At 67.6% G+C, this 57671-nt stretch carries 47 protein-coding genes, 1 tRNA gene and 3 pseudogenes (2 of these 51 cut by a window edge); 34 read left to right on the plus strand and 17 right to left on the minus strand.

Annotated features, from left to right (window positions below; all coding sequences use genetic code 11):
- From HCR68_RS01490 to HCR68_RS01500, 3 genes are all read left to right on the plus strand, one after another.
- A protein-coding gene (locus tag HCR68_RS01490) for a SpaH/EbpB family LPXTG-anchored major pilin (protein WP_167145505.1) crosses the window boundary here: on the plus strand, nucleotides 1–1514 show its 3' portion. It extends 97 nt beyond the left edge of the window; the window shows 1514 of its 1611 coding nt (coding positions 98–1611); its start codon lies beyond the left edge, outside the window; its stop codon occupies nucleotides 1512–1514.
- 275 nt (nucleotides 1515–1789) lie between these two features.
- On the plus strand, nucleotides 1790–3109 hold the full coding sequence (locus tag HCR68_RS01495; RefSeq protein WP_208320466.1) for a class C sortase: 1320 nt from the start codon (nucleotides 1790–1792) through the stop codon (nucleotides 3107–3109).
- Nucleotides 3110–3176: 67 nt separating this feature from the next.
- Entirely contained in the window at nucleotides 3177–4169 is a 993-nt protein-coding gene (locus tag HCR68_RS01500; RefSeq protein WP_167145507.1) for a phosphatase PAP2 family protein, read from the plus strand.
- A 61-nt stretch (nucleotides 4170–4230) separates the two neighbouring features.
- Here the strand turns inward: HCR68_RS01500 and HCR68_RS01505 are convergent, their stop codons facing one another.
- Both HCR68_RS01505 and HCR68_RS01510 read right to left on the minus strand, forming a co-directional pair.
- Nucleotides 4231–5931, minus strand: a complete 1701-nt coding sequence (locus HCR68_RS01505) for a HAMP domain-containing sensor histidine kinase (protein WP_167145509.1) — start codon at nucleotides 5929–5931, stop codon at nucleotides 4231–4233.
- Nucleotides 5932–5974: 43 nt separating this feature from the next.
- Nucleotides 5975–6721 (minus strand): response regulator transcription factor, encoded by a 747-nt coding sequence (locus tag HCR68_RS01510; RefSeq protein WP_167145511.1) that lies wholly within the window; start codon nucleotides 6719–6721, stop codon nucleotides 5975–5977.
- 287 nt (nucleotides 6722–7008) lie between these two features.
- Between HCR68_RS01510 and HCR68_RS01515 the strand changes: the two genes are divergently transcribed.
- The 9 genes from HCR68_RS01515 to HCR68_RS01555 all read left to right on the plus strand — a co-directional run bounded on the left by HCR68_RS01515 (nucleotide 7009) and on the right by HCR68_RS01555 (nucleotide 19489).
- A complete protein-coding gene (locus HCR68_RS01515; protein WP_167145513.1) occupies nucleotides 7009–8361 on the plus strand; it encodes a PAS domain S-box protein in 1353 nt (450 codons plus the stop codon).
- A gap of 169 nt (nucleotides 8362–8530) precedes the next feature.
- On the plus strand, nucleotides 8531–9865 hold the full coding sequence (locus HCR68_RS01520; RefSeq protein ID WP_167145515.1) for a diguanylate cyclase: 1335 nt from the start codon (nucleotides 8531–8533) through the stop codon (nucleotides 9863–9865).
- Nucleotides 9866–10174: 309 nt separating this feature from the next.
- Nucleotides 10175–13117 (plus strand): type I DNA topoisomerase, encoded by a 2943-nt coding sequence (gene topA, locus HCR68_RS01525; protein WP_167145517.1) that lies wholly within the window; start codon nucleotides 10175–10177, stop codon nucleotides 13115–13117.
- Nucleotides 13118–13387: 270 nt separating this feature from the next.
- Complete coding sequence (locus tag HCR68_RS01530; protein WP_167145519.1) at nucleotides 13388–13990, plus strand: DUF3060 domain-containing protein; 603 nt, start codon at nucleotides 13388–13390, stop codon at nucleotides 13988–13990.
- 7 nt (nucleotides 13991–13997) lie between these two features.
- Nucleotides 13998–14726 carry a response regulator transcription factor gene (locus tag HCR68_RS01535; RefSeq protein ID WP_167145521.1) on the plus strand — a complete coding sequence of 243 codons (729 nt, stop codon included), beginning with the start codon at nucleotides 13998–14000 and terminating at the stop codon, nucleotides 14724–14726.
- The gene (locus HCR68_RS01540; RefSeq protein ID WP_243858865.1) at nucleotides 14723–15991 is read left to right on the plus strand and encodes a HAMP domain-containing sensor histidine kinase; all 1269 of its coding nucleotides are present in this window, start codon (nucleotides 14723–14725) and stop codon (nucleotides 15989–15991) included. The genes HCR68_RS01535 and HCR68_RS01540 overlap by 4 nt, the downstream gene beginning before the upstream one ends.
- A 102-nt stretch (nucleotides 15992–16093) precedes the next feature.
- On the plus strand, nucleotides 16094–16456 hold the full coding sequence (locus HCR68_RS01545; protein ID WP_167145523.1) for a hypothetical protein: 363 nt from the start codon (nucleotides 16094–16096) through the stop codon (nucleotides 16454–16456).
- A gap of 50 nt (nucleotides 16457–16506) precedes the next feature.
- Nucleotides 16507–18828: a DUF6571 family protein gene (locus tag HCR68_RS01550; RefSeq protein ID WP_167145525.1), complete on the plus strand. Its 2322-nt coding sequence runs from the start codon at nucleotides 16507–16509 to the stop codon at nucleotides 18826–18828.
- A gap of 46 nt (nucleotides 18829–18874) precedes the next feature.
- Nucleotides 18875–19489 (plus strand): hypothetical protein, encoded by a 615-nt coding sequence (locus tag HCR68_RS01555; RefSeq protein WP_167145526.1) that lies wholly within the window; start codon nucleotides 18875–18877, stop codon nucleotides 19487–19489.
- Nucleotides 19490–19509: 20 nt separating this feature from the next.
- Here the strand turns inward: HCR68_RS01555 and HCR68_RS14100 are convergent.
- Both HCR68_RS14100 and HCR68_RS01560 read right to left on the minus strand, forming a co-directional pair.
- Nucleotides 19510–19702, minus strand: a pseudogene (locus HCR68_RS14100) (hypothetical protein); the annotation flags it as partial.
- A 286-nt stretch (nucleotides 19703–19988) separates the two neighbouring features.
- Nucleotides 19989–20690, minus strand: coding sequence for a hypothetical protein (locus HCR68_RS01560; protein ID WP_167145528.1), 702 nt, complete (start codon nucleotides 20688–20690; stop codon nucleotides 19989–19991).
- Nucleotides 20691–20936: 246 nt separating this feature from the next.
- Here HCR68_RS01560 and HCR68_RS01565 point away from each other — a divergent pair, with 246 nt between their 5' ends.
- The 8 genes from HCR68_RS01565 to HCR68_RS14105 all read left to right on the plus strand — a co-directional run bounded on the left by HCR68_RS01565 (nucleotide 20937) and on the right by HCR68_RS14105 (nucleotide 26883).
- A complete protein-coding gene (locus tag HCR68_RS01565) occupies nucleotides 20937–22184 on the plus strand; it encodes an OmpA family protein (RefSeq protein ID WP_167145530.1) in 1248 nt (415 codons plus the stop codon).
- Between the two features lie 98 nt (nucleotides 22185–22282).
- Nucleotides 22283–22963: a DUF3060 domain-containing protein gene (locus HCR68_RS01570; protein ID WP_167145532.1), complete on the plus strand. Its 681-nt coding sequence runs from the start codon at nucleotides 22283–22285 to the stop codon at nucleotides 22961–22963.
- A gap of 424 nt (nucleotides 22964–23387) precedes the next feature.
- Nucleotides 23388–23789 carry a GntR family transcriptional regulator gene (locus tag HCR68_RS01575; RefSeq protein ID WP_167145534.1) on the plus strand — a complete coding sequence of 134 codons (402 nt, stop codon included), beginning with the start codon at nucleotides 23388–23390 and terminating at the stop codon, nucleotides 23787–23789.
- Nucleotides 23786–24613 (plus strand): ABC transporter ATP-binding protein, encoded by an 828-nt coding sequence (locus HCR68_RS01580; protein WP_167145536.1) that lies wholly within the window; start codon nucleotides 23786–23788, stop codon nucleotides 24611–24613. The genes HCR68_RS01575 and HCR68_RS01580 overlap by 4 nt, the downstream gene beginning before the upstream one ends.
- Complete coding sequence (locus tag HCR68_RS01585; RefSeq protein ID WP_167145538.1) at nucleotides 24606–25316, plus strand: ABC-2 transporter permease; 711 nt, start codon at nucleotides 24606–24608, stop codon at nucleotides 25314–25316. The genes HCR68_RS01580 and HCR68_RS01585 overlap by 8 nt, the downstream gene beginning before the upstream one ends.
- Nucleotides 25317–25438: 122 nt before the next feature.
- The gene (locus HCR68_RS01590) at nucleotides 25439–26032 is read left to right on the plus strand and encodes a hypothetical protein (protein WP_243858866.1); all 594 of its coding nucleotides are present in this window, start codon (nucleotides 25439–25441) and stop codon (nucleotides 26030–26032) included.
- Nucleotides 26033–26074: 42 nt separating this feature from the next.
- Nucleotides 26075–26689, plus strand: coding sequence for a hypothetical protein (locus tag HCR68_RS01595; RefSeq protein WP_243858867.1), 615 nt, complete (start codon nucleotides 26075–26077; stop codon nucleotides 26687–26689).
- 5 nt (nucleotides 26690–26694) lie between these two features.
- On the plus strand, nucleotides 26695–26883 hold the full coding sequence (locus HCR68_RS14105) for a hypothetical protein (protein WP_243858868.1): 189 nt from the start codon (nucleotides 26695–26697) through the stop codon (nucleotides 26881–26883).
- Nucleotides 26884–27036: 153 nt separating this feature from the next.
- Here HCR68_RS14105 and HCR68_RS01600 read toward each other — a convergent pair whose 3' ends face one another.
- Nucleotides 27037–28716: a glycoside hydrolase family 20 protein gene (locus HCR68_RS01600; protein WP_167145540.1), complete on the minus strand. Its 1680-nt coding sequence runs from the start codon at nucleotides 28714–28716 to the stop codon at nucleotides 27037–27039.
- A gap of 317 nt (nucleotides 28717–29033) precedes the next feature.
- On the opposite strand from HCR68_RS01600, the gene tmk reads away from it, so the two are divergent.
- The 5 genes from tmk (at nucleotide 29034) to HCR68_RS01625 (ending at nucleotide 36558) form a co-directional block, all read left to right on the plus strand.
- On the plus strand, nucleotides 29034–29810 hold the full coding sequence (tmk, locus tag HCR68_RS01605) for a dTMP kinase (protein ID WP_167145541.1): 777 nt from the start codon (nucleotides 29034–29036) through the stop codon (nucleotides 29808–29810).
- Nucleotides 29807–31123 (plus strand): DNA polymerase III subunit delta', encoded by a 1317-nt coding sequence (locus HCR68_RS01610; RefSeq protein WP_167145543.1) that lies wholly within the window; start codon nucleotides 29807–29809, stop codon nucleotides 31121–31123. Before tmk ends, HCR68_RS01610 begins: the two co-directional genes overlap by 4 nt.
- Before the next feature lie 107 nt (nucleotides 31124–31230).
- Nucleotides 31231–32919, plus strand: coding sequence for an alpha/beta hydrolase (locus HCR68_RS01615; RefSeq protein ID WP_167145545.1), 1689 nt, complete (start codon nucleotides 31231–31233; stop codon nucleotides 32917–32919).
- 223 nt (nucleotides 32920–33142) lie between these two features.
- Nucleotides 33143–34864, plus strand: a complete 1722-nt coding sequence (locus HCR68_RS01620; protein ID WP_243858869.1) for an alpha/beta hydrolase — start codon at nucleotides 33143–33145, stop codon at nucleotides 34862–34864.
- A 29-nt stretch (nucleotides 34865–34893) separates the two neighbouring features.
- Nucleotides 34894–36558, plus strand: coding sequence for an alpha/beta hydrolase (locus tag HCR68_RS01625; RefSeq protein ID WP_243858870.1), 1665 nt, complete (start codon nucleotides 34894–34896; stop codon nucleotides 36556–36558).
- A 123-nt stretch (nucleotides 36559–36681) separates the two neighbouring features.
- Here HCR68_RS01625 and HCR68_RS01630 read toward each other — a convergent pair whose 3' ends face one another.
- Nucleotides 36682–37680: an asparaginase gene (locus HCR68_RS01630; protein WP_167145551.1), complete on the minus strand. Its 999-nt coding sequence runs from the start codon at nucleotides 37678–37680 to the stop codon at nucleotides 36682–36684.
- 17 nt (nucleotides 37681–37697) lie between these two features.
- Nucleotides 37698–39246, minus strand: a pseudogene (locus HCR68_RS01635) (amino acid permease).
- A 295-nt stretch (nucleotides 39247–39541) separates the two neighbouring features.
- On the opposite strand from HCR68_RS01635, the gene HCR68_RS01640 reads away from it, so the two are divergent.
- The 3 genes from HCR68_RS01640 to HCR68_RS01650 all read left to right on the plus strand — a co-directional run bounded on the left by HCR68_RS01640 (nucleotide 39542) and on the right by HCR68_RS01650 (nucleotide 41661).
- A tRNA-Thr gene (locus HCR68_RS01640) sits at nucleotides 39542–39614 on the plus strand.
- A 615-nt stretch (nucleotides 39615–40229) separates the two neighbouring features.
- Nucleotides 40230–40556: an Lsr2 family protein gene (locus HCR68_RS01645; protein ID WP_167145553.1), complete on the plus strand. Its 327-nt coding sequence runs from the start codon at nucleotides 40230–40232 to the stop codon at nucleotides 40554–40556.
- Nucleotides 40557–40923: 367 nt separating this feature from the next.
- Nucleotides 40924–41661 (plus strand): phosphoglyceromutase, encoded by a 738-nt coding sequence (locus tag HCR68_RS01650; RefSeq protein WP_009746805.1) that lies wholly within the window; start codon nucleotides 40924–40926, stop codon nucleotides 41659–41661.
- An 84-nt stretch (nucleotides 41662–41745) separates the two neighbouring features.
- Here the strand turns inward: HCR68_RS01650 and phoU are convergent, their stop codons facing one another.
- A complete protein-coding gene (gene phoU / locus HCR68_RS01655) occupies nucleotides 41746–42426 on the minus strand; it encodes a phosphate signaling complex protein PhoU (RefSeq protein WP_126414400.1) in 681 nt (226 codons plus the stop codon).
- A 211-nt stretch (nucleotides 42427–42637) separates the two neighbouring features.
- On the opposite strand from phoU, the gene HCR68_RS01660 reads away from it, so the two are divergent.
- From HCR68_RS01660 to HCR68_RS01680, 5 genes are all read left to right on the plus strand, one after another.
- Nucleotides 42638–43939 carry an ATP-binding protein gene (locus tag HCR68_RS01660; protein ID WP_167145555.1) on the plus strand — a complete coding sequence of 434 codons (1302 nt, stop codon included), beginning with the start codon at nucleotides 42638–42640 and terminating at the stop codon, nucleotides 43937–43939.
- A 104-nt stretch (nucleotides 43940–44043) separates the two neighbouring features.
- Nucleotides 44044–44748, plus strand: coding sequence for a response regulator transcription factor (locus HCR68_RS01665; protein WP_167145677.1), 705 nt, complete (start codon nucleotides 44044–44046; stop codon nucleotides 44746–44748).
- A 139-nt stretch (nucleotides 44749–44887) separates the two neighbouring features.
- Nucleotides 44888–45370, plus strand: coding sequence for a CarD family transcriptional regulator (locus HCR68_RS01670; protein ID WP_126414398.1), 483 nt, complete (start codon nucleotides 44888–44890; stop codon nucleotides 45368–45370).
- Between the two features lie 51 nt (nucleotides 45371–45421).
- On the plus strand, nucleotides 45422–46315 hold the full coding sequence (locus HCR68_RS01675; protein ID WP_167145557.1) for a 2-C-methyl-D-erythritol 4-phosphate cytidylyltransferase: 894 nt from the start codon (nucleotides 45422–45424) through the stop codon (nucleotides 46313–46315).
- 61 nt (nucleotides 46316–46376) lie between these two features.
- The gene (locus HCR68_RS01680; protein ID WP_167145559.1) at nucleotides 46377–47825 is read left to right on the plus strand and encodes an MFS transporter; all 1449 of its coding nucleotides are present in this window, start codon (nucleotides 46377–46379) and stop codon (nucleotides 47823–47825) included.
- 56 nt (nucleotides 47826–47881) lie between these two features.
- On the opposite strand, the gene HCR68_RS01685 is transcribed toward HCR68_RS01680, so the two are convergent.
- From HCR68_RS01685 to HCR68_RS01720, 9 genes and pseudogenes are all read right to left on the minus strand, one after another.
- Nucleotides 47882–48301 (minus strand): DUF2218 domain-containing protein, encoded by a 420-nt coding sequence (locus HCR68_RS01685; RefSeq protein ID WP_167145561.1) that lies wholly within the window; start codon nucleotides 48299–48301, stop codon nucleotides 47882–47884.
- Nucleotides 48302–48656: 355 nt separating this feature from the next.
- Nucleotides 48657–49583 carry an arginine deiminase family protein gene (locus HCR68_RS01690; RefSeq protein ID WP_167145563.1) on the minus strand — a complete coding sequence of 309 codons (927 nt, stop codon included), beginning with the start codon at nucleotides 49581–49583 and terminating at the stop codon, nucleotides 48657–48659.
- 63 nt (nucleotides 49584–49646) lie between these two features.
- Nucleotides 49647–50204 (minus strand): TetR family transcriptional regulator, encoded by a 558-nt coding sequence (locus HCR68_RS01695; RefSeq protein ID WP_167145565.1) that lies wholly within the window; start codon nucleotides 50202–50204, stop codon nucleotides 49647–49649.
- Between the two features lie 344 nt (nucleotides 50205–50548).
- Nucleotides 50549–50701: pseudogene (locus tag HCR68_RS14110) on the minus strand (helix-turn-helix domain-containing protein); the annotation flags it as partial.
- A 494-nt stretch (nucleotides 50702–51195) separates the two neighbouring features.
- The gene (locus HCR68_RS01700; RefSeq protein WP_167145566.1) at nucleotides 51196–52035 is read right to left on the minus strand and encodes a class II aldolase/adducin family protein; all 840 of its coding nucleotides are present in this window, start codon (nucleotides 52033–52035) and stop codon (nucleotides 51196–51198) included.
- Between the two features lie 55 nt (nucleotides 52036–52090).
- Nucleotides 52091–53617 (minus strand): rhamnulokinase family protein, encoded by a 1527-nt coding sequence (locus HCR68_RS01705; protein ID WP_167145568.1) that lies wholly within the window; start codon nucleotides 53615–53617, stop codon nucleotides 52091–52093.
- A 94-nt stretch (nucleotides 53618–53711) separates the two neighbouring features.
- Entirely contained in the window at nucleotides 53712–54896 is a 1185-nt protein-coding gene (gene rhaI / locus HCR68_RS01710) for an L-rhamnose isomerase (protein WP_167145570.1), read from the minus strand.
- Nucleotides 54897–55053: 157 nt separating this feature from the next.
- Nucleotides 55054–56337: an MFS transporter gene (locus tag HCR68_RS01715; protein WP_167145572.1), complete on the minus strand. Its 1284-nt coding sequence runs from the start codon at nucleotides 56335–56337 to the stop codon at nucleotides 55054–55056.
- 43 nt (nucleotides 56338–56380) lie between these two features.
- Nucleotides 56381–56767, minus strand: coding sequence for an L-rhamnose mutarotase (locus tag HCR68_RS01720; protein ID WP_167145574.1), 387 nt, complete (start codon nucleotides 56765–56767; stop codon nucleotides 56381–56383).
- Between the two features lie 272 nt (nucleotides 56768–57039).
- Between HCR68_RS01720 and HCR68_RS01725 the strand changes: the two genes are divergently transcribed.
- A protein-coding gene (locus HCR68_RS01725) for a LacI family DNA-binding transcriptional regulator (protein ID WP_243858871.1) crosses the window boundary here: on the plus strand, nucleotides 57040–57671 show its 5' portion. It continues 391 nt past the right edge of the window; the window shows 632 of its 1023 coding nt (coding positions 1–632); the start codon lies at nucleotides 57040–57042; its stop codon lies beyond the right edge, outside the window.

Consider the following 57671-nt stretch of genomic DNA (forward strand, 5'->3'; position numbering starts at 1 on the left):
CTGACCCGAACGGATCCACCATCGACCCCGACGCCGCCACGACGCTGACCATCCACAAGTGCGAGCAGACCGATGCCAACGGCGTCAAGGAGGGCAACGGCAACGAGGACCCCACGGCCGAGTGCAAAGCGGTCGCGGGCGTCGACTTCACCATCACCAAGCTGAACGTCAACCTGACGACCTACGACGGCTGGAAGACCCTGGCCGATCTCAAGGGCGACGTCTCCAAGGCCCGGGCCCTCGCGTCCTCCACCACGCACACGATCACCACCGGCGCCAACGGTCTGGCCTCCTTCAACGCGGACCAGACCGATGTGGGTGCCTACCTCGTCAGCGAGACCCGTACCCCTGCCCAGGTCATTCCGGCTGAGGACTTCGTCGTCACCCTGCCCATGACCAACCCGGCCAAGACCTCCGAGTGGAACTACAACGTCCACGTCTACCCCAAGAACACCGTCTCCGGTGTGGACAAGAAGGTCGAGGACCAGCCGGCTCCCGCCTCCGGTCAGGCCCTGACCTACACGATCGCCACCTCCATCCCGAAGGTCGACACCGCCAACGGGGCCACCCTCAAGCGCTACCAGGTGATCGATCCGCTCGACTCCCGCATCAAGTCCGATCTGACCTCGCTCAGTCCGGTCGTCAAGATCATCAACCCCGAGACTCAGCTGGAGAAGGACACTGACTACACCGTGGCGGTTGCCCCCAGCGTCACCCCCGGTGACAAGCACAACTACCTCACGGTGACGATGACCCCGACGGGGCTGGACAAGCTGGCCAAGGCCCGTAGCGCCGGCACCGGCGAGACCAAGGTCCAGGTGAGCTTCACCGCCGCGTTCGACGCGAGCGTCGACCTCGAAGGCTCCCTGTCCAACGTCGCCTACCTCATTCCGAATGACAACCCCAACTTCACCTGGGACCCGAATCACCCCACCAAGGACGTCCCCGGCGTGCCCACGAAGCCCGTCCTGTCCAAGTACGGCAAGCTGGTGGTCACCAAGACCGGTACGGACAACCTGGCCGACAAGGCCAAGTACAACGGCGCCCAGTTCCAGGTCTACGAGTGCACCAAGACCGACAGCGGTGCCACCCTCAAGGACGCCGACCCCAAGAAGGCCGGTACGAACCCGCTGACCATCAGCGGTCAGGACACCTTCACCACCTCCGGCAATGGCACGGTGGAGATCAGCTCCCTGCGCGCCAACGACTACGTCAACGGTGCGGAGAAGACCCCGCTGACCGACGACGACTACTACTGCCTCGTTGAGACCAAGGCGCCCGAGGGCTACAGCCTCCAGGCCGACCCGATCCCCTTCCGGATTCTGGCGGCCAACACCGAGCCCAACCAGTCAACCGCGCTGACCGTCACCGACGTGCCGAAGAACGCCGGCTTCCGCCTGCCGCTCACCGGTGCCAACGGCATCATCTTCCTCACCGTCGCCGGCGCCCTGCTGGTGGCCGGTGGCGCGGTGGTCGCCTACGCCAACAAGCGGCGCAACGCCGCCAAGCACTGAGCCGGCACTGAGCCGGCACCGAGCAGGCGCTCGGAGGGGCCGGCGCTGAGACGCGGCCTGGAGGTCATCGGTTCCATGTGACCTCATACGGCCGCGCCGCAGTGCCGGAGCCGGCTCCGGTCCCCGTGTGGGGGAGACGGGACGTCCCGTCTCCCCCACACGGGGGCGTCACCGCGAGCCTCCCGCGCATCCATCGAGCCCAGCGACCTCTTGCATCCCGCCGCGGTGAAGGCGCCGCCAACACCCACCCCATGAAGGAAAGGCACGGTTCTCCCGTGACAGCGCTGCTCCCCTCACGTCGTCCTCCGTCCCAGTCCGCCCCGGTGTCCTCGGGCGACGGCGAGCCCGCCGGTCTCGAGGGCGACGAGCCGACCGAGGTCGCCAAGGAGTCCTTGCCTCCTCAGTCCCCTCAGGACGGCCAGGATCCTGAGGGGGCGCGTAAGGCGGGGCGCCGCAAGCGGTTGCGCGAGCGCGCCCTGACCTGGCTCCCGCTGGTCCTGGTCCTGGTCGGCGTCGCCGTCCTCATCTACCCGGTGGTGGCCACCCAGCACAACAACGACGAGCAGCAGCGCCTGGCCGACATGTACACCGCCAGCGTCGAGGCCGCCGGCCCCGACGCCGTCGCCGAGGAGCGCGCCTCCGCCGAGACCTACAACAACCAGCTCGAGAGCGCCCCGATCCTCGACCCCTGGCTCGAGTCGCAGCGGCCCGACACCCCCCAGTACCAGGCCTACCTCCATGAGATGGACCTCGACCCGGTCATGGCGCGGATCGTCATCCCCTCCATCCACGTGAGCCTGCCCGTCTACCACGGCACCGACACGCGGACCCTGGCCAACGGCGTCGGGCACCTGTTCGGCACCAGCCTGCCGGTCGGCGGCCCCTCCACCCACGCGGTCCTCACCGGTCACACCGGGCTGCCCACCGCGACGATGTTCGACAACCTCACCCAGGTCAAGAAGGGGGACGCCTTCTACGTCTCCTCCCTGGGGCAGACCCTCAAGTACGAGGTCGTCGACATCACCGTCGTCACGCCCGAGGAGACCGACTCCCTGCGCAAGGTCCCCGGACGCGACCTGGTCACGCTCATCACCTGCACGCCCTACGGCGTCAACTCCCACCGCCTCCTGGTCACCGGTGAGCGCGTTCCCATGGACCCCACGGCGGCCGCGGCCGAGGAGGCCGAGGCCCTGCCCGCCCCCATGCAGACCTGGATGAAGGTCATCATCGTCGCCGTCGTCATCATCCTGGCGGTCGTCGTCGGGATCCTGGGGCGCCTGTGGTGGCTGCGCCGCCGCGCCCGGCTCGCATCCGGCGCCGAGGGGTCCTCCTGCGCCGGCAGCAGGACCGACGACGCAGGCGACGCCGATGACGTTGGTGACTCAGCCGATCCCGGTGCGCCCGAGGACTCGGTGAAGGTGGGCTCGGTGGAGGTCGACGACGTCGGCGACGTCGTCGACGCGGGCCACTGGCCCGGCCGTCACCTCAAGGACCAGCTCAAGGACCACGTCGAGGACGCCGCCGGGTCCACCGGCGACGCTCCTGGCGAACGACGAGGGAATCCCCCCGACGACGTGGAGACACGCGAGCCGTGAGCAGTCCCGCACAGGAATCGCGACTGTCTTCCTGCTGGCGGTGTACTTCAGAACCTACGATCTGCCGGTGGCCTCCTTCCAGTCGCAGACCTCCCAGTCCCTGGGACGGCTGCGCCTTCGCGGAGGCCTGCTGTCCCTGAGCTGCCTGGCGGCGACGCTCGGCCTGTGGGGCCTGTTCGTGTTCACCCACACCGGCCAGATGCTCGACGCCATGGCCCTGGACGGCTCGGAGATCGGCTCGCACTACGTGAGCGACCACGCCCGCACCCTGCTGTCCATGGTCTCGATGCCGGCGGCCGTCATCCTCGTGGTGACGATCCTGGCCATCGGTCTGCTGCGGCGCAGTCACCGACGGGCCGTGTGGGCCGTCGTCGCCGTGGTCGGGGCCAATCTGACCTCCCAGGTCCTCAAGTACCAGATCCTGTGGCGCCCCGACTTCAACATCACCGAGCGCTGGGACAACGCCAACACCCTGCCCTCGGGGCACACGACCATGGCGGCCTCCGCCGCGGTCGCGCTCATCCTGCTGTCCGGGCGGCGCTGGAGGGCGCTGTCGGCCTGGGCGGGGGCCCTGTTCACCATCGCCATGGGCTACTCCACCCTCGTGTGCCAGTGGCACCGCCCCTCCGACGTCCTGGCGGGCATCCTCGTGCCCGTGGCCTGGGGCGCCTTCGCGGTGGCCGGCGGCGCCTGGCGAGCCCCCTGGTCCCTGCGCTCGGGAACCGGGGAGGAGGGCTCCGGTGAGGTGCCCGAGCTGACCACCGTGGGGACGATCCCGGTGACCGCCGCCGGCCCGCGGCTGTGGAACCAGTTCGTCGGCAACGTCCTGCTGGCCTCGGCCGGCATCGTGTGCACGCTGGGCGCACTCGGTCTGGGTACCTGGGTGTGGCGGCAGCTGGACGGCTCGGGCGGCACGGACTCGCGCTGGCAGCTCTTCGGCGCCTACGCCACCGGATCGGTGGCCGTCGTCGGCGTCACCTGCCTGGCCCTGTCCGCGCTCGTGTCACTGACCGACTGGGGCCGCACTCGACACAAGCACGAGCCCCGCCACCGGGACTGATCGGGACTGACCTCGGCTGACCGGGACCGGCCCCGCTCGTTGGTCTACTCGACCTGGTCGGCTACTCCTCGACGGCGGCGGCCGGGAGCCTGACGATGAAGGTGGTTCCGTGGTCCTGCGGCGCGGTGGAGGACTCGACGTCGATGCTGCCGCCGTGGGACTGGACGATCGCCAGGGCGATGGACATGCCCAGCCCCGTCGATCCCGTGCGCCGCTCGCGCGAGGAGTCCCCGCGGGCGAAGCGCTCGAAGAGCCTGTCGCGCACGTCGGGCGCGATGCCCGGGCCGTCGTCGCCGATGCGCACGATGAGGGACTCGCCCTCGCGCTCGAGCGTGGTGGTCACGTGGCTGCCGGCGGGGGTGTGGACCCGGGCGTTGGCCAGGAGGTTGACGATGACCTGACGCAGGCGCGCCTCGTCACCGATGACCAGTGGCGGCTCGGGCAGGAACTCCTCGGCCTCCTCCGGCGTGACGTCGGCCGGCGGCTCGAGGACGGCCAGGTCCAGCCTCCAGTCGTGGTCCGGCCCGGCCGCGCGGGCATCGGCCACGGTGTCCACCAGGAGCCCGACCAGGTCCACCTCCTCGTGGCGCAGCTCGCGCCCGGCGTCCAGACGGGCCAGCAGCAGCAGGTCCTCCACGAGTGCCGTCATCCGCACCGACTCGGAGTGCACGCGGTCCAGGGCGTAGGTGGCCTCCTCCGGCAGGTCGGCGTCGGCTCCCTCACGACGGATGAGCTCGGTGTAGCCGCGGATCGAGGCCAGCGGCGTGCGCAGCTCGTGGGAGGCGTCGGCCACGAACTGGCGCACCTGGGTCTCCGAGCGCTGACGCGCGCCCAGAGCCGACTCCACGTGCCCCAGTAGGGTGTTGAGCGCCCCGCCGACGTGCCCGACCTCGGCCGAGGAGGTCAGGTCCGCCTCCTCCACGCGGTCCTCGATGGTCACCTCGCCGCGCTCCAGCGGCTGGGAGGCCACGCGGTGGGCGGTGCGGGCCACACGCTCCAGCGGGGCCAGCGAGGAGCGCACCATGGTCCGACCGGCCAGCGCCACGATGAGGGCCCCCACGAGGGCCACTACCAGCTCGATGAGCAGCTGGGTGCCGATGAGCGCCTTGTCCGCCTCCAGGGAGAGCCCGGTGATGACCGTGTCCCCTGAGACCTGGTCGCGCGTGGCCACCACCCGGTAGCTGCCCAGGTGGTGCAGGTGAACGGTGACGGGATGGTCGCCGGTGGCCTCGGACAGCAGCAGCCGGCAGTCCTCCTTGGAGATGGCCGCGTAGCGGCCGTCCTTGTCGATATAGGCGGCCGCCTCGCTGCCGGAGGTCGACGTCGCCGGGGCGATGAGCGTCAGGGTGCCGGTGGACTGCCCGGCGGCGTCGAGCCCCGGGGGAACCCCCTGCTTATCGGGGGCGGCTCCGTCGGCCCCGTCGGGAGGCTGTGCCCCGCCGGCCTGGCTGCCCTGGTCGGTTTGGCTCGATTGGGCCGCCTGGTCGGAGGCCTTCCTGGCCTCCTGCTCCACGTCGTGACGCTTGTCGGCGGCGCGCTGGGCGGCGGCCATCAGCTGGCTGTCGGTGCGAACCGTGAGGGTGTGTCGCAGGCTGAGTGTGGAGAAGGTGCTCATGACCGCGGCCATGACCAGGACCAGCCCGAGCACACCGACCACGAGGCGGGTGCGCAGGCTACGAGGTCTCCTGAAGGAGGAGACGGGCCACCATGAGCCGCGGCCGGTATAGCGGCCGGTCCGCTCGTCGGCCGGTGATGGGCTCATGAACTTCTCCGGCATCTGCGGCGTCTCCGGCATCTGCTCGCCGTCAGGCCTGCTCGTCGGCGCCGGCCACCGGCTTGAGGACGTAGCCCACACCGCGCATCGTGTGGATCATGGGCTCGCGGCCCTTGTCGATCTTGCGGCGCAGGTAGGAGATGTAGAGCTCGACGATGTTGGCCTGCCCGCCGAAGTCGTAGTTCCACACCCGGTCCAGGATCTGGGGCTTGGACAGGACCCGGCGGGGGTTGCGCATGAGATAGCGCAGCAGCTCGAACTCCGTGGCGGTCAGCTGGATCTCATCCTCGCCGCGCCAGACCTCGTGGGAGTCCTCGTCCATGCGCAGGTCACCGACCTCCAGCAGGGAGGCGGGCTTCTCCTCGCTGGCCCCTGAACGGCGCAGCAGGGCGCGCAACCGGGCCACGACCTCCTCCAGCGAGAAGGGCTTGGTGACGTAGTCGTCGCCGCCGGCGGTCAGGCCGGCCACCCGGTCCTCGACGGCGTCCTTGGCCGTCAGGAACAGGACCGGCACGTTCGGGCTGTGGCCGCGCACGCGGCGCATGACCTCCAGTCCGTCGAAGTCGGGCAGCATGATGTCCAGGACGATGACGTCGGGGTCGATCTCCTGGGCGGATCGGACCGCGGCGATCCCGGTCCCGGCGGTCGTGACCTCCCAGCCCTCGTAACGCAGGGCGGAGGCGAGCAGGTCGGCGAGCATCTGCTCGTCGTCGACGACCAGGACGCGCAGGGGGGAGCCATCGGCACGGGTGAGGTTCTCGGCGGGGGCGTTAGTCACGTCGCCTATTCAACAGGAAGGCGCTGTGCTCGACCACAGCGCAACCTGTGTCTCGACTGTGTTACCGATCTGAGACCCAACGGCGACCCAGAGGGACAGGTGCTGTGACATGCTTATGCGGTCGTGCGTCTCGGTTGTTGATCCCCACATCCGTGTGCACCAGAACGTTACTTCGTAGCGTAGTCGCACAGAGGGCGGCTCAGTGGTATCTCAGCCGCCTCCTCATCCAGCGTGTCGCTGCCGGTGATCCGGTAGTGACCGAATTCCCCTAACACAGCAGGAGAGTCATGGAATACGTCGATGGCAACGAGCGCCGCTTCGGTGCCGAGGACCTGTTCTTCTCGACGACGGATACCAAAGGTGTCATTCGCAGGACGAACCGAGTCTTCGATTCGCTGTCCCGTTACAGCACCGAAGAGCTCATTGGCTCCCCGCACAACATTATTCGGCATGACGACATGCCCGCCGGCGCCTTCAAGCTCATGTGGGACGAGCTCGAGCAGGGGCGATCATCGTGCGTCTACGTGCTCAACCGGGCCAAGGACGGTCTGGACTACTGGGTCTTCGCGACGATCGCCCCTCTGTCCGACGGTTACCTGTCGGTGCGCGTGCGTCCGACCAACCACGCCATGTTCACTCCCGTCAAGGAGATCTACTCCCGAGTGCGGGCCGCCGAGCGCGCCTACGCCGAGGAGGGGCACGGACGCCGGGAGGTCGCCGAGCACGGCGCGGCGCTCCTGACCGAGGAGCTGGCGGGGCTCCAGTACCACGACCTGCACAACTTCGCCCGGGCCGCGCTCCCGCGCGAGCTGGCCCTGCTGGTGGTCGAGGGCGTCCGGGTGCCGCCGCGCGCCGAGTCGGACAACCCCATGTTCGCCGTCCTCCAGGCCGTCGCCGCGATCGAGCGGGACACCGACGAGCTCATCTACCAGCTGGGGGAGTATCAGGAGCTCATCAACGGTCTGGGCTCCTGGGCCGGCGGGGTGCGCTCGGTCATCGACCGGGCCAACCGTGTGGGCTCCCTCATGGAGGAGGTCACCAGCCCCGACGGCGACTCCTCCGTCCCCACCGTCTCCGAACGGGTCAAGGAGCGCAGCGCCCAGGCCGTCGAGGTGCTCCGTCAGCTCAACTCCTCCCTCGTGGCGCTCTACGAGGCGGCCTCCGAGGTGCGCTTCCGCAGCTCGATGATGCGCCTGCACACCCTCATGGCCGGCATCTTCGCCGCCGCCGTCCTGGACGGGGATGAGGGGGAGTCGGCCGACGCCATCGGCGACCTCGCCGAGGCGATGCTCTCCGACCTGGAGGACCTGGTGCCCTCCTGCCAGGAGGCCGCCAACCTGGCTGAGCGCCTGGAGGGCGACCTGCGCACCGTGGTCAGCAACCTCGACCGCGTCAAGCGGCCCTTCCAGCGCTGGATCCGCGCCCTCCAGGACGAGGGCGCCCAGGCACTGGTCGACGGTGTCGATGCCGAGGCCGCCCTGGAGGAGGCCGTCGCCGTGGGCGAGCAGGGCTTCCCGGAGACGGCCTCCCTGGCCGAGCTGGCCGCCAAGGCCCGCGGCGTCGTCGTGACTCTGGACGAGCCCGTCATCCGCGAACGGGTGGCGACGGTGCGAGAGACCCTGAGCCAGCTGGGGGAGTAGTTAGCCGGAATCTACAAGATAGGTCCCAACTTACTGGTGACAATGTCATAAACAGTCTTCCGCGGGCCCGCGCGTGTCATTAAGGTTTTTCTGGCACTGTGCGAGGAGCTAAGGAAATGGTCCTCGACGAGGTGCTCCCGCGAACCATCTACCATGAAGGAGAGCACCCATGGAATCGCAGGTCGGGTACGAGCGTTTGTTCGATCCACAGGACATCTTCTTTTCCACCACGGATCTCAAAGGTGTCATCCAGAACACCAACAGGACATTCGATACGCTCTCACGCTACTCGCGTGAACGTCTCATCGGGGCTCCGCACAACATCATTCGGCACCTGGATATGCCGGCCGGTCTCTTCCGTCTCATCTGGGACGACCTGCAGTCCCAGCGCCCGGCCTGCGGATACATCACCAACCGGGCGGTGGACGGTCTGGACTACCGGGTCTTCGCCACGATCGTGCCGTTGCGTCAGGGCTATCTCTCGGTGCGGATCAAGCCGATGGACGGGGTGACCCGGGGCAAGGTCGAGGAGGCCTATCGTCGGGTGCGCGCCAAGGAGCGCGACCTGGAGGCCCGGGGCGCCTCGCGCCACCAGCTCGGGGAGTTCGGCGGTCGTGAGCTGGCCGCGGAGCTTCAGGCCCTGGGCTTCTCATCGCTGCACGACATGACGCTGGCGACCCTGCCGCGCGAGGTGGCCGCCCTGGTCGGCTCGGGGGTGCGCGTCCCGGCGGCCGCCCCCGAGAGCCTGGGCGCGGTGGCCCGCATCCTCAACACGGTGGCGGCCATGGAGAAGGACACCAACGCCCTGGTCTTCGAGCTCGATGAGTACCTGCGCCTCATCACCACCATGGAGGCCACCCACGCCTCGGCCCGGGCGGTGGAGGCCCGGGTGGGGCGTATCGGCCAGCTGGTGGCCCACGACGCAGGCAACGGCACCCAGACCAAGGCGCAGATGCTCGCCGAGCGCATCTCCGAGCTCACCGGTGCCGCCGGTGCCGAGCTGACCGGGCTGCCCTCGCGCCTGCAGGTCCTGCACCAGTCGGTCACCGAGCTGCGCTTCTCCGTGGCCCTCATGCGCCTGCTCACCCTCATGGTGGGGCGCTTCGCCCAGTCCATCCTCGACGGCAGTGAGGTGGATGCCACCCGCTCCCTGACGGACCTGTGCGAGGCGCTCGAGTCCGGCTTCCGCGGGCTGGGGCCCGTGCTGCGGACCGTGAGCACCCAGGTCGCCCAGCTCAATGACGCCCTGCACACGGTCACCTCCAGCCTGGACCGCGCGGCCCGGCGCCTGGGCCAGTGGGTCGACCTGCGCGGCGGTGGAGCCGGCTCGTCGGGCTCCGCGACCGTCGACGAGGTCGCCCAGCTGACCTCGCGCGGCTTCCCCGAGGTCCGCTCCCTGGCCGAGCTGGCCGCCGAATGCCGCGGCCTGCACCTGCCCTACGACGAGAACATCGCCGCTCAGCGTCTGGCCGCCGTGCGCAGCGCCCTGGCCGAGCTCATCTGAGGCCCGAGGCCCCGGGCCGATCCCCGTCTCAGGCGGTTTCAGGCGGTCCGCGCCGGGAGGCGGCCGCTGAGACGAAAGTCGTTTTCCGTACACTCTCCGTAGAATGCCCGGTTGGAAAAGGTGGGCGGTGCGTTACAGTCGGCTGAGAGCCGGCGTGAGCCGGCTCCCCGCCGTTCGTCCTCGTCACCTGCCCCGATCACCCGGATCATCACGATCATGCGGAGATCGCCCGGGCCTGCCGACGGCGCGAACCACCCACAGACCCGCCAGGCGCGGCCAGCCGCGCACCACCCGTGAGGAAGGCTTTACGTGTCCACCAAGCTCGTCATCGTGGAGTCCCCCAACAAGGTGCGCTCCATCGCCGGCTACCTCGGTCCGGAGTTCGACGTCGAGGCCTCCGTGGGGCACATCCGCGACCTGCCGCAGCCCTCCGAGCTGCCCGCCACCATGAAGAAGGGGCCCTACGGGAAGTTCGCGGTCGACGTCGAGGACGACTTCACGCCCTACTACGTCGTCAACCCCGACAAGAAGAAGACGGTCGCCCAGCTCAAGAAGGCCCTCAAGGACGCCGACGAGCTCTACCTGGCCACCGACGACGACCGCGAGGGCGAGGCCATCGCCTGGCACCTCCAGCAGGTCCTCAAGCCCAAAGTGCCGGTGCGCCGCATGGTCTTCACCGAGATCACCCGCGAGGCCGTCACCCGGGCCCTGGACAACACCCGCGACCTGGACATCCACCTCGTCGACGCCCAGGAGACACGCCGCATCCTGGACCGCCTCGTGGGATACGAGGTCAGCCCGGTCCTGTGGCGCAAGGTCCGCGCCGGCCTGTCCGCCGGGCGCGTCCAGTCGGTGGCCACCCGCCTCGTCGTCGAGCGCGAGCGCGAGCGCATGGCCTTCCGCTCGGCCTCCTACTGGGGGGTCGAGGCCACCTTCTCCACCGTCCTGTCCCCGGTGGACGTCACCGCCCGCCAGGACGCCTCCTTCACCGCCCGCCTCGTCACCCTCGACGGGCGACGTGTGGCCACCGGCCGCGACTTCAACGACGCCGGCGAGCTGCGCCCGGCCGCGCTCAAGGCCTCCGCCGTCCACCTCCACCAGGTGGGGGCCACCGCCGTCGCCGAGGCCATCGGCCGGGGCGAGCCGCGTGTGGCCGGCGTCGAGGACAAGCCCTACAAGCGCCGCCCGGCGGCCCCCTTCACCACCTCCACCCTCCAGCAGGAGGCCTCCCGCAAGCTGCGCATGAACCCGCGCGAGACCATGCGCGTGGCGCAGGGCCTCTACGAGAACGGCTTCATCACCTACATGCGTACCGACTCCACGGTCCTGTCCGCCCAGGCCGTGTCCGCGGCCCGCTCCCAGGTGGCCGAGCTCTACGGGGCCGAGTACGTCCCCGGGCGACCCCGCGTCTACGCCTCCAAGTCCAAGGGCGCCCAGGAGGCCCACGAGGCGATCCGCCCCGCCGGCGACCACTTCCGCACCCCGGCCCAGGTCTCCGGGGAGCTCACCGGCGCCCAGTTCCGCCTCTACGAGCTCATCTGGAAGCGGACGGTGGCCTCCCAGATGGCCGACGCCGTCGGCTCCACCGCCACCGTGACCGTCGAGGTGCCGCTGACCCCGGCGGCCGGCGAGTCGCGCGACTCCGGCCCCACCTTCTCCACCGCCGGCCTGACGGCGTCGGGCACCGTCATCACCTTCCGCGGCTTCCTGGCCGCCTACGAGGAGGGCCGCGACGCCGAGCGCTACCAGGACGACTCCGGCGCCGCCGGCAAGGACGCCAAGGACGTGCGCCTGCCCGCGATGATCACCGGCCAGGAGCTGGCCGCCCTGGCCGCCGAGGCCTCGGGCCACGAGACGACGCCGCCGCCGCGCTACACCGAGGCCTCCCTGGTCAAGGCCCTCGAGGAGCGCGAGATCGGCCGCCCCTCGACCTACGCGGCCACCATGTCCACGATCTCCGACCGCGGCTACGTGGACCACCGCGGCCAGGCCCTGGTGCCGACCTGGCTCGCATTCGCCGTCACCCGCCTGCTGGAGGAGAACTTCACCGAGCTCGTCGACTACGACTTCACCGCCTCCATGGAGCGCGACCTGGACCGGATCGCCGCCGGCGAGGAGGACCGGGTGGCCTGGCTGCGACGCTTCTACAACGGGCAGGGCGTCCCCGAGGACGTCGCCCAGGAGATCGCCGAGGCCGCGGCCTCCGGCGAGCTCGACGCGGCCGCCGCCTCCGCCGCCGAGCTGCGGGCCCAGGGGCTCAAGGGGCTGGTGGACAACCTCGGTGAGATCGACGCCCGCGCCGTCAACTCCATCGAGATCGGCGAGGGCATCACCCTGCGGGTCGGGCGCTACGGCCCCTACCTGGAGGACGCCGAGGGCAAGCGCGCCAACGTGCCCGCCGACGTCGCCCCCGACGAGCTGACCGTGGACAAGGCCCGTGAGCTCTTCGCCCGCGCCGCCGACGACGGCCGCGAGCTGGGTGTCGACCCGGTCAGCGGGCACGTCATCATCGCCAAGGACGGCCGCTACGGCCCCTACGTCACCGAGGTCCTGCCCGATCCTGAGGAGACGGCCGGGCAGACGGAGACCGCTGCGGACGGGCAGACCGCCAAGAGCACCGCAAAGACCACGAAGACCAAGACGACGCGGAAGACCGCCAAGGCCGCCAAGCCCAAGCCGCGCACGGCCAGTCTCCTGCGCTCCATGGACCTGTCCACGGTGACCCTGGAGCAGGCCCTGGACCTGCTCAGCTTGCCGCGCGTCGTCGGGCAGGACCCGGAGTCGGGCACGGACATCACCGCCCAGAACGGCCGCTACGGGCCCTACCTCAAGAAGGGCACGGACTCACGCTCCCTGGAGACCGAGGAGCAGATCTTCACCGTCACCCTGGAGCAGGCCCTGGAGATCTTCGCCCAGCCCAAACGGCGTCGGGGGCAGGCGGCGGCCCGCGGGCCGCTGCGCGAGCTCGGCGAGGACCCGGCCACCGGCAAGCCCGTGGTCATCAAGGACGGCCGCTTCGGCCCCTACTTCACCGACGGGGAGACCAACGTGACCCTGCGCCGCGGTGACGACCCGGCCACCGTCACCCCCGAGCGCGCCTTCGAGCTGCTCGCGGAGAAGCGCGCCAAGGGACCGGCCAAGAAGCGCACCACCCGTAAGACCACCGCCAAGAAGACCGCCACGAAGAAGTCCACGGCGAAGACCGCCACCAAGAAGGCTGCGACGAAGACGGCCACCTCGAAGGAGGCCTAGCTGTTACGGGCGGGGACATCCTGCACGTACGGGTGCCGGATTCCTGTCCCCGAACGCGTGGACTGCACCCGACGGCGTCGAATGTCCCCGGCCAGAGGACAGGGCACCCGGCGGGGTCGAATGTCCCCGAACGCGTAGGCGTTTTTGTTCCGTGAGCATCATCGCGGCCGCAGTCGCAGTTCTGCGACAGATCGGCGACGAGGTGGGCACAACCGGCCGGTATTGTATTTCGCGTACAACTCCCCACATGACTCCTGAGAGGACCCCATCATGCGCCTGCCCAAGATCGTTCTCGCCGGTACCGCGGCCCTGGCCCTGTCCCTGAGCCTGGGGGCCTGCTCCCTGTCCGTCAACGGCTCAGGCTCCGGTGACTCCGGCTCGGCGGCCGCCACCCAGGCCGAGCAGAAGGACTCTCAGAGCACCGACACCGGAGCCTCCGCCAAGGCCGATGCTCAGGCCTCGGGGAACTCCAACGGCTCGGCGAAGGCCTCCACCGGCTCCGACCACAAGGATGATGACAAGGACAGTGACAAGGACGGCGACGACGCCCCCATCACGGACGCCACCTGGAAGGACATCCAGAGCAAGGGCGAGCGCACGGAGGTCTCCGGCTCCTACGCCGTCCAGAGCTCCGGAGGCACCCTCAACCTGGTGGGCGACCTCGACACGCTGACGGTCCAGGGCTCCGAGGTCAAGATCGCCGCCGAGGACGTCGACACCCTCACGATCCAGGGCTCCGACGTCACCGTCTACGCCCGCGACATCGACCACCTCACCATCATGGGATCCAACGTCACCGTCCACTGGCTGGGCGATGACCCGACGATCCAGGACGCCGGCGCCGGCAACACCACCGGGAAGCTCGCCCAGTGAGACTGCCGTGACCCAGCCCGCCGCACCGGCTCCGTCCGCCACCGTCCTGCTCGTCGACGACGAGGCCCCCATCCGCCGCTCGCTGGGCCCCTACCTGGAGCGCAGCGGGTACCGGGTCATGCTCGCCTCGGACGGGATGGAGGCCCTGGATCTGCTGGCCTCCTACCAGGTGGACATCATCGTCTCGGACGTCCTCATGCCCAGGATGGACGGACGTGAGCTGGTGCGTCGGGTCAGGTCCGGTGGGGCCTGGACCCCCATCATCCTGCTCACCCAGGTCGACGCCTCCTACGAGCGGGTCTCGGCCCTCGATGACGGCGCCGACGACTACCTGTCCAAGCCCTTCGACCCCGCCGAGCTCGCCTCCCGGATCCGCGCGGTCCTGCGCCGTACCCGGGGCACGGCCCAGCCGCTCACCTCCGCCTCCAGGCTGGTGGCCGGCGATCTCGTCCTGGAGCGGACCTCCCGGCGGGTCGCCCTGGCCGGTCGCGAGGTGACGCTCACCCCGAAGGCGACGATGCTCCTGGACTACCTCATGAGCCACCCGGGCGAGCTCCACACGCGCGATGACCTGCTGGCCTCCCTGTGGGGAATCGACTTCGCCACCTCCACGCGCGCCGTCGACCACCGCATCCGCGAGATCCGCCAAGCGCTGGGGGACGACGCCGCCCACCCCACCTACATCGAGACGGTCCCCTCCGTCGGCTACCGCTTCCGGGCCGGGGTCCAGGCATGAACCAGTCACCGTCGGGGGCACCGGCGTCGAACCTGCCGCCATCGCTGCCTCCCCGGGAGTCCTCACAGGACGGCCGCACCCGCTACCTGCCGCCGAGGCTCGACCCGGGCGGGCCTCAGACCATGGAGATCCGCCTGCCCCCGGCGGGGCCGTCGCAGCCGACGCCCGGGCCCTCGGTGGTTCCTGCGCCGGCGGCTCAGCCGACGATGGACCTGGCCATGGCCGCTCAGCCCACGATGGGGCAGCCCGCGCTGGGCGAGGGGCGGGCCGTGGGGCCTCCTTCCGGGCCCACTCCTGAGGCCGCGCCGGTCGACCCGGCCTCTGCGGCTGAACGACCATCCGGGAGAGCGTGGATCGGGTGGCTGATTGCGCTGCTCGTCATCGCTGTAGCGGTGGCCGCCGCCTATGCCGTCTACGGCATGACTCCTCTGCTCATCTCTACGACGGTGCCGCTCGTGGTGGCCCAGGCCGGCGCCGTCCTCCTGCTGCTGGCCCTCCTCGTCACCGTGGGGCGGCGTCGGCAGCGGCTGGCGACCGAGCGCGCCCGCCGTGAGGCCCAGCGGGAGGCCTGGGCCCACCACCAGCAGTTCCTGCGCCGGCTCGACCACGAGCTGAAGAACCCGCTGACGGCGGTGCGGGCGGCGGTCGCCGATCTGCCGCAGGCCCACCCCCAGGAGTGGCAGGCCCGGGTCGACGTCGTCGACGCCCAGGCCCGTCGGATGGGCCGCCTGGTGACGGACCTGCGCAAGCTGGCCGACTTGGAGACGGCCGCGCTCTCACTGGAGGACGTCGATATCGCCGAGACCGTCCAGGACGCCGCCCAGGCCGTCAGCGAGGAGGGCACTGCTCGTGGCCGGGCGCCCCGGATCCGCTTGGATCTGCCGCAGGTGCCGTGGCCGCTCTCGCACGTGCGCGGCGACGGCGACCTGCTGTACTCGGCCGTCTACAACGTCATCTCCAACGCCTCGAAGTACACCGGCCCCGGCGGCACCGTGGAGGTACGCGGCCGGGAGGAGTCCGGCACCGTCACGATCGAGGTGGCCGACACCGGCATCGGGGTGCCGCAGGCGGACCTTCCGGCGGTGTGGAGCGAGCTGGCCCGCGCCGGCAACGCCCGCGGACTGCCGGGCTCGGGACTCGGGCTGGCGCTGGTGGCGACGATCGTGCGCCGCCACGGCGGCAGCGTGCGCATGGCCTCCCGTGAGGGCGTCGGAACCCGGGTGTGGCTGAGCCTGCCCGTCGCCGGTCCGGGTGGCGGCGGCTGAGGTCGATCCAGGGCGGAGGATTCGAGTTTCCCAGCATATTCTGCCGACGTTACGGTAAAGTGATCCGAGGCTAACCCGCCATCCAGGACGTAAGGACCTTTGATGCCTGATAACCCCCCAGCCGACTCGACTGACGGCAAGGTCGATAACAAGAAGCTGATCGCCATCAATAACATTCAGTCCAAGGCGACCTCCGCGCAATCGAATCTTCGTGGGTGGGCGCCGGCGTCGGGAGGGTCTGTCGAGACGCTGAAGTCGGGACTGGAGGGGATCTGGGATGCTCCAGTGGCGGAGACCTTGTCCGCGACGATGACTGCTGCTGTGGACTCGGTCGACTCCGATTCTGGGGTGATGGCAACGATCATCAGCGACCTGAGCGCTGCAGCGGCGCAGCAGAGACTGAGTCCGGGTGAGAAGGTCAAACCGGACGAGTACCCGACGGAAGCGAACTGGAAGACGGAGTAGGCGCCACCGTTGGTGCTCGATTGAATTGAAACAACAGAATAAGAGGAATCATGGCCTTCTTTAAAATCGATACCGAAAAAGCCACGACTCAGAGCAATCGCCTGAATGAGTATGGCACGTTTGTTGCCACTGAAAGATCCAATATCTACAAGTCCAGCGAGAACAACTCGCATCCTGTGGGCACAGTGGAGGAGGCTGCGCGAGCCTATGGATCGGCTCCTGGAGTTTCGGGGGGTACTCCGGGTGCTCCAGCTTCCCCCGATGGGTCGTCCACCCAACCGGACGCACTGGGTGGTGATGGATCTCCAACGACTCTGGCTGGATGTGTCTCCGCCATCATCGGGCTCGCCGCTGAGCTGAAGGCTCGCACGACAGAGGTCATTAACCTCAACCAAAGCGGTGTTAACAATCTGAACGCCGATGGTACGTACTCCTACTATCTTCCCGATCCACCCGAGGGGACAACTGATACGGCGGCCTATTGGGCCAGCATGGACACCTCCTCCAACGTGCGGGCGTATAATACGGAATCTGCTGCGAACGGTAAGAGGCAGGCGCAGGAGCTCGAAACCGCTATCAACTCGGGTGACCAGGCCAAGGTCAGTCAACTTCTTACTGAGATTGATAAGCACCGAGATGTCCCGGCATATGGGGCCACGTTCTATAAACAATGCGGTGGGCCCAACGAATATCTTTCCCTAGTGCACAGTGCGGAGCAGACACTTAGCACCGATCCGAATGCTGTGCTTCATGTTGTCAATACGTTAGGACACGTACTGGGCGGCGCATCTCAATCCGCCGTTGGTGGTGATAGCTTAGGCAAGGAGTTCTCGGCAGCAATCAAGGGAAGTCCTTTGGGAGACAAGGTAGCGGCGTTCAATGCGCTGACATCTGCGCCTGGATCTCTGTATGGGACGGGGTTTCTGGTAGATGCGGCAACCATTCTTGAAGATGTGGATCCGAATAAACTTAGTGCGGGGACTGGCTTGCTCTCTCTGGAATTCACTAAGGATCCGATGGCTGGAGTGCTCGCCGCAATGGGGAACAACTCGAAAGCGGCGCTCACCTATCTCAGTGGTACGGGATCGGTTGATGCAGAGGGTAACTGGGTGCCGGATGAGAAGACTCAGAAGCGGTGGGATAAGCTCACGTCGCGTGACTGGAAGAAATACGGTGTTGAAGACAGTGGTAGATCGTGGTGCAAAACGGGGCAGGAGGGATTCACTGCCGCTCTTGCTGCTGCATCATCGTACCGAAATGCAGACTCAACGAGCTCCAGCCGGGAATCGGATGCTCGAGCCACCTATGTCTCAGCCAATGGGATTGTTTACTTCGCCGGTGACGGGACAGATGGAAGGTATTCCTGGTCCAAGGGGGACTTCACTGATGCCATGCAGAAGAACATGGCCGTTGTGCTCGGCAACAGTCCTGAAGAGGTGTCGGGTGCAGCGTCAGGCGGAGGGTTCGACAATGAAGATGATGGACCCAGCCTTGGTAACGTCATCATCCGTAACCCTAAGGATCCGAAAAACCCTCTCACAATGCGACCCGGACACATTTCAACCCTGATCTATCGGTTTGGAAATAACGAGGATGCTCTAACGACGCTAACGGCTAGGCTTGGAGAATATCACCACGATCATAAGGAAGCGGCGATGAATACTCCTGGTGCCGGTGGGCAGACCTTACATGATGCGTATGCTCGCACCTCTGCGTCGATGGCTTACATCGAGTCATTGGCCAACTCGCGCGTCTCTGACGACATGATTGCCGCTCAGCAGGCACAATCTGCTGACGAGAAGGCGGTGAAGGCGAGGCAAGCCGAGGTTGTGGGAACATCACTATCGATTCTCAGTACGATCGCTGCCGCAGGGGTGACGGAACTAACCGCTGGATCGGGAGCTCCTCTCGCTCTCTCGCTGCTCACTGCGGCGGGGCAGCCGATCGCCACCGATCTCATGGTCGATGCGTTGGGAGGAGTTCCGGACGTTGGCACAGGTGGAAGTACCAACACGTCGAGTGGTGATGGATCCACGGTCAACACCTATGATGAGTTAAAAGCACAGGGGTACGCAGATGTCGCCAACCGCGGCATGTTCCAGCAGCAGCCAGAAAAGCCGGGAGAAAAAACCACGGACCAGAATGCGAAGGCGAAGCATCCTGATTGGTATGTAAAAGACGAGAATGGTAATCCCGTGCGGATAGATCCCGGCTCTCTGAGTTCAAAACAGATTGAAAAGATGATGAACTGGGAGAATGAAATTACCAACGACGACGACCGAGGTGTACTTAATTATGTAGATGGTGGGGTCGCCGAAGGCGAGACAAATGGGGGAGGTCATGCACGCAGCGCTCCTCCGTCAACGAAGTAGTTTCTAGCTCGATCAGGAGGGTGTTGTTGTCGTGTATGCAAAGTGTATGAAGAAGTATGTGCCAGCGCTGGCGATGTTTGCCGCTCTGTGTCCTTGGTTGTGCTCCTGCTCGTCGGTCAATCCGGAGAAAGCTTCATCATATTCGCCAACCCAAGTGGAAACGTACTTGAATCAAAGTGTTTTCTGTGAGGTCTTGTCTCAGGATGTGCTTGGTAATGCTTTGTCGATGCGGGTGAACTTTTTTGGGTATTCACATCACTTTGAGTACAGGTCGTTCCAGTGTGAAGTTAAAGGGAGGCGTTCTGGGGATAGCGGGGATTCCTCATTGCTGATCAATTATGCTGCAAACGGCAAATTGTCTAATGTTGGAGGGCGGCAAAAGTTTGATGAGATCGACGGTGCTGGGTATGCTGCTCTTAATGTCGCAGGAACTGAGGGGCATGGATATATTTGGTTTGATTCACGTAATGATAATATTCATTTTGCTTGGCTCTATCCGGATGGTTATGTCCTGGATGCTGTGCTCTTCGGAAATGGATTCTTGTATTCTGCCGACGACCCGGCAATCGATGGAATGCGTCTCATCGCGAACGCGGTGATTCCGGCGGTACCTCCCGTCGCGGCCGGATCAAGTCAGGCCTACACATCGTCAGTAAGTTGATTGCCGTCAGATGGGGCGGATCACTTCTGTCGGGGGTTGCTGTTGTTGGTGGTGAGGGTCTGGACCTCGGCGACGGGCAGGTTGACTGGTGGTGGTGACTGCCGGCAGGCTGCCGCTGGAGCCGTCGGTGGAGGTGTAGGAGGCGGAGTAGGCCACTGATACCGTCAACGGTGTGGTCCCGCCCAGGTGGGCCGAGCTGCGGTTGAAGGAGATCATGCAACGTAATAGCACGAGGGCTTGATGCTCACCGACGTCGACGATGAGACCACCTCGCCTCCGCCGCCCCCGCCGGACGAGGCCGTCGTGTACTGCTCGGTAATACTCACCGAGATCTCACCACCACCCGCATTCTCTGTCGATGCGGCACCCACTTGAGGGGCGGTATCAGGGCTGTTGGCGGTGCCGGCATGGGCGGCCGGCCCTGCAGTAACAGCGGCAGACAGGAGCAGGGTGGCTAAACCCATGGCTGACGTGTGTCTGTTCATGAAGTTCCCCTTCACTAGTTGACGTTGCAGGTATTGTGCTGACCGATCTCCTCTCGAGTGGCTCGCCACCTGCCGTCTTCCCCCTTGTTCATGAAGGTTATGGAGGGGAAACGTGACTGCCTACTTGGTGTTGTGATGTCTTTACCTTGGCCGTCAATGAACGTGGCCTGGGTCAGGTCCAGGCATGAAGAGACTGAATAACCGTTTCCATCTGCAGAGGCAATGACCTCGGAGACTGAGATCCTGATTGGTGGGCGAGTCAACTCGCCGTTCTTGTTGGTGGCGTTACGGTGGATGTCTCGTAGCGCCTCACCTTCGGCGAAGTCGTCTATGGTGTCCAGGCCTTCATCCTTCGTCCACAGGCGCCAGGTCGCCCTGTCGTAGGTGAAGTAGGCGCGTAGGACCTCGGTTTGGGTGGCGTCCAGGCTCTCGGGGATGGAGACGACCGTGTAACCCAGGTCTGGGTCGGACATCGACTCGGCTGTGACCGGGCCGCCGCCGGCCGTGCTGCTCGTGCTCGGTGAGGCGCTCGGGGCTCCGGTTGACGACGTCGTCGCGCCGGTAGAGGCGCTGGCCCCGCTTGCGGTGCTGTTCAACGGCGGGACGGTGCCGCCGCCCTTCGGGCTGTTCGATGAGCATCCCGCCAGGGCCAGGGAGCCGGCCAGTAGCGCCGCTCCCAGGGCGCCTGCCACGCGACGAGAACCGCACTGTCCCATGAGCGCACTCCATTCAGTTGTGGTCGGAATCGACCAACGAATCATAATGATCCGACTATACCCCGCACATCACAGCCGTATCACGGCAACGACCTCACGACGATATCGCCGTCGTCACTGACGTCGTCGTATCTTGAAGAGCTCCCCGCGCATCGGTGCGGTGTCGGTGCGGTCGAGACAGCCCTGTCGCAGGACTGCGACAGCGAGGGGACGGGACGGCGACAACGTGCCGGTAACGTTCATGTCATGACCAAAGCACTCATCTCCCTGCCCTCCCTCGCTCTCATCACCACCCTCGCCCTGAGCGGATGCTCCCTGAGCATCGGGGGTGGCGGCTCCTCGTCGCAGGCGCAGAGCCAGGAGACCCAGGGCGGCTCGGATACTGGCAGCACCGCGGGCGGTGCCGCGGGCTCGGCCTCCGCTCAGGCGACGAGCACGGCCGCCTCCGCGAGCCAGGCGGTCGCCGGCTACGAGCCCGGCCAGATCCCCCCGATCCCCATGATCTCCCTGCCCGACCTCAGCCTGCTCACCCAGTCCACGGGTGCCTTCACCCCGGACCTCACCCGCTCCATCACCTCCCAGCCAGGTGTCACCGTCAGGCCCGCGCGCTGCGATGCGAGCGGCTCGCTGGTCTCCGGCTCCACGGTGCTCGGCGGCGACGGATCCATGACCACGAGCTCAGGCGCCACCTCCGTCACCAACAACGGTGACGGCTCGGGCACCTACTCCGACGGCAAGGTCTCCATCACCAACAACGGAGACGGCTCAGGCACCTACTCCGACGGCAAGGTCTCCATCACGGTCAATGGCGACGGCTCGGGCACCTACAGCGACGACCACCTCTCCGTGACGGTCAATGGCGACGGCTCGGGCACCTACAGCGACTCCACCACCGGGGAGTCCATCGCTCTCAACGGTGACGGCTCGGGCACCTACAGTCGCGGCGAGATCTCCATCGCCAACAACGGTGACGGTTCGGGTACCTACAGCGACGGCAAGCTCTCCATCGCCAACAACGGTGACGGCAGCGCCGTCGTCAACGGCGAGCCCATCTCCGCCAAGCCGATTCCCAAGGCCGGCAAGGTCGGCACCTTCCCCTCCATCGATGCCGCCAAGCCGGTGCAGTCCTGCGGCACGGTCATCACCCTGGAGGACAGCGTGCTGTTCGACTTCGGCTCATCCGAGCTGCGCTCCGAGGCCTCCACCACGCTGACCAACCTGGCCACCGTCCTCAAGGACTCCAAGGCCCCCAAGGTCCAGGTCCAGGGCCACACCGACTCCGTCTCCGACGACGCCTCCAACCAGACCCTCTCCGAGCAGCGGGCCAAGGCGGTCTCCGACGCACTCACCTCCGACGGCGTGACCGCCACGATCGACTCCGTCGGCTACGGCGAGACCAGGCCCGTGGCCCCCAACGAGAACGCCGACGGCTCCGACAACCCCGCCGGGCGCCGCCTCAATCGCCGCGTCGAGGTCTTCGTCCCGACCTTCTGAACCCTCTGGCAATCCGACCCTGCCCGGCCGAGCCGACCTGCCGCCACCTACCGCTGACCGTCACCATCCCCCACCACATCTGAATACTGGAGAGAATCATGTCCCCGACCACTCGTCCCCTCTCGTCCCGTCGCGCCGCAGCTGCGATCCTCATGACCCTGTCCCTGGCCGGCGTCAGCGCCTGCTCCGTCTCCATCGGCGGCGGATCCACCAACCAGGGCGCCGCCACCACCGCGAGCCAGGAGGTCGCCTCGCCCAGGCAGTCCACAGCCGCCGCGCAGCCCTCGACGGCGGCGACCGGCTCGCAGGCCGCCGGGTCTCAGGCGACGGCGTCGGGCGCCCCGGAGCAGTCCGCGCCGGCTGCCCCGGCCGCCACAGCTGGGGGCAGTGCCCCTGGGGCCGGTGCCCAGCAGGCATCCGGTGACAGGCCCGGGGCGCAGGCGACCATCACCGACAGCGACTGGCTCAGCGACCTCGAGGGCGTGGACCGGACCGTCTCCGCGACTCCGTCCATGCTCCTGAACGAGGCCAATGATGAGGTTCGCATCGAGGGAGACGTGGCCAACCTGAACGTCTCAGCGGACAACGTGACGGTTGTCGTCGACTACGTCGGCCTGCTGACCGTCACCGGCACCAACGCCGAGGTCTACGTCAAGGACGTCGACCGCGTCGTCATCAAGGGAGGCAACGCAAAGGTGGTCTGGGCCGGAAACACCCCGAAGATCGAGGACTTCGGGAGCAACACCGAGACCCGGCAGCAGGGCTCCAGGAGCAGCTGACTTAAGACCGCCTCGTCCGCAGCCTCATCCTCACGCTCATCCATACCGTGTGGCCCGCCCGGCTCCTGAGCCGGGCGGGCCACACGGTTCGCGCGTGATCTGTGCCGGATCTGTGTCGGATACCTGCCGGATCACACGATGCTGGGGCGCTCGCCTTCCCAGGGGCGTGACGTCCCTCTTAAAGGTCGGCTTGACGACTGCATCGAGGGCGACAGTGGTCTTGAGTCGGCTCGATGAGGGCCTCCACTGGGCTTGTTCGTGAACCTGGTGACTGGGTCTGCTCCTGTTCCAGTCGTCGGGACAGCCCCTGAGCCGGCGTGCCCCGACCCCTGACCGCAGGTATATCCGCCGTATGTGGGCGAACGCATGCTTGACTCCATAGTGCACCTACTGTCTATAGTGTGTATGTACGGAAGGAGTTGCTATGCCGCTCTCGGTCGTTCTGTCCAATACGGCGGGAGTTCCCATCTACGAGCAGATCGCCCAGCAGGTCAGGGATGCGATCCTGACAGGCCAGGTGGAGGCTGACGAGATGCTGCCCTCGATCCGGGCTCTGGCCCGGGACCTGCGTGTCAGCGTCATCACCACCACCCGCGCGTACTCCGACCTCGTCACTGACGGCTTCCTGGCCAACGTTCCCGGTAAGGGCTACTTCGTTCTGCCCCGGGACTCCGAACTGGTGCGCGAGCAGGTGCTGCGGGAGGTCGAGGAGCACCTCGACCGCGCCGTGGAGCGCGCGCGCCTGGCCCAGCTCAGCGACGAGGAGCTCCACACCATGCTGCAGACCATCATCACCACTTCCAGCACATCCAAGGACAAGCAGTGAACCCTGTCGAGATCTCCCACCTCACGAAGCACTACCCGGACTTCAGCCTGAGTGATGTCACGTTCTCCGTCCCCGCCGGTTACGTGACGGGCTTCGTCGGGGCCAACGGCTCGGGGAAGACCACCACCATCAAGGCGGCCCTGGGCATGATCCATCCCGATGCCGGTTCGGCCACCACCCTGGGCCATGAGCGCATCGGCGTCGTCTTCGATGCCCCGCCCTACAACCCCGAATGGCGCCTGAAGGACCTGGGCCGTGGCATCGGACGCTTCTACCCCACCTGGTCCCAGGAGCGCTACGACTCCGAGCTCCAGGCCGCGGGCCTCGTCCCCACCAAGAAGGTCAAGGAGCTCAGCCGGGGCATGGGCATGCGCCTGCAGATGGCGGTGGCCCTGGCCCACGATCCTGAGCTGCTCATCCTCGACGAGCCGACTGGTGGACTGGATCCCCTGGCCCGTACCGAGATGGTGGACATGCTCGCCCAGTTCATGGTGGAGGAGGGCCGCACCATCCTGTTCTCCACCCACATCACCTCCGATCTCGATCGGTTGGCCGACTACCTGGTCATCCTCAGTCGGGGGAGGGTCGTGGCCAATGGCACCGCCGAGGAGATCATCGGCTCCTTCCGACTCGTGCGCGGTACTCCCGAGCGCCTGACCGACGCCGTGCGTCAGGCCTGCCTCGGACTGCGCAGCACTCAGCTGGGCTGGGAGGCCATGATGCCGGCCGACGCCGCCGAGGCGCTGGCTGACCGCATCGTCGTCGAGACTCCCACTATTGAGGACCTCGCCGTGCACATCGCCAAGGAGGCAGGCCATGAATGACCTCATGACTGCGGATCCGCGCGAGCAGCCGGGGGCGGCTGCGGTCACCGGAGCGCCGGTCGGCTCGGTGGGGAGAGCAGCGGCAGCCGGACGAGGGCTGGGTGGTCGAGTGCTCTCCCTGGTGCGGTTGCACCTCCTGGGCCTGCGGGGTGTTTTGCTCACCCTCCTCGGCCTTCTCCTCATTGCCGGCTCCTTCAGTCTCGTTACCGGCGATATCGTCCCGGTCAGCGGATTCCTTGCGGGGAGTTCCCTGGTCGGAGGCCTATCGGGGGTGATGGCCGAGCGCTCTGGCATCAACCGTCTGCTGGCCTCCCTGCCCGTCTCCCGGGCCGAGGTCGTCAACTCATACTGGGCAGCCGCAGTGCTGCTCCTCCTGGCCGCCTCGGTCCTCTACGCGGCCATTGGCCTCCCCTTGGGCGTACACCTGCGTGAGCTGCTCGTCCTTCCCCTCATCGTCATCGTCGGGCAGGCCCTAGGAATTCCTGTGTTCCTGCACTTCGGGCCTGGGCGCGGCATGCTCGTATGGCTGATCTCGATCCTTGTCGTAGGGGCGCTGGGCCTGGGGGTAGCCGGCTTCGGAGTGATCCGGGACCTCGCTCTGGGGACGACGACGGGCCGCGTCGTGCTCCTGGCCCTGGGGGCCGGCTCCCTCATCGGCCTGTGGGCGCTGAGCCATCGCCTCTACCTCGAGCAGGACCAGTGAACGCCATGACGACGGGGGCGGTGTCGGTGAACGGGCGGCACATCGGACGAACCACGACGACTGGGCCTTCCGGTCCCGGGAGCGATAGCGCTGAGATAGCGCCTGCCAGGGTGAGGGCGGTTGTGCGTCTCGACCTCATCGTGCTGCGCCATCGTGGTCCGCTGCTCCTCCTCCTGCCGCTGTCGTTCGCACTGTTCATCGGCGTGGACGTCCTGGTCGGTCGTCTTCAGGCAGTAGTGATGATGGGGGTCGCCCCGGGGCTGTGCGTCCAGTACGCGCAGGGGGCCGTCGAGGCCGCTCACCGCATGGGACGCCTCCACGGAGCGCTGCCGCTGCGGCGCAGCGAGCTGGTCGGTGCCCGTTGGATCGAGGGGCTCGTCCTGGCATTCCTCTCCTGCCTGGTCTGCGTGCTGGTGGCCGCTCTCACCGGTGACTGGGGTGGCCTCATGGCCGGCCTGGTCATCATCTGCCTGTCCGTGGCCCTCGGACTGCCCCTGTTCCTGTGCCTGGCGCCGGAGAGGGCCCTGTGGGTGTGGGGGCTGTGCCTGGGGACGGGGGTCGGCGCCCTCTATGGCGGCACGTTGCTGCTGGCCGGCTCCGTGGCGGAGGTGCTGCGTGAGCCGACGCCCGCGGTACTGGCCGCCCTGGCCTGCCCCGCCCTCCTAGGCGCCTCCCTGCTGGTGGCTCTCCGCTGGTACAAGCGCCAGGACCACTGAGACCCGGTGAGAAAGAAGTAAGAAGAAGTAAGGAGACCGGCCATGTCCGAGTCCATGACCACGTCCGTAACCATTGGACGAGCTGTATCCGCCATGCCCGCTACCGCCGAGTCATCCAGGGGACGCGCTCCCGGTGCTCCTGCTGCGGTGCGGGGGACGGGCGCCCTGACCCGGTGGGAGGCGGTGCGCGCCGTGATGCGCTTGGAACTGGTTGTCTGGGATAAGTCGTACCTGGTGGCGATGATAGGGCTGCTGCTTGTTGCGCAGGCCGGCATTGCCGCAGACCGCTGGCTTGGGGCGGTGCTCCCGCTCCCGCTGGTGCTCGTCCTGGCGCTCCTCCCGCCATTCATCCTCCTGTCCCTCTGCTGGTCGGTGTGCCTGTCCCAGTGGGGGCCACCTCGCTCCACAGAGGCTCTGCGGCTCTACGGGGCGCTGCCCGTGACTCGCGCCGAGGTGCTTGCCGGTCACTACCTGCTCATCCTGGCCTATGGGGGTGCCTCGGTCCTCTTAGCCGTCCTCAATCTCTTCGGGGCCCTCGGCGCCGCCGATCCCCTGGCCTGGGCGATAGCAGTGACGTGGGTGGTGTCAGTGATGGGGTCTGCGCGGCGATGCCCCCGGTGCTCGTCAGGTACCGCAGCGTCCTTGCGGGGATCGTAGTCATGATGGGGGTGTACACAGTCGTGGGCTCGCTCGCCGGGTTCCTCAAGGGCTCCGAGGCGGTATCCCTGCCCGCCGTCTCCCAGTCCGGGATGTTTCTGGGTCTGGCAGCTCTGCTCCTGGTGCTCGTCCCGGTGGGACTGGGCGCCTCATGGACGATTTGCCGCCGCGTCTACGTCCGGCAGGACCACTGAGGGCGTCGCCTGAGAGCACCAGTGGTGGTGGGGACCGGTGTCGTCCTGCTGGTCCGGCCCTCCTCATCGCCCTGGACCTGTCGCAGGTGCCGTGGCCGCTGTCGCACGTGCAGGATGACAGAGGTGACGGATCGGTGCTGGATCCCTGCCGGATCACACGGTGCTGGGGCGCACAGCGGAGCCGAGCAGCCTCTCGCGCCGCCTCCACAGGGAGTAGGGCGCGGCGTCATCGGGGTTCCAGATCCTGCTGGCCATGGCCCGCAGCAGAGGGCGGACGCCCTGGGCGACCTCTGCCTCGGTCTGCGCCTCGGGAACGTCGCACCAGATGGCGAATGACGCCCCCAGGTTCCAGTCGGGCTGCGGGTCCGGCCAGGCCTGCGGCCCGTGAACCCGGTGCTCGGGGAAGTGACCCGGCCGCCAGCCGTAGACCTCCTCCGCCGTGGGTATGCGGAAGTAGGGGTGACCCTCCTGGGCGAGCACGTAGTAGAAGCGGGTGTCGTTGACGTTGATGATGTCGTGCCCCTCGTCCACCAGAGTGCGCACGGTGGGGAAGGTGCGGTGCCCTCCGCTCCAGTAGGTGACGGTGACATCGGCGGGCAGGGTCTGGCTGGTCCCGGGAAGACTGAGCGCATCGTTCCAGACCCGTACCCGGTCCTTGCCCAGATCGTGCAGCTGGGTGGCCACTGTCTCCAGGTAGGCCACGTAGCCGTCGAGGACCGTCGCCTCGCTGCCGGCGCGGCAGTGGGCGCGGGCGTAGTCGAGCAGCTGAGGGAAGCGCTCGCCCATGTCCCGGTGGAACCGAGCGTCGTCCTCCTCGTCGTCGGCTCCGAGCGGGAACACCTCGTCACCGCCCAGGTGCCAGGACCGGGAGGGGAACAGCGGCGCGAACTCGTCAATGATGTCGGCGACCAGTGCCCGTGCGCCCGGCTGCGAGTAGTCCAGGATCCGGCGGCCCGCGGCGGTGTCGTCCACCCGCCACTGGGGATGGGCGTTCAGGACGGCCTCCATGTGGCCGGGCACATCGAAAGCCGGAATGATCTCCACGTGGTACCGGGCCGCGACGGCCACGAGCCGGGCCAGCTCCGACTGCGAGAGGTGCGCTGCGCTGACCACCTCGGGGTGCCGATGACTCTCCAGCCGGAAGCCCTCGTTCTCGGAGAAGTGCAGCTGAAGCTCATTGAGCTTGACCCATGACATCTCTCGAACCCGGTCCAGGAGCCAGTCCAGGGTGAAGTACTTGCGGGCGGCGTCGAGGTGCAGACCGCGAACCGGCCGCGACGGAGAGTCCTGCACGACGCCGGCCTCGACCCGGCCCTCCCCGGCCAGGCACTGCAGCAGGGTGCGGGTCCCGGAGAACACGCCGGCGGCCGTGGCGGCCGTGATCGTCACCTGCTGCGTCGTCACCTCCATCTCATAGCCCTCAGCACCGAGGGCCTCCCGGTCAGGGGTATGAGGCGCGACGACGAGCAGGATCCGTCCCTCCTGCCGGTCGGCCTCCTCGGACACGACCGAGACCACCGGGGGACGCTGCAGCAGTCCCAGGTCGTGCTCGCAGCACATGGCCCCGATCTCGGAAGCGAGCAGGTCGGCGGTATCCAGGAGGCCGCCGACCTCGTCGTCGTGCTGGGCGCAGGAGTCGTCATGGCCTGGGGCGCACCGGTCCGCGTCCGCCGTCGGCGACGACGTCGAGGTCACGATGACGGTGGAGGGACGCAGGCGGAACGGTGACAGCGCGCTCGGTTGGAAGGAGCGGACCGTTGGGATCACGCGGGCCATTCCGGACAGGGACGGCGAGTCGGGTGCCCGGCCGGGGGAGGGCGGTTCGATTGTCATGGAGGCTCTTCCAAAGTCCTCTCACGTCTTGACCCCGCCTTCCTGAGCTCCTTTGAATCAGGGGCCGGCGAAGTCAGTGAGTGAGAACGGTGAGGGGTGGTGCGGCGGGGCCGGTGCGTCGTTGAGACGGGATCGGGGTCCCGGTGGGGACCTTGAGCGGTGCTCGATTCACTCCGGTCCCGGGGCCCGCGCCGACGCCATCCTCCACCACGACCGCCCGCCGCGCCAGTTCCTGCCTCAGTCGTGGCCCAGTCGTGGCCCAGTCGTGCTCCAGTCCTCCGGGCTGCGGCGGCCGCTCCGGCCGCTACGCTGGGGACGTGACTCAGCCGCCCCCCGCCACGGCCCACCCCGGTCTGTTCATCTCCTTCGAGGGAGGCGACGGCGTCGGCAAGACGACGCAGATCCGCATCCTCGCCGACCTCCTGGCCGCCGCCGACGTCGACCACGTCCTCACCCGTGAGCCGGGAGGCACGGAGCTCGGCCTCGAGATCCGGCGCCTCCTCCTGCACGGCGGGCACGTCGCCCCGCGCGCCGAGGCCCTCCTGTACGCCGCCGACCGCGCCCACCACATCGCCACCAGCGTGCGGCCGGCACTCGAGCGCGGTGCCGTCGTCCTGACCGACCGCTACCTCGACTCCTCGGTCGCCTACCAGGGGGCGGCCCGCTCACTCGGCCCCGAGGAGGTGCGTGACCTGTCCCTGTGGGCCACCGAGGGCCTCCTGCCGGATCTGACCATCCTCCTCGACGGCGACCCCGCCCTGGCCGAGCAGCGCGCCACCGGTCGCGGCGCCAAGGACCGCCTCGAGCAGGAGGGCGATGCCTTCCGCGCCGCCCTGCGCGAGCAGTTCCTCGTCCTGGCCGGGGCCGAGCCCGAGCGCTTCGTCGTCATCGAGGCCGACCGGCCCGTCGACCAGGTGGCCGACGACGTCATCGAGGCTGTTGCCAAGGTCATCACCGAGGCCGTGCGCCGCCGCAGCGTGCACCACCACGGGCAGGGCGGGGCCCACCAGGGCGTGCTCGTCGGGTTGGAGGCCTTCGTGGAGGCCGCCGCCCGTCGTCGTGCCGAGCAGCCGGACAAGGAGGCGCGGTCATGAGCGTGTGGGACGACGTCGTCGGCCAGGCCAGGGCCGTGGACGCCTTCCAGGCCGCGGCCCTGGCCGCCCGGGACGTGGCCGAGCGGCGCGAGGCGAGCGCCGCCGCAGGGGGCGCTTCGGGGACTGCTGACATCACGGACATCGCCGACGTCATCGACACCCCGGGACGCGGGGGAGCGGGGTCCTCGGCCGGGCTCGCCATGACCCACGCCTGGCTCGTGACCGGCCCGCCCGGATCGGGCCGTTCCAACGCCGCCCGCGCCTTCGCCGCCGCCCTGCAGTGCACCGGTCCGGTGCCCGGCTGCGGGCAGTGCAAGCCCTGCCGCGACGTCATGGCCGGATCCCACCCCGACGTCGTGCGCCTGGCCACCGAGAGGCTCATCATCACCATGGATGAGGTCAAGACCCTCATCGGTGAGGCCCAGCGCCGCCCCTGGACCGGCCGCTGGCGCGTCATCCTCGTCGAGGACGCCGACCGCATGGCCGAGCGCACCACGAACGTCCTGCTCAAGTCCATCGAGGAGCCGCCGCCCCAGACCGTCTGGCTGCTGTGCACCCCCAGCGCCGACGACGTCCTGCCCACCATCCGCTCGCGCTGCCGCCTGGTGACGTTGCGGATCCCACCGGCCGACGCCGTCGCCGAGCTCCTGGTGCGCCGCGACGGCGCCGACCCCGAGCTGGCCGCCAGGGCCGCCCGGGCCAGCCAGTCGCATATCGGGCTGGCCCGGCACCTGGCCACCGACGCCGACGCCTGGGACCGGCGCCGCCGCCTCCTGCTCGCCCCGGTCTCGCTGCGCAGCGTCGGCGACGCCGTCCTGGCCGCCGCCTCCCTGGTCGAGGCCGCCGAGTCCGAGGCCAAGGAGGCCACGACCGAACGTGACGCCCGCGAGAAGGCCGAGCTGACCCGCGCCCTCGGCCTGGAGAGCGACGGGAAGATCCCGGCGGCCCTGCGCGCCCAGATCCGCCAGCTCGAGGAGGACCAGAAGCGTCGTGCCAAGCGGGCCCGTACCGACGTCCTGGACCGGGCCATGATCGACCTGCTGTCCTTCTACCGCGACGTGCTCACCACCCAGATGGGCAGCAACGTCGAGCGCGTCAACCTCGACCTGTCCGACGCCGTCGACCAGGCCGCCCGCACGACGACCCCCGAGCAGTCCCTGGCCCGGATCGCCGCCATCGAGGAGTGCCGCACCCGCCTGCGCTCCAACGCCGCCCCGCTGCTGGCCGTCGAGGCCCTCATGGTCCAGCTGCGCCCTCAGGCCGCAGCGATCCCCCAGTCGAGCCGCGTCCTGGGGGCTGGTGCGCCTCGATAACGCCAGGGTATTCCCGATGCGATGGAGCCACGGGGAGAAGGGGGTACGGGCCGTCTCATCCCTGAGACGGATCACATACCGGGCGGTTAGTTCATACGATGTTATTCATGGAGACGAAACAAGGACGGCTTAAGCGACATGGATACCGGAGTGCTGCCGTTTCCACGGTAGTGAGCAGGGGCGGGCCAGCCGGGAGTGCCCGGGGTGCCGGGCGTCGTCGGGTGTCTGCTGGGGTGCTGGCGGCTGTGGCGGGTGTGTGTCTGGGGGTGGGGGCCGGTGTGGTTCCTGCTGCTGCGGCGCCGGCTGCTCCTGCTGTTCCGGCTCAGGCGGCGGTGCCTGCGGGGTTGGAGTCGTTCTACAGCCAGAAGGTGGAGTGGTACGACTGCGGTGCTACCGGTGGGGTGGAGAGGTCGGCGGAGGCGACGGCGTTCAAGTGCGCCAAGGTCAGGGTGCCGCTGGATTACTCCAAGCCCGATGGTGAGACCATTGAGATCGCCATGAAGAAGCATGTGGCCACCGGTTCGGTGCGCCGGGGCAGCCTCTTCGTCAACCCCGGCGGCCCCGGCGGATCAGGGGTCAGTTTCCTTGAGACATCGGCGGAGACCACCTTCGCCGGGGTGCAGGGCGCCTACGATATCATCGGTTTCGACCCCCGCGGTGTGGGGTCCTCGACGCCGATCACCTGCGCCTCGGGGGACGACATGCCTGCTGTCGCAGAGGCCGCCCCGGCCGATGCTGGGACTGACGGCACGACCTTCGAGCAACGGGCGACTCGGATTGCCGCCCAGGCGAAAAAGCTGGAGGCCGACTGCGCCGCCAATACCAAACCGGCCGGGCTGCTCGACCACGTGGACACGGTCTCGGCGGCTCGGGACCTCGACGTCCTGCGGGCGCTGTCCGGCGATGAGAAGCTCAACTACGCCGGCTTCTCCTACGGCACCTACCTGGGTGCCCACTACGCCGAGCTCTTCCCGGCCAACACCGGCCGCATGGTCCTCGATGGGGCCCTGGACCCCAGCCTGACCCACAGCGAGCGGAAAATGGGGCAGGCTCAGGGATTTGAGCGTGCACTGCGCAACTACGTCGAGTGGTGCCAGTCGGGTCAGAACTGTCCGCTCAGCTCTGACCCTGACGCTGCACTCCAACAGATCGGGGACCTCTTTGCCTCCGCCAATCGGACGCCGATCCCTACCTCGGACCCGAACCGTTCGCTGACGGGCACGGAGATCATGACCGTTGTGCTGGTCTACCTCCGTGAGTACGAGGGCGCGTGGGGCGGTCTCAATGCTGCCCTGGACCAGGCCATCAACCAGAATGACGCCTCCCTCTTCAAGGAGGTGGTGGACTTGCTCGCCGCTCAACCCATGGTCGGCGAGGGCGCCTTTCAGGGGGTTACGTGCCTGGACTATCGGGTTGAGGGCGATATGACGACCTGGGCGGCGCAGAGCAAGGAGCTGGAGCGGGTCTCTCCCCGCTTCGGGCGCGGCTACGAGGGGGCCGACCTCGCATGCCAGTCCTGGGGGCACCACGGCACTCAGGCCCCCAGGGCGCTCCGCGCCAAGGGCGCCGCACCGATTCTCGTCGTCGGGACGACCGGCGACCCGGCCACACCCTATGAGTGGTCCAAGTCCCTCGCTGACCAGCTGGAGTCCGGCCAGCTCCTCACCTGGGAGGGCAATGGGCACTCGGCTTATGGCAATGCCGGCCGAGGCCCCTGCGTCACCAACGCGGTCGATACCTTCCTGCTCACCGGCACCATGCCCAAGAAGGACCTGACCTGCCACGGTCAGGAGTGAGTCGTCGGGGGAGCCGTCGGCCTCCCGGCGGTTCCCCACTGAGGAGTGTCAAGGAGCTCCGCGGGGACCCGTGAGAGCCTCATCGGGGTCTCATCGGAGACTCAAGGCCGTGGGTGGGAGCGCCGGAACCGGGTGCTCCCACCCACGGTTCTCCTCTCATTTCCTCCCAATCCTCCGGCGCACTCCGCTGTCGGTTTGTAATATAAATGTTATGAAAATAAGCATGAAACAGTGTGCGGCTCCGAGCCGGGTCATGTCGGCGCGTCGTCGGGTGTCTGCTGGGGTGCTGGCGGCTGTGGCGGGTGTGTGTCTGGGGGTGGGGGCCGGTGTGGTTCCCGCTGCTGCGGCGCCGGCTGTCCCGGCTGTTCCGGCTCAGGCGGCGGTGCCTGCGGGGTTGGAGTCGTTCTACGGCCAGAAGGTGGAGTGGTACGACTGCGGTGCCACTGGGGGGATGGAGAGGTCGGCGGAGGCGACGGCGTTCAAGTGCGCCAAGGTCAGGGTGCCGCTGGATTACTCCAAGCCCGATGGTGAGACCATTGAGATCGCCATGAAGAAGCATGTGGCCACCGGATCGGTGCGCCGGGGCAGCCTCTTCATCAACCCCGGCGGCCCCGGTTACTCAGGGGTGGAGATGGTGGAGAGCAACGAGACCGAGTTCTCGCCCGACCTCAACGCATCCTTCGACATCATCGGCTTCGACCCCCGCGGCGTGGGGGCCTCGACGCCGATCACCTGCGACGTCGTCGGGGGAGCACTGCCCGCCGGCGCGGCTCAGGCAGCCATGGGAGTCAATGACCCCCTGCCCGGTTCCCTCGCCGCCGACGCCGCCGGCGCCGACCCCACCCCCTTCCAGGACGCCCAGGACCCCGCCGCCGATGGCGCGGCGCAAGGGGACATCAGCTTCCAGACGCTCATCGACGAGATCACCAAGGACTTCACGCAGGAGGAGGCCCAGTGCGCCGCCAGCACCAAGCCGGCCGGGCTGCTCGACCACGTGGACACCGTCTCGGTGGCCCGGGACCTCGACGTCCTGCGGGCGCTGTCCGGGGATGACAAGCTCAACTACCTGGGCTTCTCCTACGGCACCTACCTGGGCGCCCACTACGCCGAGCTCTTCCCCGCCAACACCGGCCGCATGGTCCTCGACGGCGCCGTCGACCCCAGTCTCTCGCTGGGGGAGCGGGCCGCCGGCCAGGCCGCGGGCTTCGAGAGCTCGCTGCGCACCTACGTCGAGCAGTGCCAGGCGGGTCAGGCCGTCCAGGCCGGCCAGAGCTGTCCGCTCACCGGCGACACCGAGGCCGGGGCCCAGCAGATCCGCGATCTCATCGCGGCAGCCGACCAGACGCCACTGAAGACCTCCGACCCGAACGTCACCGTGGATGGCAGCACGATCCGCGTCGTCGTTCGCCGCCTCATGTACTCCTCCGAGTACTGGAGCTTCCTCACCTACGCCCTCGACCAGGCCATCACCCAGAACGACGGCTCCTACCTCCAGGCGCTCTACGGTCCGGCGACGGCCGGCGTCAGCGCGCCGACCTACTACGCCGTCAACTGCCTCGACATCCCGGTTCAGGGGGACATGGCCGCTTGGGAGAAGGAGTATCAGCAGATCACTCAGACCTCGCCGACCTTCGGCGCCTCCTTGAGCAACCAGGACGCGCGCTGCCGGGCATGGGGCCACAACGGGACCCGCAAGCCCGCCCCCATCCACGCCAAGGGGGCCGCCCCCATCCTGGTGGTGGGCACGACCGGTGACCCGGCCACCCCCTACGCCTGGTCACAGGCCATGGCCGAGCAGCTCGAGTCCGGCCGGCTGCTGACATCGGAGGGCAACGGCCACACCGCCTACGGACGCTCCGGTTCCTGCATCCATGGCGCAGTCGACGGCTACCTCATCAACGGGACGGTGCCCGAGCAGGGCGCGACCTGCAAGAGCGGTGAGTGATGCCGGCCTACGCGGGGCCGAGTACGGCCATGGGTAGGTGTCTCCGCTCCACCTACAGGAGGAGGAGTCTGAGGACTCGGCGTCATAAGGTTCATCCCGTGACTACTGAGACTCCTCGTCAGCCTCGTACCAAGCGCTTTGTCGCGGCGATCGCCGCGCTCCTGGTGTGCACCGGCCTGACGGCCTGCCAGGGCTCCCCGGATATCAAGGCCTCGCCGGCCACGGCCTCGGCCTCGGCAACGGTCCCGGCCGGGTTGGAGGGCTTCTACACCCAGAAGGTCTCCTGGTACACCTGCGCCAAGAAGGGCATGGACCAGGCGAAGTCCGGGGAGGACACCGGCTTCACCTGCGCCAAGGTCAAGGTGCCGCTGGACTACGACAACCCCGGTGGTGAGACGATCGAGATCGCGGTGAAGAAGCGGGCCGCCAACGGGGACTCGGTCGGGTCCTTGTTCATCAACCCGGGCGGGCCGGGAGGATCGGGCACCGACCTGGTCGAGAGCGTCGGCTCCTACTTCTCCAAGAACCTGCTGGGCTCCTACGACGTCGTCGGGTTCGATCCTCGGGGCGTGGGCGCCTCAACGGCGATCGACTGTCTGACCGATGCCGAGCTCGACGCCGAGCGAGCCGGCGCGAACGACCCGGCGACGCCGTCGGCGACCGCGACCATCGAGCGGGCCCAGAAGATGAACACGGCCTGCGAGTCGAAGACCAGCACCCCGGGCCTCCTGGACCACATCGACACCATCAGCGCCGCCCGGGACCTCGACATCCTGCGCGCTGTCGACGGACAGCAGGTCCTCACCTACCTGGGCTTCTCCTACGGCACCTACCTGGGGGCGACCTACGCCGAGCTCTTCCCGGCCAGTACCGGCCGCATGGTCCTCGACGGCGCCGTCGACCCGTCTCTGGGCGCGGAGGACCTGGCTCTGGGCCAGGCCAAGGGCTTCGAGGCCTCGCTGCGGGCCTACGTGGAGAACTGCCAGAGCTCCAGGACGGGTTGTCCCTTGAGCGGAGACGTCGACTCCGGCGTCTCCCAGATCCGCGAGCTCCTGGAGTCCACGAAGACGGCACCGATCCCGACCTCCGACGACCAGCGGCCGCTGACCTACGACCTGGCCCTCTACGGTGTCCTGGGATCGATGTACCAGACCAGCCTGTGGCCGTCTCTCAACCTGGCCCTGGGCCAGGCGATGGGCAACACAGGAGACCCGGACGGGAGCGGGCTGCTCACGATCGCCGATGCCATCGCCTATCGGCAGAGCGACGGCAGCTACTCCGGTAACGGCGCTGAGGCCCTCATGGCGGTCAACTGCCTGGACTACCCGGTCCAGGGCGACAACGCCTCCTGGGAGCAGAACGCCACCGCCGTCAAGGAGGCCTCGCCCACCTTCAGCTCGCAGCTGCTCTACCCCGACGCCTACTGCCAGGGCTGGGGTCATGAGTCGAGCCGCAAGCGTGAGAAGATCACGGCCTCCGGCGCCCCGCCGATCCTCGTGGTGGGGACCACCGGTGACCCGGCCACCCCGTACGCCTGGTCCGAGGCCCTGGCCGAGCAGCTCGAGTCCGGCCGGCTCCTCACCTGGAAGGGCAACGGTCACACCGCCTACGGGCGCTCCAACGACTGCGTCAAGAACGCCGTCGACACCTACCTGCTCAACGGCACGATGCCCGACAAGGGACTGACCTGCTGACCGGCACGCGGGTGCACGGCGAGTCCTGAGCACCCGCCAGGGATGAGTCCGGCCCCGGACGGCTCGTGAAGCCGTCCGGGGCCGATTCTGTGGAGCGGGCTCGGCTGCTCCACTGCCGGGGCGCTACTCGCTCAGCTCGCCGGCGATGGAGCGCTCCATCCACCGGGCCAGCTCGTCCCCGCGCAACCCCTGCGAGAGCAGGAACTGGACCTTGGCGTAGGCGGCCTCCAGGGTCATGTCGCGGCTGCCGACGGCGCCGCTGCGGGCAAGAGCGTCACCGGCCTCGTAGTGGCCCAGAAGGACCTCGGACTCGTGGCACTGGGAGGTGACGATGACGGCCGTTCCGGCGGCGATCACCCGCTCGATGACATCGGTCAGCCCCGGTTCCTGGGAGGGGAGGTTGCCGACCCCGAAGGCCCGCAGGACCACCGCCTCGGGCAGCGGCGTCAGCAGCGCCTCCAGGCGCGTCGCGGTGATACCCGGGGCCAGGTCGATGACGACGACGTCGTGACGCGCATAGGGGGCGGCGTCCCTCCAGCCGGCCCCTGCCGACGTCGCCGCCGCCCACTGCCACGGGGCGCCGGTGGTGGCCAGCGGGGCGGCATTGGGGGACTCGAATCCGGTGAAGGCCCACGAGGAGGACTTCGTCGCGCGGTTCCCGGCCAGAAGCCGGTGACCGAAGAACAGGCAGACCCCGTTGATGCGCCCGGAGGTGGCGGCCTTGAGCGCACCGGTGACGTTCGCCGCGGCGTCGGAGCCCAGGACCCCGAGCGGGAGCTGGGAGCCGGTGACGACGACGGGCGTGGCCAGGTCCGTCAGCGCGTAGGACAGGGCGGCGCTCGTGTAGGCCATCGTGTCGGTCCCGTGCAGGACCACGAAGGCGGCCTCCGGGTCGGCCGCGGCGTGGGCGCGCAGGTCGTCCACGATCGCCTGCCAGGACAACGGAGTGGCGTTCGAGGAGTCGATGAGCGGCTCCAGGGAGGTCACCGTCACCGCGTGCGCCAGGGGCGTGCCCTCTAGCAGGGAGCTGAGCCAGCCCTCCAGGTCGGCGCCGGGAACGAGGCCGTGGGGGGAGTCCACCATCCCGATGGTGCCCCCGGTGTAGGTGATGTGAACGTGCATGGTTCGGCTCCTGCCGGTCAGGCCTCGTGCGGTGAGGCGGAGGCTGATCCGTCCACCTCGTCGGCGAGGACCTCCTCGAGGAGGTCTCCCCGGATCCGCCCTCGCACTGCGTACCAGCCTGCCACCATCATGACGACGACGATGGCGAACAGCACCAGGGTCCACCGTCCGGCCGGGTCGGCGAGGTTGGAGGCGACAACGATGGTGAAGAAGGCCAGGGCCGCATAGTTGGTCCAGGGGGCTCCGGGCATGCGGTAGGTCGGGCGTTCCTCCCTGCCGTCGTGCACCCGTCGGAGGAAGGCGAGGTGGGTGACGAGGATGGCGCCCCAGGTGCCGGCGATGCCGATACCGGCGAGATTCATGACGATGTCGAAGGCATCGCCCGGCAGGTAGGCGTTGAGGACGACGCCGAGCAGTCCCAGCGCCGAGGTGATGATGATGCCGCCGGCGGGAACCTGGTGCTTGTTGAGCCCGGCCGCGACCCGGGGAGCCTCGCCGGCCACCGCCATGGAGCGCAGGGTGCGGCCGGTCGCGTACAGGCCGGCATTGAGGGAGGACAGCGCGGCGGTGAGGACCACGACCTGGATGATGTCGCCGGCGTAGGGCACGCCGATGCCGGAGAAGAAGGTGACGAAGGGCGACTCGGTCCTCGAGTAGGAGGTGTAGGGCAGAACCAGGGCCAGAAGCCAGACGGAGCCGACGTAGAAGACGAAGATGCGCAGAATCATCGAGTTGATCGCCTTGGGCAGGATCTTCTCGGCGTCCTTCGCCTCACCGGCGGCCACCCCCACCATCTCCGTGCCTCCGAAGGCGAAGACCACGCCGAGGGCGAGGGCGAAGACGATCGGGAATCCTTCGGGGAAGAACCCCCCCGTTTCCCAGAATATTGTGAGTGCCTGCGGTGATAGCGTCTCCGTTGGAGGCCGTACCGGTGTGAAGCCCGAGAATAATGGCGACGACGGCTACCACCATGAAGGACACGATGGCGGCGACCTTGATGAGCGCGAACCAGAACTCGGCCTCCCCGAACATCTTGACGTTGAGCATGTTGAGGATGAAGACCAGGACGAGGGCCACGAGCGCGAAGACCCACTGCGGCACGATCTGCAGATTCTTCCAGTAGTGGAGATAGAGGGCCACGGCCGTGATGTCGGCCATGACCGTCACCGACCAGTCCAGGAAGAAGAACCATCCAGTGATATAGGCGCCCTTCTCCCCGAGGAACTCACGGGCGTAGGAGACGAATGCGCCGGAGGAGGGCCTGCGGATGGCGAGCTCGCCCAGTGCTCGAACCATGAGAAACGCGAAGACGCCACAGACGGCGTAGGCGAACATCAGGCCCGCTCCGCCTTCCTTGAGGCGTCCGCCGGCACCCATGAAAAGACCGGTGCCGATGGAGCCGCCAATGGCGATCATCTGCAGGTGGCGGTTCTTCAGTGACTTGTTGTATCCCGCGTCGCCGCGGTCCTGGACGAGATCACCCTGGAGCGAGTCGGTGGAGGCGCGAGATGAATCCGGTTGGGGTGATGAAGGAGCGGAGGAAGAGCTGGACGCTGACTCGGTCATGGGGATCCTTACGGGAGGGAGACCTGTTGAATGACGTGTGGAGAATATCGGGGTCCGGCAGGGGCGGCCGGCGCGGGTGGCGCCCGCCGAGTGGAAGTCACCTACCAGGATGCGCGCTGCTTCGGTATTGCTCCAGTGCAGAGCCTGAGAATCCTGGGGGTGGAGGCCTGCCTGATGTTCTGCTGACGCGCAGGACTCCGCTCACTGTGTCGAGGAACACTGTCGTCGGTGTTGCGCTGGATTGCGGAGGCGGGCGCAGGAACGGTATGTTCGGCTCTGCTGCTGACGCCAGTACGCCGCCTTAGCTCAGTCGGCAGAGCGATTCACTCGTAATGAATAGGTCGTGGGTTCGATTCCCACAGGCGGCTCGATCAGCCCCGGGAGCACTTGCCTCCCGGGGCTTTCGCGTTACCGGACTCCTCGTTCTCGGCTGTGCGCTCTGACACACTTGCCTCGTCTATGACGGAGCTCCGTCGTTCCTGATTTCTGGGACGGCCGTGTCTCTCAATTGCTCACTCTCAAGCGGTTGAGGCTGAGTTCTGCCGTCGGGAGGCAGGATTTTCCCCTGCAGGGGTTTCGGGGGCGAGGGTGCGGTCCCGGTGGCAACAGTCATCTCTTCTGGCTGGGAGAATCATCCACTGCTGTCTGAGAGTCCTCTGGGAGGCGATCCGCCATGGGTTGGGCGGTCTTCGGATACCTCTAGTCGGTTGGAGGGGCGTGTCTGACGGGCGTGGTTTGCCTGCCTGCACCTCGTGGAGATCTCCAAAGGGGACATCAGGGCTTTCACAGTTTTCATCCCCGTTGTCGGGAGGTGTGAGGCGGTATGGCGGCGTGGGGCGCTGCGGGTTTTGGGGCTGTGGGTGTGATCAGTAATGCGGGTGGCGAAAAGTTGTGTTGCATTGAGGGCAACTATTGTTTAATCTAACGTTGTCCGCAGCGGGATACCTGCTTAGGTCCGCTCCCCCCAGTCAGAATGAGGAATCATGGCACAGAAGACTCAGGTCATCCTCGTCGACGATGTCGACGGGTCCGAGGCCAACCAGACCGTTACCTTCGCCCTTGATGGCGTGACCTACGAGATCGACCTGAACGATGAGCACGCAGCGGCTCTTCGTGAGTCCCTTGAGGAATGGGTTGGAAAGGCGCGTCGTACCGGCGGTCGTCGTAGTTCCGGTCGTCGTCGTTCCAGCGGTCCTTCCGACACTCAGAAGATTCGCGAATGGGCCCGTGAGCAGGGCCTGGAGGTTTCTGATCGCGGTCGCGTCTCTGCTGAGGTGCGCAAGGCCTACTATGAGGTCAACCCCAGCTAACCGAGGGCATGTGGGTGTGGCGGGCTCATGCGAGCCGGCACCCTGCATCGAGTCAACCTCGAGCTTATTGCCACCTCGCACCATGGTCCTGGTTATGCGCTCAGGCGCATCACCAGGACCGTCGTGTTTTCAATACGTGAATATGGCTTTCGGGTGAACACTGCACACGGGGCGGTGCCTGCTCTCTTACCCCGTGGCCCGAGGTCTGATCCCGCTCCTCCACACACGGATCATGGAGCGCGGGCCCCGCCGCGACGAGGCGAGCGTCGGGCTGCGACCCCGAAGACCGTTCCCTCACACCCCTCTGCGCAACACATAGGACCTCCAGGGCCTCGCGCGGTGCCTGTGATCCTGGCAGGATGGCCCCATGGCTTACACCCTCGTACTGCTCCGCCACGGCGAGAGCGAATGGAACGCGAAGAACCTCTTCACCGGCTGGGTTGACGTCCCGCTGTCAGACAAGGGACGCGCCGAGGCCGTCCACGGCGGTGAGCTCCTCAAGGAGGCCGGTGTCCTCCCGGAGAAGCTCTTCACCTCGATGCTGCGACGCGCCATCATGACCGCCAACCTCTCCCTGGACGCCGCTGACCGCCACTGGATCCCGGTGGAGCGTGACTGGCGCCTCAACGAGCGCCACTACGGCGCTCTGCAGGGCAAGAACAAGAAGGAGATCCGCGACGAGTACGGGGAGGAGCAGTTCATGCAGTGGCGCCGCTCCTACGACGTGCCGCCGCCCGCCATCGAGCCCGGCTCCGAGTTCTCCCAGGACACCGACCCCCGCTACGCCGGTGAGCCCATCCCCGCCACCGAGTGCCTCAAGGACGTCCTCGAGCGTCTTCTTCCCTACTGGGAGGGCACCATCGTCCCCGAGATCAAGACCGGCAAGACCGTCATGATCGCCGCCCACGGCAACTCGCTGCGCGCCATCGTCAAGCACCTGGACGACATCTCCGACGACGACATCGCCGGCGTCAACATCCCCACCGGGATCCCGCTGGTCTACGAGCTCGACGAGGAGACCCTCAAGCCCCTCAAGAAGGGCGGCCGCTACCTCGACCCCGAGGCCGAGGCCAAGATCGCGGCGGTGGCCAACCAGGGCAAGTGAGCCCATCGGCTCTTCCCTGTAACGGGCGGGCGGCGTCGAACCTTCGTCAGGTTTGACGCCGCCCGCCTCGTTGGCGCGGATCGCTCAGTGGAGCGCGTCGGCGTCCTCGGCGTCGTGCGTCTCCGGCATGGAGGCCCCCGAGACGAGGTAGGCCACGCGGCTGGCCACCGACGTCGAGTGGTCCCCGAAGCGCTCGAGGAACCGGCCCATGAGGACGGCGTCGATGACCTGCTGGCGGCTCAGGTCGTGGGCCGGGTCCAGGATCATCTGGAAGGAGCGCCGGTGCAGGGCGTCGAGCTCGGCGTCGTTGGACTGGATGACGGCGGCCAGCTCCAGGTCCCGCGTCGAGATGAGGCGGGCGACGTCCTTGCCCGCACGCACCGCCAGGTCCGCCATCTGGAGGATGAGCCCCAGGACCGGCTCGGGCAGCGGCGGCTCGGGGTAGCGGCCCCGGGCGATCGCCGCCACGTGACGGGCCAGGTCGCCCTGGCGCTCAAGGGTCTGGGCCATGCGCAGCGCGGACAGGACGTTGCGCAGGTCCCCGGCCACCGGCTGCTGGCGGGCCAGCAGCATGACGCACAGGTCGTCGATGTCCCGCTGGAGGTCGTTGATGCGCTCGTCGGCGTCGATCACCTGCTCGGCGATGACGATGTCCCCCTGGCGCAGGGACTCCGCGGCGCGCTCGATCGCGGTGGCGACCTGGTTGGCCATGGACTCGAGGTCGGAGCCCAGCTGCTTGAGCTCCTGGTTGAAGATGGCGCGCATGAGGCTGCTCCTGTTCCGGGCGGGGGCCGACGGCTCGTGTCAGTCGATGATGCGGCTCGACGGCGCTGCTCGGCGATGGTGCCGAGAGCGCTGCCAAGGATATCGGTGGATATTGGCCCAAGCACAGCAGCCCTGCGACGCCGCCGCAAGCGGCGCGCCCAGAGGCGGGCCCGGCCGGGAAGCGCCGTCGGGTCTCAACTACCCTAGAAACGTGGGTCCGACCGTCATCATTCTCCTTGTCGCAGCCGCCGCCGGCCTCGTGTGCCTGGGGGCGGGGACCGGCGTCATGCTGTCCCGGCGCAGGCGCGAGGCGGCCACGAGCGCCGCCGACCTCGCCGGCCTGGCCGGCACCGACACGGCCGTCCCCGTCCTGGCCGCGCTGCGCTCGACGGTCGTCGTCCTTGATGACGACGACGAGGTCCTGCGCGCCTCGGCATCGGCCTACACCTTCAACATCGTGCGCGACGACGCCGTCGTCGAGCCGACCGTGGCGGAGATGGTCAGGCGGGTGCGGACCTCGGGCCGGGCTCAGGACGCCGCCGTCACCGTGGCCCGGGGCAGGGTGCCGGGGGCGGGCCAGTTCCACCTGCAGGTGCGCGTGGCCGGCATCGGCCAGGGACGCGTCCTCATCCTCATCGAGGACCACACCGCCGCCCGCCGGGTGGAGGCCATGCGCCGCGACTTCGTCGCCAACGTCTCCCACGAGCTCAAGACCCCGGTCGGCGCGATCCAGCTGCTCGCCGAGACCGTCGAGGCCGGCGCCGACGACCCCGACTTCGTGCGCGAATACTCCGGGCGCATGCGCAAGGAGGCCCGCCGCCTGGGCGTCCTGGTCCAGGAGATCATCGAGCTCACCCGGCTTCAGGAGGGCGACGCCCTGGCCGAGCCCGAGGTCGTCGACATCGACGAGGTCGTCGCCGAGGCCGTGGACCGGGTTCGCGTCGAGGCCGACGGCCGCCGGATCACCCTGGTGACCGGAGGCGCCGAGGGGCTGCGAGTGCGCGGCGACGCCGCCCTCATCACCACCGCCGTGCGCAACCTGCTGGACAACGCCATCCGCTACTCCGAGCCCCGTACCCGGGTCTCGGTGGGCGTCTCGTTGGACCCGGAGCACTCCGACATCGTGCGCATCGCCGTCGTCGACCAGGGGATCGGCATTCCCAAGGAGGAGCAGGAGCGCGTCTTCGAGCGCTTCTACCGCGTCGACAAGGCCCGCTCGCGCGCCACCGGCGGCACCGGCCTGGGGCTGAGCATCGTCAAGCACGTGGCCGCCGACCACGGCGGCACCGTCGAGCTGTGGTCCGCCCCGGGACGGGGGTCCACCTTCACCCTCGTGCTCCCGCGCCTGCCCGAGGGGGAGCCGGTCCGCAACGAGCCCGGTGAGGAAGTCCCCGCCGAGGAGGATCCGGTCGAGGGCGATCCCGCCGACGACGCAGCCGGCCGGTCGTCAGGGCCCTGTCCAGCGCGGTCTTCAGGTCAGTCGTCAGAGCGGTCGTCAAGGAGCGTGTCGTGAGCCCGGCAGAGTCCTCCGCGTCCTCCGTGCCCTCTACGGCCTCCGCAGCACCGGCCGCGGGACGGACCGCGGCATCGCCGTCGTCGCCGGTCGGCCCGACCCGCATCCTCCTGGTCGAGGACGAGGAGAACTTCCGCGACCCGCTCGCCTTCGGCCTGCGGCGCGACGGCTTCGAGGTGGTCGAGGCCGAGGACGGCCAGCGCGCCGTCGAGATCTTCGAGGCCTCCCGGCGACCCGGCGGGGTCGGCCCCATCGACCTGGTCCTGCTGGACCTCATGCTGCCGCGCCTGGACGGGACCGAGGTGTGCACCCGTATCCGGCGGTCCTCCTTAGTGCCGGTCATCATGCTCAGCGCCAAGGACACCGAGCTGGACAAGATCGTCGGCCTGGAGATCGGCGCCGACGACTACGTCACCAAGCCCTACTCCTACCGGGAGCTTCTGGCGCGCCTCAAGGCCGTTCTGCGCCGTAGCCGGGCGGTCCCCGTAGAGCCCGAGCAGGTTCTGGTCGCCGGCCGGGTGCGGATGGACGTGGAGCGCCACGAGGTCAGGGTCGACGGCGAGCCCGTGGCCATGCCGCTGCGGGAGTTCGATCTCCTGGAGCTGTTTCTGAGGCATCCCGGACGGGTTCTCACCCGCAGCCAGATCATCGAGCGCCTCTGGGGAGCCGATTACGTGGGGGACACCAAAACCCTGGACGTCCACGTCAAACGACTGCGGGGCAGGATTGAGGCGGACGCCTCCAAACCGGTTCTCATCACCACGGTCAGAGGCCTTGGCTATCGACTCGACAGCGGCGCGGATCGCTGATCCTCTTTCCGGTTCCATCGCATTCCCGCTCCGATCCGGAGTCGTGATCGCCGTGATCCCTGTGAGATACGTCCCCGATCTTTTCGCGGAATGACCTGATAAACTAGAGGCCCGCAAACCAGTCTGGAGAGTCATCCTTATGACCTATGAAGTCGGTGAGACTGTCGTCTACCCGCACCACGGGGCCGCCCGGATCATTGATATCCGGCAGCGCAAGGTACGCGGTGAGGAGAAGACGTACCTGCAGCTCGAGGTGGCCCAGGGTGACCTGACCATCTTGGTTCCCGCCGAAAGCGTCGAGCTCATCGGTGTTCGTGACGTCGTTGATGAGACCGGGCTGGAAAGGGTCTTCGAGGTGCTGCGGGCGCCGCTGACCGAGGAGCCCACGAACTGGTCGCGCCGGTTCAAGGCCAATCAGGAGAAGATCGCCTCCGGGGACGTCATCAAGGTCGCCGAGGTGGTGCGGGACCTCTCCCGCCGGGACACGGACCGCGGCCTGTCCGCCGGTGAGAAGCGCATGCTGGCCAAGGCCCGTCAGATTCTCGTCTCCGAGCTGGCCCTGGCCCAGAAGACCCCGGAGGAGGAGGCTGAGTCCCGCCTGGACGAGGTCCTCGCCTCCTGAACCGTCCGGAGCCCGGGCTCAGGCAGCCACGCACACGGTAGCGTCCTGCTCGTGAGCACCACCCCTTCATCTCAGCCATCCGCCCCGCCCGCGTCCGCTCCGGGTGGGGCGGTCGCCGTTCTCACCGCGGCGGGTTCCGGCTCCCGCCTGGGAGCCGGCGTCCCCAAGGCACTCGTCGCCGTCGGCGGCATCAGCCTCCTACGGCGGGCGGCGGCCGGTCTCATCGCCTCCGGGGAGGTCAGCCATCTCGTCGTCACCGCCCCCGCCGACGACGTCGAACGCTTCCGCGCGGAGCTCGACGGCCTGTCCGAGGAGCCGGTCGACGCTGTGCCGGAGGGCCTGTCGAGCGGCCCGGGGGACTCGGGATCCGCTCGGGCGCCGGGGGAGGGAACCGGGATCCAGGTCGTCGCCGGCTCGGCGCACTCGCGGCAGGCCTCGGTGGCCCTGGGGCTTGCGGCGGCCCTGGCCGCGGTGCCGCAGGCCGACGTCGTCATCGTCCACGACGCGGCCCGGGCGCTGACGCCGCCGCAGGTGACGCGGCGGGTGATCGCCGCCGTGCGCGCCGGGCATGAGGCAGTGGTTCCGGCACTGCCCGTGTCCGACACCGTCAAGGAGGTCGGGCCCTGCCGGGCCGGTGAGCCCGAACCCGTCGTCGGCACTCCCCGGCGAGCCCGGCTCCGTGCGGTCCAGACCCCGCAGGGATTCCGGACGGACGCACTGGTGGCGGCCCATCGCGCCGGAGCCCAGCGGGCCGGCGACGAGGCACTCGCCGCCTCCGACGACGCCGGTCTGGTCGAGGCCTGCGGCGGCAGCGTCGTCGTCGTCGCCGGGGACGAACGCGCCATGAAGGTGACAACGCCGGTGGACCTGGCCCTGGCCGAGCTGCTCCTGGAGCGCCGGCCCGCGCGAGGCCGAGGCGGGCCCGCTGAGGATGGGGAGAACTGACGATCGGGTCTGTTGCCCTTTCGATACCGTGACAAGCACAGATGGTTCTATCGTCTCTCCCATGAGCACGACAGCGGCGCCTGCGCCCGCGCAGGCCGGCTCCCGCACCCGGCTCCTGTCCTGGCCCGTCATCGCCTGGGGCCTGTGGGACTGGGGGTCGGCGGCCTTCAACGCCGTCATCACCACCTTCGTCTTCACCGTCTATCTGGTCAGCGACTCCTTCGGGCCCAAGGCGGACAACGAGTCGGCGCTGTCGATCGGGCTGGCGATCGCCGGGTTGTTCATCGCCCTGCTGGCACCGGTGACCGGGCAGCGCTCCGACAGGGCCGGGCGGACCGTCTTCTGGCTCGGGGGCTACACCGCCGTGGTGGTCGCGGTCTCGGCGGCGCTGTTCCTCGTGCGACCGGAGCCCGCCTACCTGTGGCTCGGCATCGTCCTGCTGGGGATCGGGAACATCTTCTTCGAGCTGGCCTCGGTCAACTACAACGCCATCCTCAACCACCTCGCCTCCAAGGACCGGATCGGCGCCGTCAGTGGCCTGGGGTGGGGGATGGGTTACCTCGGCGGCATCGTCCTGCTGCTCATCCTCTACGTCGCTCTGGTGGGGCCGAGCCCCCTCATCTCCTTCCCCGCCGGCAGCGGCATGGGGGTGCGGGTGGCCATGCTGGTCTCGGCGGCCTGGTTCGGCCTGTCCGCGCTCCCGGTCCTCATCAACCGCTCCCGCAGGCTCGGGCGCTCTCGCACGGACCGCGACGAGGAGGTGGGCGAGGGCATGGTGTCCGCCGAGCCGGGACGGGACCGGGCGGGCATGGAGGTCGAGCCGGAGGAGGCCGTGTCCCACCATGCCGGGCACAAGGAGTCGATCCTGACCTCCTACAGGCTGCTGTGGCGCACGCTGCTCCAGCTCCACCACTTCCAGCCGCGGCTGCTGTGGTTCCTGCTCGCCGCCGCCGTCTTCAGGGACGGCCTGGCCGGAGTCTTCACCTACGGCGGCATCATCGCCCAGAACACCTTCGGCTTCTCATCGGGCGACGTCATCATCTTCGCCATCGTCGCCAACATCGTGGCCGGTGTCGCCACGATCGCCGCCGGGCGGCTCGATGACCGCTTCGGCCCGCGCAACGTCATCATGGCCAGCCTCATCACCCTGGTGGTGGCCGGGCTGCTGGTCTTCCTTCTGCACGACGCCGGCACCGTCGCCTTCTGGGTACTGGGGCTGCTCCTGTCGGCCTGTGTGGGACCGGCCCAGTCTGCCGCCCGCTCCTTCCTGGCCCGCCTCATCCCCGAGGGGCAGGAGGGTGAGATCTTCGGCCTCTACGCCACCACCGGGCGGGCGGTCTCCTTCATGGCGCCCATGATGTACGGCATCTTCATCTACCTGGGCACGCGCGTCGTCGGACCCGGGGCCAACTACTGGGGGATCCTCGGAATCGTCACCGTGCTGGCCGTCGGCCTGCTCCTCATGCTGCGGGTGGGCAACCCCGTGGCCGAGGAGACGTCGGCCGCGTAACCGACTCGGGCCGGTCGCACCGGCGAGAGCGGCACGGGGGAGGGGCCAGGAGCCGCTCAGGACGAGGCCTTGCGGGCCTCGCGCTCGGCGCGCATGCGCTCGATGTCCTCCGGGCTCAGTGGGCCCTGGGTGGTGCCGGGCGTGCCGTCCTGACGGCTCCAGCTCACGGCGAGGGCCTCCTTGGCGCCGAAGCGGGCCAGGTGGATGCCGACGACGTGCTCGAGCCTCTCGAGGTGCTCGTCGTCGGCGGACAGGTCGAGTTGGAGAACGCCGTCGTGGCAGGAGAGTGCAACGACGCCGGTGACTGTCCCCTCGCGGTCGAAGGTCAGGGAGCCGGAGGCGGTGTCCTCGTCCCACGCGGTGCTGATCTTGCGGCCCATGTGGCCGGCCAGCTGCTTGCCATACCGGGAGGGGCGGTCCGTGGTCACGCGGGCGGTGGACAGGCGCGAGAAGGTGGGCTGTGCTGAGTCGGTCATGCCCCTATCCTTACGCGCTTCTTCATCCATGGCACCTATGAAGTCCCTGACATCGCGAGGTGCGGGAAGAGGGGACGCCAGTAAGAGGCCCTGCCGGTGGGCGGTCGGGAGGCAACGCGGTTCGGGACGGGGCATTTTCTCCACACTCTGCTGGTACTGCACGAGGGGCGGGCTCTACCGGAGGACAGGTGGGTGTACTGCCCGACCGTCGGGGTGTCGTGCAGTGCGGTTAACTGTCGACCGGTAGAACCCGAGGATCGTGGAGTAGACGCCTAAGGATTGCAGCCCGAGCGTGCGGACTCTGTGAGGCGCCCAGTGGTTCCGGGTGGCCGATGCCCGGGCCGCTGGCAGTCCGTCAGTTCGCCTGGGCCGAGCCTGCCGTCGGGGAGTCTGCGGTCGAGGTGGAGCTCCTGACCAGGGGGAGGGTGGCGCAGCGGAAGCCTCCCGGGAAGCGTGTGACCTCGCTGAACTTCAGCGGCACCGGGGTGATGCCGCGTGAGCTGAGCTCGCGCTCCAGGTGGGTGGCGCGCTCGTCGATGACAATGCGGTCAGGGGCCAGCGCAAGAGTATTGACCATGAGTGCAAGCGCCTCGGTCTCGGAGGCCTCGATCAGCTCCAGGTGCTCGGCGACCTTCTCGCGTGAGCGAGGCTTCAGGGACGGTGAGTAGATGTAGCCCAGGCCCGGGCCGACGAGGGTGAGCTTGGTGTCGAGGTGGACCACGCCCCGGTGCGAGAATTCGATGGGCACGATCTGCCGGTCGATGCCTGCTCGGGCGAAGGCTCGTCGTAGTGAGCCCACCCCTTTGAGGTCGGTGGCCTCGCTCAGTCCCACGAACACGATATCGTCGGTGACGATGACGTCCCCACCCTCGATGTGGCCGTCGTCCAGGGGGACGACGCGTGAGACCTCTGCCAGCAGGGGGATGAGTGCCCTCTGCTCCCGTTGACGCACCGGATCCACTGAGCGGGCCAGGAACAGGACGTCGTCGACTGCGAAAGCGATGTCGCGTGGGTAGAGCTGGACCGAGACGTCGTCAATGGTCTCCAGCGTGCGCACGACCACTCCGGCCTCGCGCAGTACGGAGACGAACTGCTCGTGCTCGCGCTGGGCGATGTCGTGATTGGGGATGCTGACCGTATTGCTGGAGAGGTAGAACGCGTAGCTGAGGCTGGGACTGCGTAGCGTTTCTCGGATCAGCGGCCACCATCCGAAGCGCTTGTACGGCCCGATGACGACCTCCTTCAGCGGGGCGATGTCGTTGGGATTGTGAATCTGGATCATGACGCTCCTGAGGTGTTGACGTTGTTCGGCAAGCCTGCGACGCGCGCCGGAGGAGCCGGTGGCTCACTGCGGCTCCAGGAAGGGGTCCATTCCTCGAATAAGCTGCTCCGCGCTAAGGCTGGGGTCGAGGGCTCTTTGCAGCAGAAACCCGTCAACGGCGCAGACCAGGACGAGCGCCCTGTTCGGCGCGTCCCCTGCCTGCGGGCCTTCCCGTGCGGTGAGCCACTCAGCGAGGTGGGAGCGAAAGGCGGAGAACATCGCGGCCAGGTCGCTGCGCAGCTCGGTGTCGTGCGTGGCTGCGACCAGTGCCTCGTTGAGCAGGACCACCTCTGGGTAGTCGGGCTCAAGGTCGAGGCGGCGGAGGAAGGCCAGCAGCCCCTCTCGAAGGTTCGGCGCCTCCAGCGCTTCGCGGAAGGGGCCCTCCAAGAGGCTGCGGGCGCCCTCGCACGCGGCGAGGCGACGCAGTTTCTCGACACTGCCCACGTGGTAGTGGACGAGGCCGGGGCTGACCCCGGCGCGTTCGGCGACCCGGCGGGTTGTCACCGTCTCCCAGCCGCCGTCAACGACGAGCTGCTGCGCGGCGGTGACTAGTTGCTGGTGGGTCGAGGTTCTGTCGGGCACGTAGCCTCCTTCGCGTCCTCCGGGCTTGGTGAACGATGTGTTTGTACAGTTGTCTTGGACGTTCGTCCAAGGCAACTGTACAAACCTGCTCTGCCTGTCGCAACTCGAGACTCGGTTCTTAGGGGGCGCGTCATGTGGTTCAGTGCCCCTCGGTGGGGGCGTTCCGCGTGGGCTGGGGGCGTTTTCCTGCTCACGGGGCATGTCGTGCGTACGGGGGCAGTACTCCCGCACCCGTTGGCGTAGGTCCTTCTCCAGGGCCTGGACGGATCGGTGGTCGCTGCGTTGGAGCAGGTCGCGGGTGATCTCGGCGAAGAGGGGCTCGACCTGCTCCACCCCGACCACCGCCGGCCTGCCGGCCTGGGCTCGTCAACCAGACCGTCAAGACCGCGCTCAATGAACCTGCCGCGCCGCTTGCGCACCGTCGGCAACGACACCCCCGGCTCCCGGGCCACCTGAGAGTTCGAGGCCCCCGACGCCGCCAGCACGATCCTGCACCGCAGCGCCGGCGCCCGGGAGGATCTGCGCCGCCTGGCCCACCGCGCCAGCTGCTCGCGCTCACGGTCGCTGAGCGTCACCGGGATCCAGGACAGGAGCTGGCAGGGGGGTGGACAATGACTCGGCCCGCGGTTCGGGAATCCGAACCGCGGGCCCAAGCCTCGCGAGGCCCCACCTACGACCCGGGGTCCCATGCACCCGAGGAGGCGGTTCCTCCTTCGCCGGAACGACTACGCCGGGCTCCCTATGACCCGACGCCGTCTCAGGAGAACAGTCCGTCACTGGGCTCCCCAACCCTCGAGACCGTCCCTGTCCAGCGGTGGTCACTATGTAACGCCACCACCCTGTGAAGACGAGGGGCAGAATCCTGGAAAAAAACTGGGAAATTCTCGGTCGGGTCGATTCGATGAGTCAAGAGTTCTTCCGGACCAGGTGGGCGCTCATCATCGCTCAGGAGCTGTGAGGGGTCGCGGTGAACAGGGTCGATGAGGTGATGTCAGAGCAGAGTGGTCGGGACGTTGAAGGCTCCGGCAACAGCACGCAGCTCATCGGTGGTGACCCCCTCGCCGAGGCCTCCTGTCATGAGGTTGCGGACCTCGTACATGGCGCCGGTCTCGGCGTACTCGACCTTGTCGACGGCGGCCAGGGGGTCAGTATCGGAGCGCACCATGATCCCGTGCTTGGACCACATGACAAGGACATGGTCGCGCAGAGCCTTCACGCTGCTCTCCATCAGCGTCTGTGAGCCGGGGACCATGAAGTCAAGCACCTCGATTCCCTCCGGCAGCTGGACGATCGTCTCCGGCTCCCACCGCAGGATGCGGCGGTTGAACTCCTCGGTACTACGGATGTTCCTCATATGGGAGAGCTGGACCAGATAAGGGGGCTGGGCGTGGATGACGGACTGGAAGTCCACGGCGCGTCGCTCGACCTGATCGTTGTGGACTGCCAGGTGGGAGTTGAACTCGCTCGTCGGCCTCATGTACCTCCGCCTGGGGTGGGTGTACCAGGTGCCCGTGGTCCCGTCGTCGTCAACGACGAAGGCGGACACATTCGCCTCGGGGGAGTCGGCGATGTCGCGTAGACGGCATCCTGAGCCGGTCACGAGGACCGTGCGGCCGGCGAGCGCCGGAGCCGGCAGCGGCAGCTCCGTGCCGGGATGTGCTTGTGGCAGGCACTCGGCCAGGCCCAGGTCGTCAGCGTCGGCAGCGACGGATACCGAGATGTTGCCGGCTCCTGCCTCGACGGCGTTCATGTGGTCCAGTCGGAGTCCGGCGGCTCCCATTCGCGAGAGGATCTCGTCCAGAGTCGGGTGAGTGGTCGTCTGGGTGGTCATGGTTCTGTTGTCTCCAATGAGGTGTTTCGCGTTCAAAGGTTGCTGACCGGATGGATCAGCCGAAGAGACGGCGTTCCACGGCGTCCCAGTCGGCGCAGGCTCCGCTGTCGGGTACGTACCGCGTCAGCCGACTCGAGTGACGGATCAGACGCCGTAGGTCGCTCAGGTCTCCGTCGATCAGACCGGCTCCTCGAGCGGCGATGACGATGTTGCCCAGGGCCGTGCCCTCAGCCGGGCCGGCCATCACGGGGAGACCGGTCGCGTCTGCGGCGAGCTGGCACAGGAGCCGGTTGCGGATGCCGCCGCCGACGACGTGCAGCACCTTCACCTCTCGTCCCGAGAGCTCCACGGCCTGGCGCACCGCGCGGCGGTAGGCCAGGGCGAGGGAGTCGTTGATGCAGCGGACGTACTCCCCGATGTCTCGAGGCAGCGGCTGCTCGGTGGCACGTGCGGCGTCATCGATGCGCGCCGCCATGTCACCGGGGTCGTAGAAGGCGGCGTCATTGATATCGATGACGGTTCGTAGCGGCTCGGCTGCTGCCGCGGCTGCGTCGACCTCCGGCAAGGAGATCTCCAGGCCCTGGTCGCGCCAGGTGCGAACGGCTTCGTTAAGGACCCAAAGCCCCATGACGTTCTTGAGATAGCGAACAGTGTGGTCCACGCCGAGCTCGTTGGTGAAGTTTGCGGTCCGAGACGCCTCGGTGAGCACGGGCTCGTCCAGCTCCAGGCCGACCAGCGACCAGGTTCCGCAGGAGACGTAGGCGAACTCGGAGTCCGTGGCCGGTACGGAGGCAACGGCGGAGGCCGTGTCGTGACTACCGACAGCGATGACAGGAGTGGGTCTCCCGTCTGGACCGAAGATGTCCGCCGCATCGGGTCGTACTGTCCCGATGACGGTTCCCGGCTCGATGATGTCGGGCAGCAGGCCGCTCAGGTCGAGACCGATCTCCGTGCGCAGACGCTCCAGCAGGGGGCGGGACCAGGTTCTGCGACGCGCATCAACCAGCCCGGTGGTCGATGCGTTGGTCACCTCGGCAGTCCGTTTGCCGGTGAGGAAGCAGGCGAGAAGATCGGGCAGGAGCATCAGGGCGTGGGAGCCGGCGCCATCAGATGTCCGGGGTAAGCCGTCGTCCCGTTGCTGGGCCATGAGCTGGAACATCGTGTTGAAGTCCTGTACCTGCAACCCGTTGATCGCGTAAATCTCCTGCGCGGGAATTCTTGTGAAAACCTGTTCGGGAACCCCTCGGGTGCGTGCGGACCGGTAGGCGTGGACCTGGGATGACAAGGCGCCGGAGGCATTGACCAACCCGTAGTCCACTCCCCAGGTGTCAATACCGATCGCGGAAAGTGGGCCGACGTTGCGAACAGCGGTGAGTAGACCCTGACGCACCTCGCTCCACAGGTGCAGCACGTCCCAGAACAGGCGCTCCCCGTCTCTGGTGGGCACGGGTACGACGCTGTTCGAGAAGCGCCTGATCTCAGTGAGGGAGACGCGCCCGTTGGCGACGGTGCCGACCATGACGCGTCCGGAGGATGCGCCGAGGTCCACGGCGCCGATGTGGACAGGAGTGGCGTCGGACATGAGAGAACCTTTCGGGTGATGATGCGGGGGCGGCCTGGAACCGGAGCGGGCGGGGTCGGGGCCCGCCCACTCCGGCCTCGGACGCGATGAGGACTCAGGCTCCCCAGCCTGCGGCACTGCCTCCGATGCGCTCCGAGCGAATGCGTTCGAGGTATCCCGAATCGAGGAAGGCGCGCATCGGATCGGGGGCCAGTCCTTGGGACTCTCGCAGCTCGGCGAGCATCGGGCGCACGTCGGTGTTGAAGGCGTCAACGAAGATGTCATTGGCACCCAGCACGTCGCCGGCGAGCTGGGCTGCCTTCAGGGCCTCCCGGTCCACGAGCAACGCCTTGGCGGTGGCCTCCTGGACGTTGGTCGCGGAACGGATCTCGCCAGGAATCTTCTCCTCCAGGTTGTGGCACTGATCGAGCATGAAATTGACCCCGGAGTCAGGAGCCAGGGCCCCGGCGGCGACGATCTCGTTCATAATGCGGAAGAGCTGGTAGGGATCGGCGGCGCCGACGATGAGGTCGTCGTCGGCGTAGAAACGTGAGTTGAAGTCGAAGGCTCCCAGACGTCCCAGGCGGACCAGCTGGGCGACAATGAACTCGATATTTGTTCCCGGCGCATGGTGCCCGGTGTCCAGCACTACTTTGGCGCGCTCCCCGAGAGCCAGGCAGTGGACGAGGCTGGTGCCCCAATCCGGCACGTCGGTGTGGTAGAAGGCCGGTTCGAAGAACTTGTATTCCAGGACAAGGTGCTGGTCCTCATCGAGTGCCGCGTAGATCTGGGACAAGGAGTCGGCAAGACGATCCTGACGCTCGCGAATGGAGTCCTGACCGGGATAGTTCGTCCCGTCGGCCAACCAGATCTTCAGTGCCGGGGACCCAGTGGCCCGCATAATATCGATGCACTCCAGGTGGTGGGCGATCGCCTTGGTGCGAATCCGCTCGTCAGGATTGGTCAGGCTGCCGAGCTTGTAGTCCTCGTCCTGGAACACGTTGGAGTTGATCGTCCCGATCCGGACGCCCCGGTCCTCGGCGTGCCGGCGAAGGGCCTCGTAGTTATCAGTCTTGTCCCACGGGATGTGGAGAGAGACTCGGGGGGTGATGCCGGTGACGTTGTTGACCTCGGCGACGTCGTCGATCTTCTCGTACGGGTCACGGGGGACGCCTGCGGTGGTGAAGACGCGGAAACGAGTCCCCGAGTTGCCGAAGGCCCAGCTGGGCAGCTCGATGGTCTGTGTCCTCAGTAGGCTGAGTGCTTCCGGGGTCAGGTCGGACAGGCTTGGGCCGGTCATAGCGGTTCTCCGTTTCTGTGGGGCTGATCTGTGGGGTGGATTGGTGAGCTGTCAGTGGATCGGATCGGGGTGACGCGTTGCTGGACGGACTTGTTGTGGAGGCGCCGGTGCGGGGTGCGGCCCGGCCTTCACGGGCTTCACCCCGACCAACCGGCGATCATGCGTTGAGCACGTGCTCTCCGTAACGTTCCATCTCGATCTCCTCAAGGCTCTTCCCCTGGGTCCTCGGGGCGCCGATTGTTCCGACGGCGGTGGCCACCACCAGGAATCCGATCAGGATGATGCCGTCGATCAGCAGGCCGCCCGGGCGGGCGAGGATGACGGGGAAGATCAGGGAGATCAGGCCGGAGGCGAGACGTACGACGAAGAAGACGATGCCCTGGGCCGCTGAGCGGTATGGGGTTGCGAACAGCTCGGGAGACCACACCGAGTAGAAGGCCTGGGCCGACGGTCCTGCGGAGAGGCCCCAGATGACCGTGTACCCGAAAGCGGTCCAGGCGGCGTCGGACGGGCCGAAGACCAGAACGATCCAGGACACGATGGCGAGGAGCCCGCCCACCAGGTAGTGCCAGCGGTAAGGCACTCGGTCGACCAGTCCCATGAAGATGAATGTCGAGACAATGACGAAGCCCCAGGAGAGCATGGAGAACAGGTTGGTCTGCAGGGTCTCGTAGCCCATGGAGCTGAGGATCGTGGGCAGGAAGATCCCGTTCTGGGAGGCCGCCTGGTTCCAGCAGGTGTAGATGACCGCGAGGAACACCAGGGCGCTGATGTTGACACGGCGGTTGAAGAGCTTGCGGAACGATGCCCACATTGACGGGGGCTTGGCGTCCGCCCCGCCTTTGGCGTTCTCCCAGGTCTCAGACTCCTCAAGGCCCCGTCGGATGTACCAGGTGGCCAGGGCGATGACGACGAGGTGAGCGAAGACGATGCGGCTGCCGAGCAGCCCCAGCGGAGTCAGTGCCGCCGCCAGGCCGAAACCGATGAAGGGGCCGAATGACCAGGCGAGCTGGGTGGCGCCGATGTGCTTGCCGCGCTGGTCGGTGGGGGCGAACTCTGCGATGTAGGTCCACCCCGCGGGAACGGATGCGCCCACCGCCAGACCGATGATGATGAAACCGGTGAAGAGCATGGCCAGGTTGGTTGTGAAGACGACCACAAGGCCACCGGCGGCGTAGAGGAGGAGATCGTAGGTGTAGATGAACTTACGGCCGTACTTGTCGCACAGGGGCCCACCGATGAGAGCGCCGATGGCGGCACCGAATGCGTTGGCGCTGAATGCGGCCAGAAGACCGGCGATGGTGCCGTCGTCGTCGGGGAAGTACGCCTTGCCCCAGAAGCCGAGGGATGTTGCGATGGCAATGATGGAACCGGAGTCGATGTAGTTCGACATGGAGACTGCGGCAGTCGCCTTCCAGCCGGTCAGAGGGGTTTGAGCCATTCTCTCCTCCTTGAGAGATCTGAAGGGTGGGTGAAGCGGGGCGTCACGGGAGGTGGAAGTACTGGGCGAGGATCTCGGGTGTGCCGCCACCGGGCTGGACGAAGTACTGGGCCATCTCGGTCTGCCAGCGCGTATTGACGTCGTCGTCCTCCATGGCCCTCATCGAGGCGGCGGCGTCATCGGACTCGAAGTAGCCGACGACGAGGCCGTCCTCAGGCCTCAAGAAGAGGGAGTACCGGCGCCAGCCGGCGTTGCTGAGGGCGTCGCGCATGTCCTGCCAGACGTGCTGATGAACCTCGACGTACTCCGTGAGGCGCTCGGGACGCACTCGCAGGAGGAAGCAGCAGCGCTGCTCCGAGCGCTGTGGTGTGTGATCGAGGAGGGCCTTGAGCTGATCCTGGCCGGCTGATGCGGTTGGCGGGGTGGTCATCGAACGTCCTTGTCCGTGGGGAGGGGCGGGGCGACTCAAATGAATCGTTTCAATCAATGTAGCATCGCTCACTTGAAGCGGCAACCTCCGCTGGAGCGCGTGAGGCGGTGAGCCTCAGTGCCGTGCGCTGCGCGACTTGCGCAGATTTTCATGGAATGATTTCGCAGGCCCTGTCATGCCCGGTGGCGAGGGTGATGCGAAGCGACTCGGAACGCCGTCGACATCGACAGGGGCGACTGCACTCGCGCTTCCGCTCAGCGAAAGGGGGACACATGGATACAGTCGCGTCAGTGCGTCCCTCGGTGCGGGACGTCGCCGCCTGTGCCGGTGTGTCCGTGGGCACCGTCTCCCATGTGCTCAATCATCCCGAACGTGTCTCCGAGACGACTCGCAAGCGCGTGGAGGAGGCGATCGCGTCTCTGGGATTCGTGCGCTCGGAGACCGCGCGTCGTCTGCGTGATCGCGGGTCGAGCGTTGTCGGGGTCGTCGTCCATGATGTGTCCAACCCTTTTTTCACCGAAGCTGCTCGTGGGATCGAGGATCGTCTCCGTGAGTCGGGGTGCGTGCCGATGCTGTGCTCCTCTGACGCCGACTCTGCTCGCGAGCAGGAGATCCTATCCCTCCTGGCCGGAATGAGCTTACGAGGCGTGATCATCATGCCCTCGGCTACGACGCTGGACCGGCTCGGTATTTTCACGGAGCGAGGCATCCGCGTGGTCCTCATGGGCCATCCCCCGCTTCCCGGAACTCTGTCCACCGTTACCGGAGACGACGTCGCAGGAGCTCGGGCCGCGGTCTCCCATCTGCTGGAGCTCGGTCACCGGAGGATCGGATTCGTCAACGGCCCCACTGCCATACGGCAGGCACGGGACCGGCGCGACGGCGTCCTCAAGGAGCTCGTGGC

Origin of the sequence: Actinomyces sp. ZJ308 (assembly GCF_011752065.1) — a bacterium.
Lineage (GTDB): Bacteria > Actinomycetota > Actinomycetes > Actinomycetales > Actinomycetaceae > Actinomyces.

Bases quoted from the DNA above. Each gene is read 5' to 3' on its own strand.
- HCR68_RS01505 (WP_167145509.1), bottom strand. From the start codon at position 5,931: ATGAGCCCATCACCGGCCGACGAGCGGACCGGCCGCTATACCGGCCGC.
- HCR68_RS01515 (WP_167145513.1), top strand. From the start codon at position 7,009: ATGGAATACGTCGATGGCAACGAGCGCCGCTTCGGTGCCGAGGACCTG.
- HCR68_RS01520 (WP_167145515.1), top strand. From the start codon at position 8,531: ATGGAATCGCAGGTCGGGTACGAGCGTTTGTTCGATCCACAGGACATC.
- HCR68_RS01530 (WP_167145519.1), top strand. From the start codon at position 13,388: ATGCGCCTGCCCAAGATCGTTCTCGCCGGTACCGCGGCCCTGGCCCTG.
- HCR68_RS01540 (WP_243858865.1), top strand. From the start codon at position 14,723: ATGAACCAGTCACCGTCGGGGGCACCGGCGTCGAACCTGCCGCCATCG.
- HCR68_RS01545 (WP_167145523.1), top strand. From the start codon at position 16,094: ATGCCTGATAACCCCCCAGCCGACTCGACTGACGGCAAGGTCGATAAC.
- HCR68_RS01550 (WP_167145525.1), top strand. From the start codon at position 16,507: ATGGCCTTCTTTAAAATCGATACCGAAAAAGCCACGACTCAGAGCAAT.
- HCR68_RS01555 (WP_167145526.1), top strand. From the start codon at position 18,875: ATGAAGAAGTATGTGCCAGCGCTGGCGATGTTTGCCGCTCTGTGTCCT.
- HCR68_RS01560 (WP_167145528.1), bottom strand. From the start codon at position 20,690: ATGGGACAGTGCGGTTCTCGTCGCGTGGCAGGCGCCCTGGGAGCGGCG.
- HCR68_RS01565 (WP_167145530.1), top strand. From the start codon at position 20,937: ATGACCAAAGCACTCATCTCCCTGCCCTCCCTCGCTCTCATCACCACC.
- HCR68_RS01570 (WP_167145532.1), top strand. From the start codon at position 22,283: ATGTCCCCGACCACTCGTCCCCTCTCGTCCCGTCGCGCCGCAGCTGCG.
- HCR68_RS01575 (WP_167145534.1), top strand. From the start codon at position 23,388: ATGCCGCTCTCGGTCGTTCTGTCCAATACGGCGGGAGTTCCCATCTAC.
- HCR68_RS01585 (WP_167145538.1), top strand. From the start codon at position 24,606: ATGAATGACCTCATGACTGCGGATCCGCGCGAGCAGCCGGGGGCGGCT.
- HCR68_RS01595 (WP_243858867.1), top strand. From the start codon at position 26,075: ATGTCCGAGTCCATGACCACGTCCGTAACCATTGGACGAGCTGTATCC.
- HCR68_RS14105 (WP_243858868.1), top strand. From the start codon at position 26,695: ATGGGGGTGTACACAGTCGTGGGCTCGCTCGCCGGGTTCCTCAAGGGC.
- HCR68_RS01600 (WP_167145540.1), bottom strand. From the start codon at position 28,716: ATGACAATCGAACCGCCCTCCCCCGGCCGGGCACCCGACTCGCCGTCC.
- HCR68_RS01610 (WP_167145543.1), top strand. From the start codon at position 29,807: ATGAGCGTGTGGGACGACGTCGTCGGCCAGGCCAGGGCCGTGGACGCC.
- HCR68_RS01615 (WP_167145545.1), top strand. From the start codon at position 31,231: ATGGAGACGAAACAAGGACGGCTTAAGCGACATGGATACCGGAGTGCT.
- HCR68_RS01620 (WP_243858869.1), top strand. From the start codon at position 33,143: ATGAAACAGTGTGCGGCTCCGAGCCGGGTCATGTCGGCGCGTCGTCGG.
- HCR68_RS01625 (WP_243858870.1), top strand. From the start codon at position 34,894: ATGGGTAGGTGTCTCCGCTCCACCTACAGGAGGAGGAGTCTGAGGACT.
- HCR68_RS01630 (WP_167145551.1), bottom strand. From the start codon at position 37,680: ATGCACGTTCACATCACCTACACCGGGGGCACCATCGGGATGGTGGAC.
- HCR68_RS01645 (WP_167145553.1), top strand. From the start codon at position 40,230: ATGGCACAGAAGACTCAGGTCATCCTCGTCGACGATGTCGACGGGTCC.
- HCR68_RS01650 (WP_009746805.1), top strand. From the start codon at position 40,924: ATGGCTTACACCCTCGTACTGCTCCGCCACGGCGAGAGCGAATGGAAC.
- phoU (WP_126414400.1), bottom strand. From the start codon at position 42,426: ATGCGCGCCATCTTCAACCAGGAGCTCAAGCAGCTGGGCTCCGACCTC.
- HCR68_RS01670 (WP_126414398.1), top strand. From the start codon at position 44,888: ATGACCTATGAAGTCGGTGAGACTGTCGTCTACCCGCACCACGGGGCC.
- HCR68_RS01680 (WP_167145559.1), top strand. From the start codon at position 46,377: ATGAGCACGACAGCGGCGCCTGCGCCCGCGCAGGCCGGCTCCCGCACC.
- HCR68_RS01685 (WP_167145561.1), bottom strand. From the start codon at position 48,301: ATGACCGACTCAGCACAGCCCACCTTCTCGCGCCTGTCCACCGCCCGC.
- HCR68_RS01690 (WP_167145563.1), bottom strand. From the start codon at position 49,583: ATGATCCAGATTCACAATCCCAACGACATCGCCCCGCTGAAGGAGGTC.
- HCR68_RS01700 (WP_167145566.1), bottom strand. From the start codon at position 52,035: ATGACCACCCAGACGACCACTCACCCGACTCTGGACGAGATCCTCTCG.
- HCR68_RS01705 (WP_167145568.1), bottom strand. From the start codon at position 53,617: ATGTCCGACGCCACTCCTGTCCACATCGGCGCCGTGGACCTCGGCGCA.
- rhaI (WP_167145570.1), bottom strand. From the start codon at position 54,896: ATGACCGGCCCAAGCCTGTCCGACCTGACCCCGGAAGCACTCAGCCTA.
- HCR68_RS01715 (WP_167145572.1), bottom strand. From the start codon at position 56,337: ATGGCTCAAACCCCTCTGACCGGCTGGAAGGCGACTGCCGCAGTCTCC.
- HCR68_RS01720 (WP_167145574.1), bottom strand. From the start codon at position 56,767: ATGACCACCCCGCCAACCGCATCAGCCGGCCAGGATCAGCTCAAGGCC.